Here is a 56,973-nt window from a genome sequence, read left to right on the forward strand (position 1 = left end):
CGCCTCTTCCAGGGCGGCCCACACGGCGGCGCCGGAGGAGATGCCCACCAGCAGGCCCTCTTCCTTGGCCAGGCGGCGGGCGGTGACGAAGGCATCCTCGTTCTTGACCCGGGCCACGGCGTCGTAAACATGGGTGTTGAGCACCGCCGGGACGAAGCCGGCGCCAATGCCCTGGATCGGATGCGGGCCCTTCTGGCCGCCGGAGAGCACCGGAGAGGCGTCGGGTTCCACCGCCACCACCCGCACCGAAGGCTTGCGCGCCTTGAGCACTTCGCCCACACCGGTGACGGTGCCGCCGGTGCCCACGCCAGCGACGAAGATGTCCACGGCGCCGTCGGTGTCGCGCCACACTTCCTCGGCGGTGGTGGTGCGGTGGACTTCCGGGTTGGCCGGGTTCTCGAACTGCTGGGGAATGAAGTAGCGGGAATCGGACGCCGCCAGCTCCTGGGCTTTCTTGATCGCCCCGCCCATGCCTTCCGGCCCCGGGGTGAGGATCAGCTCGGCGCCGTAGGCCTTGAGCAGCAGCTTGCGCTCCCGGCTCATGGTCTCGGGCATGACGAAGGCGCTCTTGATGCCCCGGGCGGCGCAGACCATGGCCAGGCCGATGCCGGTGTTGCCCGAGGTGGGCTCGATGACGATGGTGTCGGGGCCGATCTTGCCGGCCTTTTCAGCGGCGTCGAGCATGGCCACGGCAATGCGGTCCTTGACGCTGTGGCCCGGGTTCATGAACTCCAGCTTGACCACCACGGTGGCGGCCAGGCCGGCGGTGAGGCGGTTGAGCTTGACCAGGGGGGTATTGCCGACCAGCTCGGCGACGTTGTTGGCGATACGGGCCATGACGGGCTCCTGAAAGTGAACGGCGCTACCTTAGCGCAAAGCGGCGCCGGACCTGAGAACAAGGGATTCGCTCGTTATTCCGCTGGGGAATAAGGCGGCGCGAAACGGAATCGGCCGGATTGATGGCGTAATGGACCAAGGGGCCGACGGCACGACCAAACCTTATTGCCGCACTTCGCCCAGGTTGGCCGGCATCTCCCCCGGGGCGCTGGCGCGCCACGGGTTGATGTCCAGACCACCGCGGCGGGTGTAGCGGGCGTGCACCGACAGATAGTCGGGCCGGCAGCGGGCCATCAGGTCCACATAGATGCGTTCGACGCACTGCTCGTGGAATTCGTTGTGGTTGCGGAACGACACGATGTAGCGCAGCAGCCCGGCCCGGTCGATGGGCGCGCCCCGGTAGCGCACCACCACCGTGCCCCAGTCGGGCTGGCCGGTGACCAGGCAGTTGGACTTGAGCAGGTGGGAAACCAGGGTTTCCTCCACCGGCGCGGCCCCGGCGTCGGCGGACAGCAACTCCGGGGCCGGCTGGTAGGCGTCGCAGGCCACGTCCAGGTCGTCGAGCAGAATGCCCGCCGGGTAGCCCGCCTGCCGCGCCGGGCGCTCGTTGAGCGGCGCCACGGTCACCGCCACCGGCGCCCCGGCGGCGGCGGAGAGATCTCGTTCGAGCACGGCGCGCACGGCCGCAGCGTCGGCGAAGGGTGTCTGGTTGAAGGAATTGAGGTAGAGCTTGAACGACTTGGATTCGATCAACCGGGGCGACTCGGCCGGCACCACGAAGGTAGCCAGGGCCACAACCGGCTTGCCCCGGGGGTTGAGCCAGGACAGTTCGTAGCCGTTCCACAGGTCGGCGCCGAAAAAGGGCAGGTGTTGCGGATCGACGCCGATCTCGCGGCGCTTGTCGTCTCGGGAGATGGGGAAGAGCAGCTCGGGGGCGTAGGTGGCCCGGTAGGTGACCGCCTTGCCCAGGGGGGAATGCTCGGGGCGTGAGGAAGGAACGTCGGCCATGGGCGTGTCGGAAAGTGCAAGGTACAAACGTCCATTGTAACCGCCCGGCCAAGCCGGGTCCGGCGCCATCCCGCCCCTAGAAAAACAGGCGGCGGATGAGGGGCGCCGCAGCCACGTTGGCGGCACCGGCGATCATCATCACCAGAGCCGCCACCACACCCTGGACCTCGCCCAGCTGGCGCGCCTTGGCCGTGCCGCCGCCATGGGCGGCGCCGCCGAACACGGCGCCCTGGGCCAGGCGGCTGCGCACCATGGGTAGCCAGGCCAGCACCGCCTCGCCCACCAACATGCCGGTGACCCCGGTCATCAGCACGAACAGGGCCGCCAGATCGGGGGGGCCGCCCAGGCTGCGGGCCGCTTCCACGGCGAAGGGCGTGGTCACCGAACGCACTGCCAGCCCCTTTTGCAGCAGGGGCGACAGGCCCAGGGCCCGGGCCAGCCACACCGAACTGACGATGGAGGTGGCGCTGGCCACCACCACCCCGGCGGCGATCGACAGGCCGTGGCGGCGCAGCATGGCCCGGTGGTCGTACATGGGCAGGGCGAAGGCGATGGTGGCCGGGCCGAGCAACCAGATCAGCCAGCGGGTGTCGGCAATGTAGTCCCGGTAGGGAATGCCCGCCCCCAGCACCAGCAGCAGCAACAGCACGGGAGTGGCCAGCAGCGGCATCAGCAAGGGGTGGTGCCGCCGGGCGTAGAGGTGTTTGTTGGCGTAGTACAGCCCCACCGTGGCGGCGAACGACAGGGCGGCCAGCAGGGCGTCGCTCATGCCCGGCTCCCGCGGGGACCGCGGCGGCGCGCCAGCCACACCTCCAGCCGGTGCACCCGATCCACCGCCAGGGCGGTGGCGGCCATCACCAGCACCGTGCTCAGGCCGATCACCAGGGCGATGCGCCAGCCGTCGTGGCGCACCAGGTCCGGATACTGGGTCACCACCAGCATGGCCGGGACGAAGAACAGCACCATCTCGCCGAGCAGCCAGTTGGCGCCGTGGCGCAGCCAGTGCACCCGCACCAGGCCGGTGAACAACCCGGCGGCCAAGGCCAGGAAGCCGAGCAGTCCCGCCGGCACGGGCAGGGCGAAATGGCGGCGCAGGGACTCGGCGGCCAGCCACAGGCCGCACAGCAGGCCCACCTGGGCCAGGACCGCCCCAAGGCGGCGCAGCGGCGGAAGGTCGGCGGGGGGAGTCGCCGTGGAAACGGCGGAGGCGGAGGCGGAGGCGGTGACGGTTTTGGGCGCCTTAGCGGCGGAAGAACGGGGCATCGAAGCGGCGTGGCCTGCACGCGGGATCAGGATGCCGCCAGTGTAGGCAGCCACCATCGATGCGTGAAATGAATAATAATCATCGAATCGATTCAAATTCGGAATGCAACATGGACGTGCGCGCCCTGCGCTACTTCGTCGAAGTGGTCGAACAGCAAAGCTTCACCCGGGCGGCGGAAGCCCTGCACGTCACCCAGCCCACCATCAGCAAGATGGTGCGGGCCCTGGAGGACGAGCTGGGCGGCCCCCTGCTGATCCGCGACGGCCGCCGCCTGCAACTCACCGACGCCGGCCGGGTGGTGCTGGAGCGGGGCCGGGCGGTGCTCGCCGAGGTGGGCCGGCTGCGCCGCGACGTGGCCGACGTGGAGGGCCTGGCCCGGGGCGAGCTGACCGTGGGCATTCCCCCCACCGCCGGCCCCTACTTCGCCCCGGTGATCGGCGCCTACCGGCGCCGCCATCCCGGCGTCACCCTGCGCCTGCGCGAACAGGGCGCCCGGGCCCTGGAAGCGGGGGTGGCCGAAGGCGACCTGGACATCGGCGTCACCCTGCTGCCCCTGGGCCGGCCGGAACTGGCCACCCAACTAGCCCAGCTCTCGGTGGCCCGGCAGAGCGTGGTGGCGCTCTTTCCCCGCGCCCGGGCGCCGGCCCACCCGGGGCCGGTGGCCCTGGCCGAACTGGCCGGCCTGCCCTTCGTCATGTACGAGGACGACTTCGCCCTGCCCCGGCTCATCGCCGACGGCTGCCGAGCCGCCGGCTTCACGCCGGAGATCGCCGCCCAGAGCCGCTACTGGGACTTCATCGGCGACCTGGTGGGGGCCGACGTGGGGGTGGCGATCCTGCCCGCCCACGTGGCCGGGCGCTTCGACCCGGCCCGGGTGGACTGCCGCCCCCTGGCCTCCCCGGCCCTGGTCTGGGAACTGGGGCTGGTCTGGCGCCAGGGCTACCTGTCCCGGGCCGCCCGGGCCTGGCTGGACTGCTGCCGGGAGGAATTCGGCCTGGCCCCGTCCCCCGACGCGCCGCCCCTGCCCTAGCGGGGCCGGCGCAATAGGCCGGTCAGGCGCCCGACAGGCCCTTCGCCTTGAGCACGTCGCCGGCACACACGAAATTGCCGGCACCCAGGTGATGGATGGTGTGCAGATCGGCATTGCCGGCATCGAAATTCCAGTGACCACCGGCAAAAACGCGGCTGTCCGCCGCCGCGGCCACCACCTCGGCGAAGCAGGTGTCGTAGGCGGTTTCGGTATGGGGTTCGGGGATCAGCCGGCATTCGAGCCAGGCGGCGCAACCCGATTCGATCAGGGGAACGCCGGTGGCCGCCCCGTCCCTGGCGGAAATTGCGAAGCGGGCGAACTTGTCCAGGTCGCGGCCGCTGACGCTGCCCACGGCATAGGTCAGATCCACCAGGGCGGCGCCGGGGATGCACAGGCCGAAGGTGCCGCTGGCCTGCATCAGTTCCCGGGTGAAGGTGTGCTTGTCCACCACCACGGCAATGCGCGGCGGGGTGAACTCCACCGGCATCGACCAGGCCGCCGCCATCACGTTGCGCCGCTCGCCGTGGCGGCTGGTGACCAGCACGGTGGGGCCGTGGTTGATGAGCCGGCTGGCATGGGCGAGGTCGACGGGCTTGAAGTGGCTCATGGTGTTGCCTTCCTAAAATGCGGGGGAAGCGGCATGGGCCGCAGTCCAAAAGACAAGACCCCGATTACGTCGGTAACCGGGGTCTTCAATTCCAAACAGGAATAACTAGGTCGGGATTAGAACGGAATGTCGTCGTCCATGGTGAACGGATCGGCCTTGGCCGGGGCGCGGGGAGCGCCGCCGCCGGAAGCACGGGGCGCCGGCGCCGGAGCCTGGGAATAGTCGTCGCCGCCGCCGTAGCTGTCGTTGCCGTAGTCGCCGCCGCCGGCGCTGTCGCGGCGGCCGCCGAGCATCTTCATCTCGGTGGCTTCGATTTCGGTGGTGTAGCGCTCCTGGCCGCTCTGGTCCTGCCACTTGCGGGTCTTGATGCGGCCTTCGATGTAGATCTGGCTACCCTTCTTCAGGTACTGGGTGGCGATCTCGGCCAGGCGGCGGAACATCACCACCCGGTGCCACTCGGTCACTTCGCGGCGCTCGCCGGAGGCCTTGTCCTTGTAGGTGTCGGTGGTGGCCAGGCGCAGGTTGGCCACGGCGTCACCGTTGGGCAGATAGCGGGATTCGGGATCGGCACCCAGGTTGCCGATGAGGATGACTTTGTTGAGGGATGCCATGCGGGCGGTCTCCGTCCAGGGCGCCCCGGCGGGGCCGGGGTTGCCGTTCGATCTAAGACAGGCGCCCGGCCCCCGCCGCAGGGCGGGGGCCGGGCGCCCGAAAAAATGGGTTGGCGGACAAGTATACCCGTTTGTCCGCCGCGCCGACCGGCAATCCCCGGCATCCGCCGGAGACGGGCTTACAAGGCGATCTGGGCCTTCAGCCAGAAGGTCCGGCCCGGTTCGTTGATGCGGGTATTGGGCGGGAAGACGAAGCCGGGCAGGCTGCTGCCGGTACGGGACAGGAACTCGGCATAGGTGCGGTTGAACAGGTTGTCCACCCCAGCGGTGACCAGAGTGGTCTTGTGCGGTTTCCACCCGGCGTTCAGGGAAAACACGCTGAAGCCGCCTGAGGGGCCGATGTCCTTGCCGTTCATGACGATGTTGCCGGACCCCAGGTCGTAGCGGTGCTGGGCCGCCACGACCCGCCACAGGGCGCCGAAGGAGTAGGTGTTGTTGTCGTAGAGCAGGGACCAGCGGAACTCCAGGGGCGGTTGCTGGGCCAGGGGCTTGCCGTCGGTGTCGTTGCGCCCCCAGACGTAGGCCAGGGTGCCCTGGGTCTTCCAGTTGGGCGCCAACTGGTAGCCAGCCTCGGCCTCGCCGCCCAGGGTGGTGGCATCCACGTTGCGGGTGAGGCCCTTGTCCCAGTTGATCAGCAGGTAGTCGTTGATCTTGGCGGCAAAGCCGGACACGGAAGCGTTCCAATCCGCGCCCTTCCAGTTCACGCCGGCATCGAGCTGGGTAGTTTTTTCCGGACGCAGGGACAGGAAGACGCTCTTGCCCGTGTCCTGATCCTTTTCCAGGCGCTCCCAGTAGTCGGCGAAGCGCTCCACATGGCCCAGGCCCACGTAGTAGGTGCCGCGACCGGCAAAGTTCTGCAAATCCTGCTCATAGCGCAGGAAGCCGCTGCCCAGGGTCTTGCGGTCTTCCTTGCCCAGGGTGGTGTTGGTCGGGCTGGTGGCAGGGCTATACATGTTGGGCCGACTGTCCTTGGCCTCGTGCCAGTCCACCCGCAGACCACCGACGATCCGCTGGGCGGGAGCAAGGTGATAGGTCGCCTCGGAAAACAGGCCGAACTGGCCGAAGCGCATGTCCTGCTTGTACGGCAGGCCTTCGTAGAAGGCAGTGGCGGCATCAGCATTGGCCTTCATCATGGCGCTGCGGATGCGGTGCTGATCGCTCTTGCCGTCGGCCCCCAGCACCACTTCGAGGGACTCGAGCGGCGTCAGGGTGATGGCGAAGCGGCCACCGGTGGTGGTCCGATCCGGGTTCATGGCGGCGAACTTTCCAGCGGCGGGCTGGGGCCGCAGGGAATAGTTGTCCATCACGTGGTCGATGTGGTTGTAGTAGGCCAGCGCCTCGACCTTCTGCACCAGGGACGACAGGCGTGCCTTCTCGAAGCGCAATGCCAGGTTCTCCCGGGCGAACTTGGAACCGTCCATGGTCCGGTCGGCGTAGGCGGCGCGGCCATCGCTCTGGGCCATCGACAGTTCGAGGCGGGTGTCGTTGTCCGGGGTCCAGCCCACGGCGCCGCTGGCGTTCCAGCGGGTGTAGCGGGAATTCACCTCCTTGCCGTCCCCGTCCTTGTAGTTGTCGGCGTGGGCGTGGGTGCCGCTGGCCTGGACGTAGAAATCCTGGCTGCCGGCGCGCAGGTCGGCCACCTCGTCGCGGCGGCCGAAGCTGCCGACGGTCAGGCTGCCATTGAATTTCACGCCGGGATCGCGGAAGCGGGCGATGTCGCGCTCGAACAGCACCACCGCGGCGCTCATGCCGGCACCGTAGCGGACGGTCTGGGGCCCTTTGAGGACGGTGACCCGGTCATAGGATTCGGGATAGACGTAGGCCGTGGGCGGGTCCATGCGCCCGCCGCAGCCGCCGTAGATTTCCTGGCCGTCGAGCAGGATGCCCAGGCGCGAGCCGGACATGCCGCGGAACACCGGATCGCCGTCGGTGCCGCCCTTGCGGATCTCGGAGAAACCGGGAATGGTCTTGAGGAAATCGGCGCCGTCGTGGGCCGGGATCGGCTGGCGCGGCTGCTTGGGATCGGTCACCACCTTGAGGGGGGCTTCTTCCTGGGGGGCGGTCACCACCACGGGGGAAAGCACCGGCTCATCGGCGGCCGGCGCGGCCCAAACGGCCAACGGCGCCGCCAAAGCGGCGGCAACGGCCGCGGAAACCCGCGACAAACGCAACGTCATGTCAGCTCCCTGTCTTTTTTGTAAAGGGCGGATCATGCCCAGCCAGCCTGGCGACAGGGAGTGACACAACGTCGCAGTTCCATGCGGAACGGGCCGCACTGCGGCCCGTTCCTGGTTCAGGTCAAATCAAGGTAAGAATCCGGCGTCAGCCCTTGCGGCGCTGCTCCTGGGCTTCGAACCAGAGGGCATTGACCAGGGCGAGCAGGACGGCCAAGCCAAGGCCCAGGATCCAGGCGAAATACCACATGGCGAAACTCCTTCGTTGCGGTCAGTAAAGGGCCTTGTCGTTGGCGGCCACGTAATCCCGGGTCACCTTGCCGGCCATCACCCGGTAGGCCCAGCCGGTGTAGGCCAGCACGATGGGTGTGAAGATCAGGGCCACGTAGAGCATCACGTTCAGGGTGACGTAGCTGGACGTGGCGTCCCAGGCGGTAAGGCTGGCCTTGGGCATGGAGGAGGACGGCAGGACGAAGGGGAACAAGGCCACGCCGGCGGTCAAAATCACCGCCAGGCAGGACAGGGACGAGGCGATGAACGCCAGCAGGGTCTTGCCCAGGTCCAACCCGGCCATGGCCAACAGCGCCCCGGCGTAGGCCACGGCGGGCACCAGCCAGAGCGCGGCATGGGCGCGGTAGTTGGCGAACCAGGCGCCGGTCTCCCGGCCCACTTCCTTCATCAGCGGGTTGAGGGCGCCGCCCACGTCCGGAATCGACCGGATCACGTAGCCGTCGAGGTGCGATACCCACAGCCCGCCAGCCGAGAAGGACAGCAGCAACACGGTGGCCGCCACCAGCCCGGCGCTCCGGGCCCGAGCCTGAAGCGCCCCGTCGGTACGGTGGGCGAGGAAGGTAGCGCCCTGCAAGGCCAGCAAGGACAGGCTCACCACGCCGCAGAGCAATGCGAAGGGGTTGAGCAGCGCCCAGAAGCTGCCGGTGTAAAAGGAGCGCATGGTCTCGTCCAGGTGGAAGGGCACCCCCTGGAAGAGGTTGCCGAAGGCCACGCCGAACACCAGGGCCGGTACCGCGCTGCCGGCGAACAGGCCCCAGTCCCATGAGCGGCGCCAGCCCGGGTTAGGCAGTTTGGAACGGTACTCGAAGCCGACGGGGCGGAAGAACAGGGCGAACAACACCAGCAGCAGGGCCCAGTACATGCCGGAAAAAGCGGTGGCATAAACGAAGGGCCAGGCGGCGAAGATGGCGCCGCCGGCGGTGATGAACCACACCTGGTTGCCGTCCCAGTGGGGGGCCACGGTGTTGATCATCACCCGGCGGTCGGTGTCGTCCTTGCCGAGGATGGGCAGCAGGATGCCCACGCCCATGTCGTGGCCGTCCATGATGGCAAAGCCGATGAGCAGCACGCCGACCAGCAGCCACCAGATGAGCTTCAGGGTCAGGTAATCGAACAGCATTGCATCGTCCTCCTCAGGAATGGGCCGGCACGGCCTGGGTGTCGGCGGGAGCGGGAGCCGCCTTCAGGGCGTCGGGGCCAAGACGGGCGTACTTGAACATCAGGAACATCTCGGCGACCAGCAGCACGGTGTAGAAGCCGACGAAGCCGGAGATCGAGCCGTACAGGCTGGCGGCGGACAGGCTGGAAGCAGACAGATGGGTGGGCAGCATGCCGAACACCGTCCACGGCTGGCGGCCGTACTCGGCGACGAACCAGCCGGACTGGATGGCGATCCACGGCGCCGGAATGAACCAGAGGGCCCAGCGCAACAGCCAGGGCTTGTCCTGGAAAGTGCCCTTCATGCCGTGCCAGAACGCCAGAGCCACCAGGGCGAGCATGGCAAAGCCCAGGGCCACCATCAGGCGGAAGGTCCAGAACAGGGGCGCCACCCGGGGAACGGAATCGTGGGCGGCTTGATCCAGCATGGTCGGGGTGACCTGGGTCAGGTCCTCCGTGTACTTCTTGAGCAACAGTCCGTAGCCCATGTCCTTCTCATGGGCCTGGAAGCGCGCCTTGGCCTCCAGATCGCCCGGATTCTTGCGCCAGGCTTCCAGGGCCAGGACGGCCAGGCGGCCGGACTCGATGCGCTCCCGGTTGGCCGCCCGGATCTCCTTGATCCCTGGCAGGGTCTTGCTTACCGAGCGGGTGGCGATCAACCCCAGGGCATAGGGAATGCGCACCTCCCAGTCGTTGGCTTGGCGCGCGTCGTTGGGCCAGGCCAGCAGGTTGAAGCCGGCCGGGGCGGGCTCCGTTTCCCACATGGCCTCGATCGCCGCCAGCTTGGACTTCTGCGACTCGGACACGGCATAGCCCGATTCGTCGCCGAGCACGATCACCGACAGGCAGCCGGCCAGGCCGAACGCCGCAGCGATGCGGAACGAGCGCCGGGCAAAGTCCACGTGCAGCCCCTTGAGCAGGTACCAAGACGAAATGCCCAGAACGAACAGCGAACCGGTGACATAGCCCGCCGCCACGGTATGCACGAACTTGGACTGGGCCACCGGGTTGAACACCAGGGCGGCGAAATCCACCAGCTCCATGCGCATCGTCACCGGGTTGAAGGCGGCCCCCACCGGGTCCTGCATCCAGCCGTTGGCGATCAGGATGAGCACGGCGGAAAGGTTGGTGCCCAGGGCCATCAACAGGGTGACGGAGAAGTGCCCGACCTTCGACAGCCGGTTCCAGCCGAAGAAGAACAGGCCGACCATGGTCGATTCGAGGAAGAACGCCATCAGCCCCTCGATGGCCAGGGGGGCGCCGAAGATATCGCCCACGTAATGGGAGTAGTAGGCCCAGTTGGTGCCGAACTGGAACTCCATGGTGATGCCGGTGGTGACGCCCAGGGCGAAGTTGATGCCGTAAAGCTTGCCCCAGAACTTGGTCATGTCCCGGTAGACATCCTTCCCGGTCATCACATAGGCCGCTTCCATCACCACCAGCAGCCAGGACAGCCCCAGGGTCAGCGGGACGAACAGGAAGTGGTACATCGCTGTCGCGGCAAATTGCAGCCGCGACAAATCAACGACCATCGGATCGATCATGGCGGGTATCTCTCATGGATTGGTTTGCAGGGGCCCCGGCAATGCGCTCGGCCATGTGCGGCGCGTCGACATGGACGCGGTACGGCGCGATGCAACAAGTCCAGAGCAGGAACAACAGGACCGCCTTGAGCACCAGAAGCGCCGCCAGGTGCCCCCCCAGCCCGCGGCGGAAGCCGGATGCGGGCACAGGCGAGGACGGGGAGGAAGGGGACGGTAGCGGACGTGGCGGGTTCATGGCGTTGGCGGCTCCTGGACGGACGCCCCGCCGCCGGCCGGAGGACCGGTTGCCCCCCCGGCCCGGGCGGCCGGGCAGGCGAGCGCATTCTGTTGCGCCCACCGGAAGGCGAAAAGAGACCTAATGCCGCGCGTCCTGGCGCCGCACCCTCCGGTCCGGCGGCCATGCCGGAGTGCGGCGGATTGCCGCAGGAATGGCAAAGCGCCCCCCGGCTAGACTGCCGGGTGTTCTTTCACCTCGGTACCACCGCCATGTTCAAGCCACGCATGACTTCGCTCAGCCAGACCCTGGCCACCCTCGCCCTTGCCACCGCTGCCGGCGCAGTCCAGGCCTGCGCCAGTTGCGGCTGCACCCTGAGTTCGGACTGGGAAAGCCAGGGCTTCACCAACCAGCCGGGCCTCAAGGTGGACCTGCGCTACGACTACCTGAACCAGAACGAGCTGCGCCACGGCAGCGGCCGGATTTCCGCCGCCGACGCCAGCCAGCGGACCACGTCCCAGGGCCAGCCCCAGGAAGTGGAGAAATACACTCGCAACAACTACCTGACCCTGGGCCTGGACTATGCCTTCAACGCCGACTGGGGGATCAACGTCCAGCTGCCCTACATCGACCGCAGCCACCAGACCCTCGGCACCAACTCGAACGGCAGCGCCCCGGCGGGCGGGGCCTACGACTCGAAGACGTCCAGCCTGGGCGACGTGAAGGTGATCGGCCGCTACCAGGGCTTCACGCCCCAGCACAACGTGGGAATCCTGTTCGGCCTCAAGCTGCCCACCGGCAACTACACCAAGACCGGCATTTCCACGGACCCGACCAATCCCGGGGACGGCGCCCCCATCGACCGGGGCCTGCAGCCCGGCACCGGCACCACCGACGCCATCCTGGGGGCCTACTTCTTCGACAGCCTGAGCCGCAACTGGGATTACTTCGCCCAGGCCATGGTGCAGACCGCCCTCAACAGCAAGGACGACTACCGGCCGGGCACCGGCTACAACCTGAACGTGGGAGTGCGCTACATGGGGTACGCCGCGGCCATGCCGCAGCTTCAGCTCAACACGCGCTACGTTGAGCACGACCGGGGAGCCAGCGCCGACCAGACCAGCACCGGCGGCACCCTGGTGTATCTGAGCCCCGGGGTGGTGGTGCCCGTCACCAAGCAGGCTTCGGTCTACGGCTTCGTCCAGCTGCCGGTGTACCAGTACGTGCGGGGCGTGCAGCTGACGCCGCGCTACACCCTGTCGGTGGGCGCGCGCTTCGCCTTCTGACCCAGATCAGCGGGAGGCGCTCTCTGACAACAGGGGAGTGACTTCCCGCTCCAGGGATTGCAGATCGACCCGAGGCTCGCCCTCGCTGCCGTCGCGGCGCAGGATGCCGCGGCGGTCCACCACGAAGGTCATCGGCAGCCGCCAGATGCGGCCCAGCCCGCGCAGGTTGCTCTGCCGCCCGACGCCCATGGGGTAGCTGTAGGCCCGCATCACCTCCCGGGCCAGGGCGTCCGCCCCCGCGTCGTCCATGCTCACCGCCACCAGGCGCAGGCCCTCGGCCTTGTGGCGCCGGTAGTAGCTCTCCAGGGCCGGCATTTCCTCGCGGCAGAACTCGCACCAGGTGGCCCAGAGGTTGATCACCACCACCTCGCCCCGGGCCTCGGAAAGCTTGAAGGACTTGCCGTCGGCCAGGACGATCTCCAGGTCCGGCGCCGGCTTGCCCACGTCCAGTGCCAGGCCGGGAACGGCGGTGAGCAGCAGGGCCAGAGCCAGCAGGCCCTTCCTGAGGGAACGGAACGGTTGGGCCACGGCGGTGCTCCTGGCAAGAACCTCGGTCGATCGAAACGCCCGGCAGGCGAAAAGCTCAATCCTTGCCGCGGGGCGGGGGAAACTGGAAGGTGGCGGCCACCGTCAGCCACAGCAGGGCGATGCCGGCACAGGCCCAGTACACGGTGTGGGGGCCGGCGCGCTGGACGATGGCGCCGCCCACGGCGCCGCCCAGGAACAGCCCCAGGGACTGGGTGGTGTTGTACACCCCCAGGGCCGCGCCCTTGGCCTGGGGCGGGGCGATGCGCGAGATGAGGGACGGCTGGGTGGCTTCCAGCACGTTGAACGAGACGAAGAACAGGGTCAGGCACAACGACAGGCCGGCCAGGGAATCGCCGAAGGCTTCGAACCCCAGCTGCACCAGCACCAGCAGGGCCACGGCGCCGTTGAACACCAGCTTCATGCGCCCGTGCTTCTCGGCGGCGATCACCGCCGGCACCATCACGGCGAAGGACACCAGCACCGCCGGCAGGTACACCTTCCAGTGCTCGCCCAGGGGCAGGTCGCCGACCCGCACCAGGGCGGCGGGCACCACCACCCACATGGCGGTCTGCATCAGGTGCAGGGCGAACACGCCGAAGTTGAGGCGCAGCAGGCGCCCGTCGCGCAGCACGTCGGCGAAGCGGGCCCGGCCGATGCCGCGCTCGGCGGCGGAAACGTCCCGCACCGGGTCGGGCACGATCAGCAGCAGGGCGGCGATGGCGCCGGCGGCGAGCAGGGCGGTGAGCCAGAAGATGCCGCCCATGCCCACGGTGCGGAACAGCAGCGGCGCCAGCACCAGGGAGCCGGCGAAGGTGAGGCCGATGCTCGATCCGATCATGGCCATGACCTTGGTGCGCTGGGATTCCCGGGTCAGGTCGGCGGCCAGGGCGGTGACGGCGGCGGAGATCGCCCCGGCGCCCTGAAGGACACGGCCCACCAGGATTTGGGGCAGGTCGTTGGCCAGGGCGGCGACGATGCTGCCGGCGATGAACAGCAGCAGCCCGACCACGATCACCGGCTTGCGCCCGAAGCGGTCGGAGGCCATGCCGAAGGGAATCTGCAAGAAGGCCTGGGTGATGCCGTAGGCGCCGATGGCCAGGCCGATCAGCCCGGCGTTGTGGCCGGAAGGCAGGTCCCGGGCATAGACGGCGAAAACCGGCAGGATGAGGAACAGCCCCAGCATGCGCAGGGCGAAGATGGCGGCGAGGCTGACGCCGGCGCGGCGTTCTTCTGCATTCATGGCGTTCCCGGAGGAAACGGGGTCGACGGCGGCCATGGGCACTCGGTAGGACGAAAAAGGCGGCTATCGTAACAGGTTCGCCTGACGGCGAGGTTCTTCGCCGGCCCCATCCCTGCGCGCGCATCCACGCCAAAGGCGTCCCGCCCCCTCCCTTGCCGTTCGGATTTCCGAACGATCCACACCCCCGCCATCCGTAAATCCGACCGCCTCACCCGGACCGTCATAAAAAAACAACGTCCGATCAAGGCATTGCGCCGGATCGCCACCTGGCACGCTCCGTGCAATTCCTGAGGGCCTCCACACGAGAGGCCACCACACCAGGAGACCGGAGACACCATGAGCGGCACCCCCTACCGTTCCGAGCACGACCTGCTCGGCGACAAGAACGTCCCTGCCGACGTCTATTACGGCGTGCATACCCTGCGCGCCCTGGAAAACTTTCCCATCACCGGCATTTCCATCGCCGTTTACCCGGACCTGATCCGGGCCCTGGCCCAGATCAAGCTGGCCGCCGCCCGCGCCAACCAGCAGCTCGGCCTGCTCGACGCCACCCGGGCCGACGCCATCGTCGCCGCCTGCCGCGAGCTGATCGCCGGCAAGCTGCACGACCAGTTCGTGGTGGACGTGATCCAGGGCGGCGCCGGCACCTCGACCAACATGAACGCCAACGAGGTGATCGCCAACCGGGCCCTGGAAATCCTCGGTCACGGCAAGGGCGAGTACGCCCACCTGCACCCCAACGAGCACGTCAACATGGGGCAGTCCACCAACGACGTGTATCCCTCGGCCCTCAAGCTGGCCACCTACGTGGGCATCTTCCGCCTGGTGGAGGCCATGGCCCACCTGCGCCGCAGCTTCGAGCGCAAAGCCGACGAATTCGCCGACGTGCTCAAGATGGGCCGCACCCAGTTGCAGGACGCGGTGCCCATGACCCTCGGCCAGGAGTTCTCCACCTACGCCGTGATGCTCGGCGAGGACGAGGAACGGCTCAAGGAAGCGGCCCTGCTGATCCGCGAGATCAACCTGGGCGCCACCGCCATCGGCACCGGCATCAACGCCCACCCGGACTACGCCCCCCTGGTCTGCCGCCTGCTCGCCGAGGTGAGCGGGGTGCCGGTGGTGACCGCGCCCAACCTGGTGGAAGCCACCCAGGACTGCGGTTCCTTCGTGCAGCTGTCCGGCGTACTGAAGCGGGTGGCGGTGAAGCTGTCCAAGACCTGCAACGACCTGCGCCTGCTCTCTTCCGGCCCCCGCGCCGGCCTGGGCGAGATCAACCTGCCGGCACGCCAGGCCGGCTCGTCGATCATGCCGGGCAAGGTGAACCCGGTGATCCCCGAAGTGGTGAACCAGATCGCCTACGAGGTGATCGGCAACGACCAGACCGTCACCTTCGCCGCCGAGGCCGGCCAGCTCCAGCTCAACGCCTTCGAGCCGATCATCGCCCACAGCCTGTTCAAGAGCGTTCACCACCTGCGCGCCGGCTGCCTGACCCTGGCGGACCGCTGCGTGGACGGCATCACCGCCAACCGGGACACCCTGCGCGCCAGCGTCGAGAACTCCATCGGCATCGTCACCGCGCTGAACCCCTACATCGGCTACGCCAACGCCACCGAAGTGGCGGCGGAGGCCTTCCGCAGCGGCAAGAGCGTCACCGAGGTGGTGCTGGCCCGGCAGCTGATGACCCCGGAAGCCCTGGCCGAGGTACTGCGCCCCGAGGTGCTGACCCGGCCGCGGGCCATCCCTGCTGCTCCCGCCGCCCCCGCCGCCAAGCCCTGATCCCCCACCGAAGAGACGATCAACGTCATTCCCATTTCATCCCGGCCTGACCGGGGGAGGAGTCCTGCAATGAAAATGAACAAGCTGACCACCTGGATCGGGGTTGCCCTGGTCCTCGGCATCGTCGTCGGCTACGCCTGCCACGAACTGGTCCCGGAAGCGGCGGCGGCCAAGGAGCTGGCCGGCTATTTCGGCATCCTCACCGATATCTTCCTGCGCCTGATCAAAATGATCATCGCGCCCCTGATCTTCGCCACCCTGGTGGCGGGCCTGGCCAACATGGGCGACGCCAAGGCGGTGGGCCGCATCGGCGGCCGCGCCCTGGGCTGGTTCATCTGCGCTTCGTTCTGTTCGCTCTTCATCGGCCTGCTCTTTGCCAACGTGCTGCACCCGGGCCACGGGCTGAACGTACCCCTGCCCGATTCCGCCGCCGGCCTCAACCTGAAGACCGCCGCCCTCAACCTGAAGGACTTCATCACCCACGTCTTTCCCAAGAGCGTGATCGAAGCCATGGCCGGCAACGAGGTGCTGCAAATCCTCATCTTCGCCGTGTTCTTCGGCGTCGCCCTGGGCCACCTGCACAACCAGACCGCCCGCTCCCTGGTGAACACCATGGACGAGGTGGTGCACGTGATGCTTAAGGTCACCGACTACGTGATGCGCTTCGCCCCCTTCGGCGTGTTCGGCGCCGTGGCCGCCGCCATCACCATCAACGGCCTGGGCATGTTGCTGGTGTTCGGCAAGTTCATGCTCAGCTTCTACGTCGCCCTGGCCGCCCTGTGGGGCGTGCTGATCCTGGCCGGCTTCGCGGTGCTGGGCAAGGACGTGTTCCGCCTCCTCAAGCTGGTGCGCGGCCCGCTGCTGGTGGGCTTCTCCACCGCTTCCAGCGAATCCGTCTATCCCAAGCTGATGGAGCAGCTGGAGAAGTTCGGGATCAAGAACCGGGTCACCGGCTTCGTCCTGCCCCTGGGTTACTCCTTCAACCTGGACGGCTCGATGATGTACACCACCTTCCTGGCCCTGTTCATCGCCCAGGCCTACGACATCCCGATGAGCATCACTGCCCAGATCACCATGCTGCTGGTGCTGATGGTGTCCTCCAAGGGCATCGCCGGGGTGCCCCGGGCCTCCTTGGTGGTGGTGGCCGCCGTGCTGCCCATGTTCAACCTGCCGGAAGCCGGCCTGCTACTGGTGCTGGGCATCGACCACTTCCTCGACATGGGCCGCACCGTCACCAACGTGCTGGGCAACTCCATCGCCACCGCCGTGGTGGCCAAGTGGGAAGGCGCCATCGACCCGGTGCCGGCCGACCAGGCCGACGCCGAGGAATCCCTGCCGGTGGTGGACGAAACCTACCCCGAAGCGGCCTGACGCCGCCTCACCGGGCGGCGGCCCGACAACGCCGCCGCCCCAACCTTCCTCCAGTTCGCCCGGCACCTTTTTGCCGGGCTTCTTTTTCTCCCGCCATGACGCCCGACGGCAACCGCCCCGCGCCAGCCGCCCTCCGCCACCGCCATGCGTGACGAACCCCGCCCGGCGGCCGCCGCGCCTGATAGCATGGGGCCGTTTTCCGCCCCGGACCCGGCCCTGCCCATCATGCCCGCCCCGCAACGCCTGCTCCGCCTCCTGGCCCTGCTGCTGGGCCTGGCCGCGCTGATCGGCGGCGCCAGCTACGCCACCTTCCGGGTCAGTCAGGCCATGGGCCTGGCCGAACTGCAACTCACCGGCCGACACCGGCTCGACCTCTACACCGCCAGCCTGGAACGGGAAATCGACAAGTACGCCTACTTCCCCACCACCCTGGGGCTGGAGCGGGACGTGCTCGACCTGCTCGCCAAGGGCGAGCGGGACACGCCCCTGGCACGGCGGATGAACGTCTACCTGGAACAGCTCAACGACCGGGCCGGCACCCTGTCGGTCTACGTGCTCGACACCCGGGGCACGGTGCTCGCCACCAGCAACTGGCGCCGCCCGGACAGCTTTCTCGGCGAGGACCTGTCGTTCCGCCCCTACTTCCGCGACGCCATGGAAAACGGCAGCAGCCGCTTCTTCGGCATCGGCACCACCCGGGGCGAACCGGGCTACTACCTGGCCTCGGCCCTGACCAACGCCCAGGGCACCGTGGGCGTGGCGGTGGTCAAGGTCAGCCTGGAGCAGCTGGAAAAATCCTGGGCCACGGTGGAAGCCCCGGTGCTGGTCTCGGACGAGAACGGGGTAGTGATCCTGGCCTCGGTGCCGGACTGGAAGTTCACCGCCCTCGCCCCCCTGGACGAAGCCACCCGCCACACCTTCGACCGCACCCAGCAATACAACCGGCGCGCCCTCAACCCCCTGGGGGTCAAGGAAATCGCCGCCCTCGACCACGGCGCCCGCATGGTGAAGCTGCCCCGGGTCGGGCCGGAGATGGTGTCGGTGTTCCCGGTGACCGGCCAGTTCCTCGCCCAGTCCCAGCCCCTGCCCGGCACGCCCTGGAGCCTCACCGTGTTCTCCCACGTCGAGCCGGTGCGCGAGATGGCCGCCAGCCGGGCCGCCCTGGCCGGCATCGCCGCCGTGCTGGTGTTCATCGTGCTGATCATGTTCAACGAGCGGCGCCGCCACCTGCGCGACCGTCTGGCCGCCCGGGAAGCCCTGCAACGGGCCCACGACGAACTGGAGCGCAAGGTGGCCGTGCGCACCGCCGACCTGTCCGCCGCCAACGCCCGCCTGCAGGAGGAAGTGGCCGAACGCATCCGCGCCGAGCGCACCCTGCGCGCCGCCCAGGACGAGCTGGTCCAGGCCGGCAAGCTGGCGGTGATCGGCCAGCTGTCCGCCGGCATCGCCCACGAGCTGAACCAGCCCCTGGCCGCCCTGCGCACCCTGTCCGGCAACGCCGGCAAGTTCCTCGACCGGGGCGACCTGCCCACGGTGCGCGGCAACCTGACGCGCATCGCCCAGCTGGTGGACCGCATGGGCAGCCTCACCGGCCAGCTCAAGTCCTTCGCCCGCAAGTCCTCGGGACAGCCCCGGCCGGTGGTGCTGCAACAGGCCCTGGACAACGCCCTGGCGCTGCTCGACCAGCGCCTGCGCCAGAGCGGCACCCGGGTCGTGAGCCGCCTGCCCGCCGCCGACCTGGTGGCCCACTGCGACCCGAACCGGCTGGAGCAGGTGCTGGTCAACCTGATCGGCAACGCCCTCGACGCCATGGCCGGCCAGCCCGAGCCCTGCCTGGAACTGTCCGGCGAAGCGGCGGGCACCCTGCTGCGCCTGCGGGTGCGCGACCACGGCCCGGGCCTGAGCGACGACGTGCGCGCCCACCTGTTCGAGCCCTTCTTCACCACCAAGGAAGCCGGGGTCGGCCTGGGCCTGGGGCTGCCCATCTCCGCCGGCATCGTGCGCGACTTCGGCGGCACCCTGGACGGCGACAACCACCCGGAAGGCGGCGCCGCGTTCACCCTGGAAATCCCCGCCGCCGACGAGAACCGCCATGACTGACGCCCCCCTTACTTCGCCCACCCCCACCCTGTCCGTGCTGATCGTCGAGGACGACCCGGACGTGCGCCTGGGCTGCGAGCAGGCCCTGCAACTCGAAGGCATCGCGACCCAGTCCGCCGGCTCGGTGGAGCAGGCGCGCAAGCGGCTGGGGGCCAACTTCGCCGGGGTGGTGGTAAGCGACATCCGCCTGCCCGGCGCCGACGGCATGGCCCTGCTGCGCGAACTGCATGCCCTGGACCCGGAGCTGCCGGTGGTGCTGATCACCGGCCACGGCGACGTGTCCCTGGCGGTGCAAGCGATGAAGGACGGGGCCTACGACTTCATCGAGAAGCCCTTCGCCCCGGAGCACCTGGTGGACGTGACCCGGCGCGCCCTGGACAAGCGCCGCCTGACCCTGGAAGTGCGCGCCCTGCGCGCCCGGCTGGAGAGCCAGGACCAGCTGGAGGCCCGGCTGATCGGCCGTTCGCCGGCCATGGTGCGGGTGCGCCAGCTGATCGGCGACCTGGCCAACAGCGCCGCCGACGTGCTGATCTTCGGCGAGACCGGCACCGGCAAGGAGCTGGTGGCCCGCTGCCTGCACGAGGCTGGCCCGCGCCGCCACGGCAACTTCGTCGCCATCAACTGCGGCGGTCTGCCCGACACCCTGTTCGAAAGCGAGATCTTCGGCCATGAGGCCGGGGCCTACACCGGCGCCGGGAAGCGCCGCATCGGCAAGATCGAGCATGCCAGCGGGGGTACCCTGTTCCTCGACGAGATCGAGTCCATGCCCGTGGCGATGCAGATCAAGCTGCTGCGGGTATTGCAGGAGCGCTGCCTGGAGCGCCTGGGCTCCAACACCTCGGTCCCCATCGATTGCCGGGTGGTGGCCGCCACCAAGGAGGACCTGCTGACCCTGTCCGGCCAGGGGCGTTTCCGCAACGACCTCTACTACCGCCTGAGCGTCGCCACCCTGCCCCTGCCGCCCCTGCGCGAGCGCCGGGAGGACATCCCCCTGCTGTTCGAGCACTTCCTGCTCCAGGCCGCCGCCCGCCACCAGCGCCCGGCGCCCCCGGCCGATCCGGCCCGCTTGCAGCAGTTGCTGGCCTACGACTGGCCGGGCAACGTGCGCGAGCTGCGCAACGTGGCCGACCGCTGCGTGCTGGGCATCGAGGCCGGCGTAGCCCCCTTTGCCGCCGCCGCCCCGGCCGCGCCCCTGGCGCTGGCGGAATCCGTCGAATCGTTCGAGCGCGCCCTGATCGCCGACGCCCTGGGCCGCCACGGCGGCAGCCTCTCCCGCACCGCCGAAGCCCTGGGCGTGGCCAAGACCACCCTGCACGACAAGATCCGCAAGTACCGTCTCGGCGAGCAGGGCTAAGGTCCGCGCCAGTACTCGTTCTCCGGGGAGCGCCCCTTCCCGGCCGGTGGCGTTCCCCGCCGCTTTCGCCCCCCAATCGTTGGACGGGTCAGAGGTTTGTCAGGCCGTCGTCCTAGATTGACGACATTGGCAAACCCGTCGAAAGCCGGGGACGCAAAGCTGCGGGGCTAACGAGGAAACTCCAGGCCAGCCGGGCTGCCGGAATGCCGCAAGGGCGTTTCGTCATGCCGGGCCTCGCCCGCATCCCGCTTTGCATCCCGATTTCGCGCACTCCGGAAGGAAATCGAGATGCTCAACTCCCTCGTCAAGCGCACTCCCGTGGCCCTGGCGCTGCTTTCCGCCTTTGCCGCCGGCGCCCAGGCCGCCACCACGCCGGGGCCCGCCCCCTGGCTGGTTCAGATCGGGGAAACCAACGCCATCCTTTCCGCCGCCAACTGGGGCAAGGGCGTGATCATCGGCACGGTGGACACGGGCATCGTCGCCAGCAACCCGGTGTTCGCCAGCGGCCAGGTCTCCACCCAGCTGAGCGGCTGCGCCGCGGTGAGCTTCCGCTGCACCAGCGGTGCCCTGGACGACAACGGCCACGGCACTGCCGTGGCCTCGATCGCCGCCGCCAACAAGACCACCACCGGCACCTACAGCTACTCGGGCTACACGGTCGCCGCCGGCAGCTACATCGGCGTGGCCCCCAACGCCAACATCGTCGCCGAAAAGGCCCTGAGCAGCGCCGGCTCCGGCACCAGCACCGACGTGGTCAACGGCATCAACCGGGCCGTGGCGGCGGGCAGCGCCATCATCAACCTGTCGCTGACCTTCATGCCCACCGCGGACATCGTGGCCGCGGTCAACGCCGCCGCCGCCAAGGGCGTGTTCATCGTCTGGGCCGGCGGCAACAGCAGCCAGGCCCTGCTCAACAACGCCAACAGCCTGGGCTTCACCCAGGCGGCCATCAGCCATCTGATCCTGGCCGGCGCCCTGGACACCACGGCGGCCAAGAACGCCTCATACACCAACACCCCGGGCACCGGCAGCTTCGTCAGCACCAGCGGCACCCAGGCCACCTACGCCTCCCGCTGGATCACTGCGCCGGGCACCAACATCCTGGCCCCGGGCATCATGTACGGCTCGGGCGCCATGGCCCTGTGGTCCGGCACCTCGATGGCCGCCCCCGTGGTCAGCGGTTCCCTGGCCCTGCTCGAATCCGCCTGGCCGATCCTCAAGACCAACGGCACCGCCGCCAACCTGCTGCTCGCCACCGCCACCGACCTGGGTGCCAAGGGCGTGGATACGAGCTACGGCACCGGCCTGGTCAACCTGGGCACTGCCTTCCAGCCCTACGGGGCCCTGACCGTCACCCAGGCCAACGGCAAGACCGTCGCCCTGACCAGCCTGACCGGCTCCCTGATCACCGGCGGCGCCCTGGGCAGCCTTGCCTCGGTGCAGGCCAAGCTGGCCAACTACACCGCCCTGGACGGCTACCAGCGCAACTTCACGGTCAACCTGTCGGGCCTGATCCAATCCCGCCCCACCGCAGCCAGCGTGAACCCGCTGCCCAGCAACCCGAACACGGGCGTGGCGGTGATGAAGCTGAACGACGGCGGCCAGATCGCCACCTGGCAGGCGCCGGCCCTCAGCCCGGCGGACCGGCTGGGCGTGTTCGCCAACAACGACGGCAGCCCGGTACCCAACGTCGGCTTCGTCGCCTTCACCAACGCCGCCGGCAGCACCCTGGCCATGGGTTACGGCATCGCCTCCAAGTACGCCTTCTCCCGCGCCCTGTACGAGGACGCCAACCTTTCGTACCTGGGCAGCGAGCTGGGGGTTTCCAACCTTTCCGACCTGGCCCAGGGCGGCTACCACATGGCCTACGGCACCCGGCTCGACTCGGGCGTCCGGGCGGCCCTCTCCCTGACCCGCACCCCCACCGAGTTCTACGCCGGCAACCCGGCCTGGGGCCAGGTGACCGGCCCCACCAGCGCAATGAACCTCAACCTGGGGGTGACCTACAAGTTCGCCGACCGCTGGACCGGCGGCATCACCCTGGGACAGCTGAGCGAAACCTACGGGCTGCTCGGCAGCAGCTACGCGCCCAATAGCGCCCTGGATCTGGGCACCAACCGCACCACCAGCTATGGCCTCTCCCTGGCCTACGCCTTCGACGCCGACCGCAGCCTGCTGATGGAAGCGGGATTCGCCTTCACCCGGGGCGGCAGCGGCAGCGGCCTACTGACCGAGACGACCAACATCCAGTCCCGCTCCTACGGCGCCACCTACCTCGCCAAGCGCATCTTCGGCGATGAGGACCGGCTGACGATCTCCGTGAAGCAGCCGTTGCGCGTGACGGCCGGCCAGGCCGGCGTCGCCACCACCAGCATCGACCAGTTCGGCGTCGCCCACTACGGCACCGAAATGACCAGCCTGGTACCCACCGGCCGCCAAGTGGACGTGAAGCTGGCCTACGACACCCCGATCGCCCGCAACCAGTCCGTGATCCTGCAAGTCATCGGCCGCAAGGACGTGAACAACATCGCCGGCGCCCGGGACGGCCAGTTGGGCATGATCTGGTCGGCGCGGTTTTGAGGGGATGAATTACGGGGTAGGCCGCTCCCGGCCTACCCATAGCTGCACGGACGGGCGCTGCCATTGGCGCCGGGCGTAGGCGGCCAGGGCCGCCGGAACCGGGTCGCCGTTCAGAACGAGACGATTCAGCATCAAGGCCAGGTCCGTATCCGCGATGCTCCAGTCCCCGAAGAGATTCGTCTCCCCCGAGGGAAGCAGAAGCTCCGCAGCGGCAATGAGCTTGTCGGCGGCGGCCTGGGCCTCCCGGGATAACGGTGTGTCCGGTGTGTCGACCGGCCGAAGGAATACGACCTCGGTCGAGCGCTCGTTACGTAGCGCAACCAGATCGCTGCGCAGCCAGGCTTGAATCTGGCGGGCCCGGGCACGGTCGCGGACGTTGGCCGGGTAAAGTGGCGTTCCCGGGAAAACCTCATCGACGTACTCCGCAATCGCCGACGACTCGGACAGGGCGAAGTCCCCGTGAATGAGCGTTGGAACGCGCCTGGTGATGGACTGGGCGGCAAAGTGCGGCGCCTCGGTTTCCTTGGCGGCGAGGTTCAGCGGCACCAATTCGAACGGCAAGCCCTTTTCATGCAGCGCCACAAAGGCGGACATGCCATAAGGGCTGACGAATTGAGCGTCGACATAAAGATGAAGATCGGGGCGCGACATGGGAGCCTTTCAGGAACAATCGATGGGACCGGCCATACTTTTGGCCACCGCATGAGCAAGCGGCAAGTAATCGGCAACCTTCTTGGATTCGATTTCCGCCACGGTCTTGAGCTTGATGTGCCGCCGGCCCTTACCGGAACCTTCGAGATAACCATGCGGGTCTTGAATCTTTGCGCCATCGCCGAACTCGAGCGATACATGGGCCTTGTATGCGAACAGGCCACAGAAGCGGCCCCCGGACGAAAAGAGTACGCCGCCGTATTTGACCTCTTCCACACAGGGAGCAAACATCCGATGAATCAGCTTGCGCACGGACTGGACCACTTCATATTGCTCCGTTCCAAGCAGCTGGATGTCGGCGACGAGTGCTTCGACCGATTTTGTTGCCATCGAGATGATCCCAAGCGAAGTGATGACAACGCCATGCTACTGGCGGGTATGTCATCGCAGAAAGCGTCACTATAGGCCGCTTGCGGTGGGGCGGTTTGCTGGAGGAGTTTCCCCGCGCACCGGCACTGAAGAGGAAGCCAGCAGGCCTGCCGGGGGAAACAGCCGTGGGTTCCACACAGGCCGAACTCCCTTTCACTCCGCCGCCAGGGTATAGTTTCCGGTTGCCCCCAATCGAGCCGGACACCCCATGGACGAGATCAAGATCCGCGGCGCGCGGACCCATAACCTGAAGAACATCAGCCTGGACCTACCCCGGGACAAGCTGATCGTGATCACCGGCCTGTCCGGCTCCGGCAAGTCGTCCCTGGCCTTCGACACCCTCTATGCCGAGGGCCAGCGCCGCTACGTGGAAAGCCTCTCGGCCTACGCCCGGCAGTTCCTGCAACTGATGGAAAAGCCTGACGTGGACCTGATCGAGGGCCTGTCGCCGGCCATTTCCATCGAGCAGAAGGCCACCAGCCACAACCCGCGCTCCACCGTGGGCACGGTCACCGAGATCCACGACTACCTGCGCCTGCTGTTCGCCCGAGCCGGCACGCCTTACTGCCCGGACCATCACCTGCCCCTGGAAGCCCAGACCGTCTCCCAGATGGTGGACCACGTGCTGGCCCTGCCCGAGGACACCAAGCTGATGATCCTGGCGCCAGTGGTGGCCAACCGCAAGGGCGAGCAGCTCGACCTGTTCGCCGAACTGCGCGCCCAGGGCTTCGTGCGCCTGCGCATCGATGGCGAGATCCACGAGATCGACGCCCTACCCAAGCTGGACAAGAACAAGAAGCACACCATCGACGTGGTGGTGGACCGGCTCAAGGTGCGCGACGACATGCGCCAGCGCCTGGCCGAGTCCTTCGAGACCGCCCTGCGCCACGCCGACGGCCGGGCCATCGCCCTGGAGATGGATTCGGACACGGAACACCTGTTCTCGGCCAAGTTCGCCTGCCCGGTGTGCTCCTACGCCTTGCAGGAGCTGGAGCCGCGCATCTTCTCCTTCAACAACCCGATGGGCGCCTGCCCCAAGTGCGACGGCCTGGGGGTGATGCAGTTCTTCGACCCGAAGCGGGTAGTAGCCCATCCGGAGCTGTCCCTGTCCGCCGGCGCCATCCGCGGCTGGGACCGGCGCAACCAGTTCTACTTCCAGATGCTGCTGTCCCTGGCCCAGCACTACGGCTTCGACGTGGATACGCCGTGGAACGAGCTGCCCGAGGCGACCCGGGAGATTCTGCTGTTCGGTTCGGGCAAGGAGGCCATCGCCTTCCAGTACCTCAACGAGCGGGGCAAGTACGTGCTCAAGGAGCACGCCTTCGAAGGCATCATTCCCAACCTGGAACGGCGCTACAAGGAAACCGACTCCCTGACGGTCAAGGAAGAGCTGGCCAAGTACATCAGCACCCGCCCCTGCCCCACCTGCGAAGGCACCCGCCTGCGCAAGGAGGCGCGCCACGTGCGCATCGGCCAGGGCGACCAGGGCAAGACCCTGCACGAGATCAGCCGCATGCCCCTGGCGGCGGCCCGGGACTTCTTCTTCAACCTGGAGATGACCGGCCACAAGGCCCAGGTGGCGGAGAAGATTCTCAAGGAGATCACCTCCCGCCTGCAGTTCCTCATCAACGTGGGCCTGGACTACCTGTCCCTGGACCGCTCCGCCGAGACCCTGTCCGGCGGCGAGGCCCAGCGCATCCGCCTGGCCAGCCAGATCGGCTCCGGCCTCACCGGCGTCATGTACGTGCTCGACGAGCCATCCATCGGCCTGCACCAGCGCGACAACGACCGCCTGCTGAAGACCCTGGCCCAGCTGCGCGACATCGGCAACACGGTCATCGTGGTGGAGCACGACGAGGACGCAATCCTCACCGCCGACTACGTGGTGGACATCGGCCCCGGGGCCGGGGTGCACGGCGGCGCCATCGTCGCCGAGGGCACGCCGGGCCAGGTGGCCAAGAACCCGGAATCACTGACCGGCGCCTACCTGTCGGGCAAGAAGCGCATCGCCGTGCCCGCCCAGCGCCGCGCCCCGGACCCGGAGCGTGAACTGGTAGTGAAGGGGGCCCGGGGCAACAACCTCAAGGGCACCGACCTGACCTTGCCGGTGGGGCTGTTCACCTGCGTCACCGGGGTTTCCGGCTCAGGCAAGTCCACCCTGATCAACGACACCCTGTACGCGGTGGCGGCCAAGACCCTGTACGGCTCCAACACCGAGCCCGCCGAGCACGACGAGATCGTCGGCCTGGATCACTTCGACAAGGTGATCAACGTGGACCAGAGCCCCATCGGCCGCACTCCCCGTTCCAACCCGGCCACCTACACCGGTCTGCTCACCCCCATCCGCGAGCTGTTCGCCGGGGTGCCGGAATCCCGCTCCCGGGGCTACGGTCCGGGCCGCTTCAGCTTCAACGTCAAGGGCGGCCGCTGCGAGGCCTGCCAGGGCGACGGCGTGATCAAGGTGGAGATGCACTTCCTACCGGACATCTACGTGCCTTGCGACGTCTGCCACGGCAAGCGTTACAACCGGGAAACCCTGGAGGTGCACTACAAGGGCAAGTCGATCTACGACGTGCTGCAAATGACCGTGGAACAGGCCCGGGAATTCTTCGACGCCGTGCCGGTGGTGGCCCGCAAGCTGCAAACTCTGGTGGACGTGGGTCTTTCCTACATCACCCTGGGCCAGAGCGCCACCACCCTGTCCGGCGGCGAGGCCCAGCGGGTCAAGCTGGCCCTGGAACTGTCCAAGCGCGATACCGGCCGCACCCTGTACATCCTGGACGAACCCACCACCGGCCTGCACTTCGCCGACATCGAACTGCTGCTGACGGTGTTGCACCGCCTGGCCGACCACGGCAACACGGTGGTGGTGATCGAGCACAACCTGGACGTGATCAAGACCGCCGACTGGTTGGTGGACCTGGGCCCCGAGGGCGGCGGCGGCGGCGGCCAGATCATCGCCACCGGCACGCCGGAGGCCGTGGCCAAGGTCAAGCAGAGCCATACCGGCCGCTTCTTGGCACCGCTGTTGAAGCGGGGCTGACCCCGTTGCTCCCGCCACCTTGCCCGGCCCCCACGCCCGGCAAGGTGTATCCCCCGGTGCTGCCAGGAGCGGCCTGCCGCCATGGCGTTATGCCTGGCGGTCGCCGTGAGCACTCCGCCGGCCGGCCTCGATCCCCCGCCCAACCCGGCCTAAACGGGCAGAGAAGCCTTTACCCCGATGGATGCCGCACCAATAATGGAGGGCCTGCCATCTTTTCGCCGACCGCAACCCAATGACCGCCGCCCCCGGCCTTCTCGACACGCTATGCCAGGCAGGAGCTTCCACCCCGGACACGGACGCGGAGCAGCATAAGAAAGCCTTGCTGCTGGCCGCCACGGCCCTGGCGAGCCTCGTCTCCCTAGTCTGGTACGGCCTCTACTGGCTGCTCGGGGTCCGCTTTTCCGCCCTGTTGCCGGTGGTCTTCAACTTGCTGTTGGCGGTCAACCTGCTGGGCTACCTGAAGGGTGGCAACCTCGTCCTGTTCCGCAATGTCCAGCTGGGCTTTTTCCTGGTGATGCCATTCGCGGCCCAATGGGGTATGGGGTCGTTCGTCGCCGCCTCCGGCCTCTGCCTATGGGGCGTGCTGGCGCCGGTAGGCGCCATCATGCTGGTGGGCGTGGGCCAGTCCGTCGCCTGGTTCGCGGCCTACCTGGCGCTCATCCTGATCTCCGGCGTGGTGGACTACGCCCTGGCCGGCCATGCCCACGCGGTGCCGGCCGAGGTCAGCGGGCTGTTCTTCACCCTCAACCTGACCGCGGTTTCCGCCCTGGTCTTCCTGCTGCTGCGCTTCGCCTCCGTCGAGCGGGAGCGGACCCAGCAGCGCCTGGAAGATGCCCACCGCCTGCTCCAGGCCGAACAGGACCGTTCCGAGCGGCTGCTGCTCAACGTCCTGCCCGGCCCCATCGCCGAGCGGCTGAAGCGGGGCAACCAAACCATCGCCGACGGCTTCGCCGACGTCTCGGTGATGTTCGCCGACATCGTGAACTTCACCCACGTGGCCGAGGGGCTGTCGCCCCAGCAGGTGTTCTCGATGCTCAACCGCATCTTCTCCACCTTCGACGAACTGGCCCAGCAGTACGGGCTGGAGAAGATCAAGACCATCGGCGACGCTTACATGGCCGCCGGCGGGCTGGACGAGGGCAACAGTCTCGCCGAGGGCCTGCGCCCCGACTACACGGCGGCCATCGCCGACCTGGCCCTGGCCATGCGCGACCTGCTGCACCGGGATTTCGACGTGAACCGGCGCCACCTGGACGTGCGCATCGGCATCGGCACCGGCCCGGTGGTGGCCGGGGTGGTGGGCAAGAACAAGTTCATCTACGACCTGTGGGGCGACACGGTGAACACGGCCAGCCGCATCACCGGCGAAGGCCAGCCCGGCATGATCCAGGTGGACGAGGCCACCTACCAACGCCTGCGCGACCGCTTCGACTTCACCCCGCCCCTGACCCTGTCCCTCAAGGGCAAGGGCGACACGGTGATCTACCGCCTGCTCGGCCGCCAGGCGGCCCGCCCGGAAGACAACGGCAGCGCCGAACCCGCCCCGCAGCGGGCCTGACACTCCAGGCACGGCCCGCCGGGCGCCAAAAAATGACATTCACATTTTTCGGCGCCCGATAGATAATCCCCCGACCCATTTCCTCGCCTGCAAACCTAGGGCCTGGTCCGCCCGACGGGCCGCCCAACCGTCGGGAGGTCGCCCCATGCAGCAGCAGCGTGGTTTCACCCTGGTGGAAATCGCCATCGTGCTGGTCATCATCGGCCTCTTGCTGGGCGGTGTCCTGAAGGGCCAGGAGCTGATCAACAGCGCCAAGGTGAAGAACTTCGTCAACGATTTCCGCACCGTGCCGGTCTTCATCTACAGCTACCAGGACAAGTTCCGCACCCTGCCCGGGGACGACCGCCAGGCCACGGCCCACCTGGGCGGCAGCGCCGTCTCGGCCGGCGTGGCCCTGCTCGACCCCGCCGCCCAGGGCGGCGGCACCTCCGGCAACGGCCGGATCGAAGGTGCCTTCAATTCGGAATCGGCCGGCGACGAAAGCGTGGCCCTGTGGCAGCACATCCGGCTCGCCAACCTAGCCGCCGGCAGCACCAACTTCGCAGCACCCCGGGACGTGCTGCCCACCAACGCCGACGGCGGCCGCCTGGGCGTGCAGAGCACACCGCCGATCACGGGCATGAGCGGCTCGTTCTTCGTCTGTTCTTCCGGCATCCAGGGCAAGTTCGCCCGACAGATCGACGTCACCATGGACGACGGTGCCACCCATACCGGCTCGGTGCGGGCCACCGCCGGCACCATCTCGGCCGCCAGCCTGACCCAGGCCGCCGTCTCGGCGGCGGCGCTACAGGACGACCAGACCTACACCGTCTGCGCGGCGTTCTGACCCCGCCCCGATCGTCCCTCGGCCCCGCCCTATCAGCCCTTGAGCAGGCGAGTCTCGGCGGCACTCACCTCGTACTGGCCGCCCAGCAGCACCACCACATCGCCGGCCTGAAAACGCATGTCCGGAGCCGGCTCGACCCCGGTGATGCCGCGCCGGCGCACGGCGCTGACCTCGATGCGCATCTGGTCCAGGCCCAGCTCCTCGATGCTGCGCCCCACCCCGTGGGCCTGCTCGGTGAGCAGCACCGAGTGCAATCGGGGCGCCTGGATGTCCGGACTGTCGTCGGCCCGCTCGGTCAGGCCGTGGAAGAAGCCGCGCAGCAGCCGATACCGTTCGCTGCGGGTCTCGCGCAAGCGGCGCAGCACCCGGTTGAGGGGCACCCCGAGCAGCACCAGGGCGTGGGACGCCAACATCAAGGTGGCTTCCATCACGTCCGGCACCACCTCGGCAGCACCGGCCTTGGCGAGACGCTCCAGGTCCCGCTCGTCGGCGGTGCGCACCACCACCGGCAGGTCCGGCCGGAGTTGCTGGACATGGTGCAAGATGCGCTCGGCCGACGGGGTGTCGTTGAAGGTCACCACCAGCACCTGGGCCCGGGAGAGACCGGCCGCCACCAGGGTTTCCTTGCGCGTCGCGTCACCGTAGACCGCCGACTCGCCGGCCGTCACCGCCTCGCGTACGTGCTCCGGGTCCAGGTCCAGGGCCACGTAGGAAAACCCTTCCCGGGCGAGGAAGCGGGCCAGGTGCTGGCCGGAACGGCCGAAGCCGCAGATCAGCACGTGGCGGTCGGTGGCCATGGTCTGGGCGGCGATGCGGGTCAGCTGCATCGAGCGCAGCATCCATTCGCTGGTGGCCAGGCGCATCACGATGCGCTCGCTGTAATGGACGATCAGGGGCGCCGCCAGCATCGACAGCACCAGGGCGGCCAGCACCACCTGGAGCACTTCCATGGGCATCAGGGGCTGGTTGCCGGTGAGAGAGATCAGCACGAAGCCGAACTCGCCCCCCGCCGCCAGCCATAGCCCGCTGCGCAGGGCCGTGCCCGGGGAGGCGCCCATCAGCCGCGACAACCCCGCCACCAGGGCGAACTTGCCCAGGAGCAGGAGCACCAGGGCGAGCAGCACCCAGGGGAAGTAGTCGAGCACGGTGTGCGGATCGAGCAGCATCCCCACGGTGACGAAGAAGAGGCCCATCAGCACGTCACGGAAGGGCTTGATGTCCTCGTCCACCTGGTGGCGGAACTCGGTCTCGGAGATCAGCATGCCGGCGACGAAGGCCCCAAGGGCCAGGGACAGGCCGGCCAGCTCGGTGACGTAGGCCAGGCCCAGGGTCACCAGCAGCACGTTGAGCACGAACAGTTCGGCGGACTGGCGCCGGGCCACCACGTAGAACAGGCGGCGCATCAGCTTCTGTCCCAGATAAAGCACCAGGGTCAGCACGAACACCGCTTTTAGCGCCGCCAGCCCCAGGGTGCGCAGCATCTCGCCGGCCGGCTCGGCGAAGGCGGGGATCAGGATCAGCAGGGGCACCACCGCCAGATCCTGGAACAACAGCACCCCAATCACCTGGCGGCCGTGGGGCGAATCCAGCTCGAGGCGCTCGGCCAGCAGCTTGGACAACACGGCGGTGGACGACATGGCGACGATACCGCCCAGGGCGATGCCGGCCTGCCAGGTCAACCCGGCTGCCAGGCAGATCAGCAGCACCGCCGCCATCACCCCCAGGACCTGGGCCGAGCCCAGGCCGAACACCACCTGGCGCATGGCATGCAGCTTGGGCAGGGAGAATTCCAGCCCGATCGAGAACATCAGGAACACCACGCCGAATTCGGCCAGGTGCTGCACGCTGGCCACGTCGCGCAACAGGCCGAAGGCGTGGGGGCCGACCAGGGTGCCCACCACCAGGTAGCCCAGCACCGGCGGCAGCTGGAAGCGGCGGAACAGGGCCACGGCCACCACGCTGGCGGCAAGCAGGAGGATGGTGACGGGCAGGAGGTTCATGGCCAGGGGAGTTGGGGAAAAGGGCTCCGGCTGCCCCGCGCGGTCGCGAACCCCGGCCCACGCAAGGCCGGACGGGGTGGAGTGGTATAATTTGCGTCAATCATAACCGCAGCTTCCCGATTGCCCCAATGACCTCCGCATCGCCCGCCGCCACCGCGACGCCCCAGGCCCTCGAACTGGCCCGCGAGGTGCTGCGCATCGAGGCCGAGGCGGTCACGGCCTTGATCGGCCGCATCGACGGCACCTTCCTCGCCGCGGTGAATCTAGTGCTGGCCTGCCGGGGGCGCCTGATCGTCTCGGGCATGGGCAAATCCGGCCACATCGGCCGCAAGATCGCCGCCACTTTCGCCAGCACCGGCACCCCCGCCTATTTCGTGCACCCCGCCGAGGCCAGCCACGGCGACCTGGGCATGATCACCGGCGACGACGTGGTGATCGCCCTGTCTAACTCCGGCGAGTCCGAGGAACTGGTGCGCATCGTCCCCATCCTCAAGCGCCAGGGCGCCAAGCTGATCGCCATGACCGGCAACCCAGCCTCGTCCCTGGCCCGCCAGGCCGACGTGCACCTGGATGCCGCCGTGGCCCAGGAAGCCTGCCCCCTGGGGCTGGCCCCCACCGCCAGCACCACCGCCGCCCTGGCCCTGGGCGACGCCCTGGCCGTGGCCGTGCTCGACGCCCGGGGCTTCGGTCCCGAGGATTTCGCCCGCTCCCACCCCGGCGGCACCCTGGGTCGCCGCCTGCTCACCCACGTGCGCGACGTGATGCGCCCGGCCGAGGCCGTTCCCGCCATCGGCCCCGCCGCCACCCTGGCCGAAGCCGTGCTCGCCGCCTCCCGAGGCGGCCTGGGCATGACCGCGGTGGTGGACGAGCAGCGGCGCGTGCTCGGCATCTTCACCGACGGCGACCTGCGCCGCACCTTCGAAAAACGCCTCGATTTCAACGGCGTCGCCATTGCCGACGTGATGACCCGCTCGCCCCGCACCATCGGTCCGGAAAAGCTGGCGGTGGAAGCCGTCGAGATGATGGAGCGGCACCACATCAACCAGCTGATCGTCGCCGCCCCGGACGGCCAGCTCCTCGGCGCCCTGAACATGCACGACCTGTTCCGCGCCAAGGTCATTTGAGTTCCCGCCTCCCCATGTCCGCCACCACCCTCAAACTGATGGCCTTCGACGTCGACGGCGTCATGACCGACGGCCGCCTCTACTTCACCGACGACGGCAGCGAGGTCAAGGCCTTCCACACCCTGGACGGCCAGGGCTTGAAGATGCTGGCCGGCGCCGGCGTGCAGCTGGCCATCATCACCGGCCGCCGCTCCAACTGCGTCGCCCACCGGGCCCACAACCTGGGCATCGACCTGCTCTTCCAGGGGGTGCACGACAAGCACGCGGTGATGGCCGATCTGCTCAAGCGCCGCGGCTTGACCTTTGCCGAGGCCGGCTACATGGGCGACGACGTGGTGGACCTGCCGGTGATGCGCGCCTGCGGCTTTTCCGCCACCCCGGCCAACGGTCACGCCGTGGTCAAGCAGTACGCCACCCTGACCACTCAGCTGAAGGGCGGCGAAGGGGCCGTGCGCGAAGTGTGCGATCACCTGCTCGCCGCCCAGGGCCGGCTGGAGGCCGCCCTGGCCCCGTACCTGGTGACCTTCCCCGACGGCGCGGCGCAATGAAAGCCTCCTTCGGCCCCGGGCTGTTCCCCATCGGCGTGATGGCGGCGCTGGCCGGCCTCACCCTGTGGCTGTCCCAGACCACCCAGCTGCCGGAACCGGACCGCACCGGCAAGTTCCGCCACGATCCGGACTACCGCATCGAGCACTTCACCCTCACCAAGCTGTCGCCCCAGGGCCAGCCCCACCACGTCCTCGTCGCCGACAAGATGCAGCACTACCCGGACGACGACACCACCGACGTGACCCGCCCCCATCTCACCACCCTGGTGCCGGGCAAGCCCCGCACCCAGGTGAGCTCCGACACCGGCCAGGTCAACAGCGACGGCAGCGAAGTCCAGCTCACCGGCAACGTGCACCTGATCCGCGACGGCGAGAAGGGCAATCCGCCCCTGGAAGCCTTCGCTCCCGACCTGCTGGTCCTGCCCGACGACGAGAAGGCCCACACCGACAGCCCCGTGCGCTTCGTCCAAGGCGCATCCCGCCTGAGCGGCACCGGCTTCGACATCGACAGCGCCGCCATGCAGTCCACTCTTCATTCCCGGGTTTCCGGCCAGTTCGAAAGCCGCCATAAAAAATGACCCCCTCCCGCCACTTCGCCCGTCCCGCCCTCCTCCTCTCCCTGGCCTTGGCCTTCGCTCTCGGCGCCGGCCCGGCCCGCGCAGAAAAGGCCGACAAGGAGAAGCCCGTCAACCTGGAAGCCGACCGGGTCAGCGCCGACGACGCGCGCAAGGTCTACACCTTCGAAGGCAACGTGCGCCTGGTGCAGGGCACCATGAGCCTGCTCGCCGACCGAGTGGTGGTGACCCAGGACGAGAGCGGCTTCCAGAAGGGCGTCGCCTACGGCCTCAACGGCAAGCTGGCCAAGTTCCGCCAGAAGCGCGAGGGCAAGGATGAATGGATCGACGGCGAGGCCGAGCGCATCGAGCACGACGCCAAGACCGACACCACCGAGCTGTTCATCCGTGCCTGGGTCAAGTCCGGCCAGGACGAGGTGCGTGGCCCCTACATCCGCTACGACGCCCTGACCGAGCAGTACCTGGTGGCTTCCGCCCCCGGCGCCAAGCCCACCAGCACCGGCACCACCGCCGCCGCTCCGGGCGGCCGGGTACGCGCCATCATCCAGCCCAAGGGCAAAGGTGAGGCCGCCGGCACCACCCCAGCCACGGGTAAGAGCGATGGTGCGCCGCTCCGGATCGCACCCACGGTCAACACCGACCGCTGAGCGCCCGGCATCACCCGGCTGTCCTGCGGCGACGCGCAAGCCCGATAATTACACCGCGCCAACACCCTGTTTTTAAGCCGATTCCCGATTTTGTGCACTGCAACAAAAAAGTGTTGACATCGGAACGGGCATCCCTATAATGGCACTCATGTTGCGGTGCAACAGCACGCCGGGATCGTTCCGGATGCCGCCGCACAACGTCGAGAGTCCCTCGGGACTCCGGACCGGGGCCTAAAGCGCATGCTGGCATCGGTCTTCCCCGAAGGATGTTGAACGAGCTTAACTTCCGAAGGAGATGCACATGTTTGCCACCCCCGAGCAATTCGCCGCTGCCAACAAGGTCACCGTGGACGCCCTGCTGACCATCGCCAACACCGCCCTGGCCTCCGCCGAGCGCGTTGCCGCCCTGAACCTGCATACCGCCCGCGCCCTGCTGGAAGACAGCGTGTCCAACACCAAGACCCTGCTGGGCGCCAAGGACGTGCAGGAACTGGTTTCCCTGCAAGCTTCCCTGGCCCAGCCGAACGTGGAAAAGGCCGTGGCCTACTCCCGTAGCGTCTACGAGATCAGCGCCCAGACCCAGGAAGAAGTGTCCAAGGTCTTCGAAGCCCAGCTGACCGAGTTCAACAAGACCGTCGCCGGCGTGCTGGACAAAGTGTCCAAGAACGCCCCCGCCGGTTCCGACGTGGCCGTGGCCGCCGTCAAGTCCGCCATCGCCGCCGCCAACTCCGCCTTCGACAGCGTGAACAAGGCCGCCAAGCAAGTGGCCGAAATCGCCGAAGCCAACGTGGCTGCCGCGACCAACGCCACCGTCAAGGCCGTCGGCACCGCCGGCAAGAAAAAAGTAGCCTAACGGCTCTGCTTTAAAATCCCCCGGTTCGCCGGGGGATTTTTCCATGTGAGCGACCGACGAGGCCGCTTGCTAGAATGCAGTAGCGGTACCCAGCAGTCCGTAACACTCGCAGCAAACGCCACCACAACGGCAACACCACGACAAACGGCGACAACAACACTAGGCGCTCCCCACGCCAACCGCTCTTGGACGATCACCTTTGATCTCATCTAACCTGGAGGGTAGCACTATGTCGACGCAACAAAATCTGGACCAACTGAAGGCCGCGCAAAAGGTCAACGCCGAGGTTCTCCTCGAACTGACCCGTTCCACCTTCGACAGCATCGAGCGCCTGTCCTCGCTCAACCTGGAAACCGCCCGCGAACTCCTCAACACCTCGGTCGCCCAAAGCCAGACCCTGCTCGGCGCCAAGGACATCCAGGAGGCCGCCCGCCTGCAGACCGGCCTGGCCCAGCCCAATCTGGAACTGCTGACCAACTACTACCGCAAGCTCTATGAGCTGGTGACCGAGTTGCAGAAGGAAGCCACCCAGGTGGTGGAATCCCACTACAACCACCTGTCCAAGAACGCCACCGCCGCCATCGAGAAGACTGCTTCCCAGGCTCCCGGCGGCGACGTGATGGAAGCCGCCCTGAAGTCGGTCCTGTCCGCCTCCACCCAGGTGTTCGACAACATGACCAAGGCAGCCAAGCAGTTCGCCGACATCGCCGACGCCAACGTCAAGGCTGCCACCACCGCTACCAGCAAGGCAGTGGGCAGCGCCACCAAGGCCGCCAGCGCCGCGAAGAAATAAAAGCATCAACGCAAAACAAAAAGCCCCGGGAGTTTCCCGGGGCTTTTTGCGTTAACTGCGTCGCAGCCGCGTCGCTGGGTGGCACCGCAATGCCGTGCCTTAGTGCAGCCTCAGGGCCGCCAGGTCCAGGCGATGTTGCGGGCCTTCACCTCGGCCAATATCTCATCCATGGCCGCCGCCACCCGGGGCCCCAGGCCTTCGACGCCCAGCTCCAGGTGGCGCCGCTCGCCGTTGTCGGCCATGGACGGCAGGGAGAACAGGCGCAGGTCCGGGTAGGCAGCGACGATGCGCTCCATCAGCTCCAGCAGGTTGCTCTCGTAGGCACCGGGACCGGTCAGCAGCAGGGCCCGGTCCACCAGTTCCACGGGACGATGCAGGTCGCGGTGGTGGGTATCCAGGGCCCACTCGATCATCGGCCAGGCCATCTGGGGGAAGCCGGGCATGAAGTAGTGGTCGCGCACGAAGAAACCGGGGATCTGGTTCACCGGGTTGGGAATGATGCCCGTACCGGCGGGGAAGGTACCGAGCAGCAGGCGCTTTTCCGTCGCCTCGGCACCGAAGCGGCCGCGGATCAGGGCCTCGGCCTCCGGGTGCAGTTCCAGGGGCACGCCCAGGGCGGCGGCTACCGCCTGGCGGGTGTGGTCGTCCGGAGTGTTGCCGATGCCGCCGCAGGAAAAGACCAGGTCGCCGGAGGCCAGGCTGCGCCTGAAGGCCTCGGTGAGGCGCGCCCGGTCGTCCCCCAGGTACTGCACCCAGGACAGACGCAGCCCCCGGGCGGCAAGGAGCTCGGTCAGCTTGGCAAAATGCTTGTCCTGGCGTTTGCCGGACAGTATCTCGTCGCCGATGATGAAGGCGCCGATGGTCCGGGACGGGGCCGCCGAGCCGGCCGGAATGGAAACGTCGCTCACAACAGTTCTCCCTTGATGACGCGGACCCGGCCCTCGCCGTGGCCGCCGTCGGATTCAACGCTTACACCGCTGACCTCGATCACCTCGGCCTCACCGCTCATCACCGCCCCGCCGCGCATGCCGCGCAACAGGGACAGCCCCAGGTGCACGTAGGCCAGGGCGGTGAAGGACGGCACGAACAGGCCGAGGAACGGCACGTGGGCGGCCAGGGCCAGGATCAGGCCGAGCAGGTAGAAGCTGCCGGCATGGCGCTGCTTGATCTCCTGCCATTCGGCCGGGGTGGCGTGGGCCGCCAGGGCGTCGAAGGCGAAGGTGCGGCGGTTGAGCCAGGCCAGCAGCATGATCGGCAGCACCAGGGCAGCGCCGGGAATCAACCACAGGGGCAGGGTCACCAGCCAGCCGGCCAGGTAGCCGGCCACCGCCACCAGGCTGTTGACCGTGGAGGCGACGATGCTGTCGCGGCCCAGGGGCGCCACGTCCCGGTAATCGGTGCGGGCCAGGTGGCGCAGCAGCAGGGGCAGGATGACCACGGCGGCGATGACCACGGCGGTCAGGTAGGCCGCCGCCAGAATCACCACCCAGCCGCCGATGGCGGCCAGCAGGTGGGCCAGCCAGGCCACGCCCCAGTTCGAAATCCAGGAGAGCGGCGGCTGGATCGCCAGCCAGTCGATCACCCGGCCGAGAAAGGCGAAGGCAAGGACGATCCACACCACCAGGGAGAGGATCGCCGGCCCCAGGATGGCGGCCCACACGCCGCTCCGGGACAGGGAGGCGAAGCTGCGCGCCAGGGCGAAGAGGACCTCAGCCATGGCGGGCCTCCGTGGCAGCGTCAAAAACGCCCCCGACCAAACCCCGCGCCAGTCGGGAATCTTCAGGCAGGCACCGTGAAAGTCCGCGACTGGCGCGGCGTTTCAGGCAGGCATCGCGGAGAACAAGCACTGGCGCGGCGATCCGGGCAGAAGGCGGCGCGGTCATGCACAGCGAAACAAAGATCGGTTCCATAACCTCAACCATACTGGATTCCCTCCCACTGCTTCTGTAACCGTTTCACCGACACCGGCACCGGGGTGCGCAGTTCCTGGGCGAACAGGTTCACCCGCAGTTCTTCGAGCAGCCAGCGGAACTGCACCAGTTGCGGATCGGCAACGCCCTGCTTGGCCAGTTGCAGGGCGCGGCGCTCGTAATTGGTCCACAGCGGCGCGTAGTCGGCCAGATTGCGGGCGTCCCGGGCCGGGTCGGCCTTGAGCTTGTCCAGACGCAGTTGGGCGGCTTTCAGGTAGCGGGGAAAGTGTTGCAGGCGCTCGAAGGGCGTATCCGCCACGAAACGTTTGCCCATCAGCCGCTTCACCTGGGCCTCGATGTCCGCCACCACCGCCGGGAAGGCCTTGAAGCCGGGCAGCTTCTTGGCCAGGGCCTGCCACTCGGTGAGCACCTGGCCGGCCAGCCGGGCGACTTCCTGGAGCAGCAGGCCGAGGCGGCTCTTGGCCTCGGCGCAGCGGGCGCGGAACTCGGCCTCGGAAGCGGGCAGCGGGTCGCCGGCGGGCAGGCAGGCGCGCTCGAAGGTGACGGCGATGATCTGGTCGCGCAGCTCTTCCAGGCTGCCCAGGGCCATGTACTGCATGGCCATCTGGGTCAGGCCCGGGATGTTCTTCTCGAAGTATTTCACCTGCTCCTTGAATTGCAGCTGGAACAGGCGGCGCAGACCCTGGCGGTGCACCGTGGCGGCCTCTTCCGGCGAGTCGAACACGGCGAGCGACACCGTTTCGCCCTCGTCCTTCAAGCCCGGGTAGCCGACCACGGTCTGGCCGCCGGCGCGCACTTCGAGCAGTTCCGGCAGCTCGCCGAAGGTCCAGTCGGTAAGGCCGGTGTATTCGGAAGGCGCCTCGTGCAGGTTGGAGAACTCCTGCTTGGCCTCCCGGCCCCACTCGGCGCGCAACTCGGTAAGGCTGCGGCTCATGGCCAGTTGGCGGCCGTGCTCGTCCGCCAGCTTGTAGTTCATGGCTAGGTGGGGCGGCAGGGTGTCGGGACGGAAGGCGTCCGGGGTCACCACCCAGCCCCGGGCGTTGAGGCCCCGGGTGGCGTGGATGAAGTCGATCAGGGCCGGCAGCAGGCCGAAATTGAGCTTCTTCTCGTCCGCGCCGCAGGCGGCGACGAACTCGTCGGCGAAGTCCGGCACCGGTACCAGCTTGGCGCGGATCTTCTGGGGCAGGGTTTTCACCAGCTGCACCACCTTGTCCTTGAGCAGGCCGGGCACCAGCCACTCGCCCCGGGTGGCAGAAATGGCGTTGAGCTGGGCCAGGGGCAGGGTCAGGGTCACCCCATCCCGGGGGTTGCCCGGCTCGAAGTGGTAGGCCAGCTTGTACTCGATGCCGCCGATCTTCACCGACGGCGGGAAGGCGTCGGTAGTCACTCCGGCCGCCTCGTGACGCATCAGGTCGTCCTTTTTCAGGAACAGGACCTTGGGGTCGGCGGCCTCGGCTTCCTTGCGCCAGGCGTCGAAGCCGGCGCCGTTGTAGATGCCCTCCGGAATCAGGTGGTCGTAGAAGGCGAAGATCAGATCGTCGTCCACCAGCACGTCCTGGCGGCGCTGCTTGTGCTCCAGGGTCTCGATCTCGGCGATCAGCTTGCGGTTGTGCTGGTAGAAGGGCCAGCGGCGGACGTAGGCCTCGTCGATCTCGCCGGCCACCAGGCCGTCGCGGATGAAGATCTCCCGGGCCGCCTTGGGGTCCAGGGGGCCGTAGTGGATGCGCTTGCGCGGATTGACCACCACCCCATACAGGGTGGCCCGCTCGAAGGCCACCACCTGCATCGGCTTCTTTTCCCAATGGGGCTCGAACTGGCTGCGCCGGATCAGGTGGGCGCCCACCTCTTCCAGCCACTCCGGCTCGATCTTGGCCACGCAGCGGGCATAGAGCTTGGTGGTTTCGGTCAGCTCGGCGGCCATGATCCAGCGTCCGGCCTTCTTCTGCAGGGCCGAGCCAGGATGGATGAGGAACTTGATGCCCCGGGCGCCCAGGTAGTGGCCGCCTTTTTCGGCGTCCTCGGCCTTGCAGCCGATGTTGCCGAGCAGGCCGGAGAGCAGGGCCTTGTGGATGGCGGCGTAGGCGCCGGGAATGTCGTTCTCTTTCCAGCCCGCCTCCCCCACCAGGGCGTGCAGCTGGCTATGCACCTCGCGCCACTCGCGCATGCGCAGGGGCGAGAGGAAATGATCCTGGCAGGCCTGGGCCAGCTTGCGGTGGGAGAGGTGCTTGGCCTGCTCCAGGTACCACTGCCACAGGGACAGCCAGGCGAGGAATTCGGAGGATTCCTGTTTGTCGTCACCCACCTTGAACATGATGCGGCGGTGGCGCTCGTCGGCGGCCTGGAGCTTGTCCTGGGGCCGGTCCCGGGGGTCCTGCACCGACAGGGCGGCGGCGATCACCAGCAGCTCGCGCAGGCAACCGTTGTCCCGGCCGGCGACGATCATGCGGGCGATGCGCGGGTCCAGGGGCAGCTTGGCCAGGCCGTGGCCGATGCCGGTGAGGCGCTTGTCGTCGTCCAGGGCGCCCAGCTCCTGCAACAGGGCGTAGCCGTCGTTGATGGCCTTGGCCGGCGGCGGCGAGAGGAAGGGGAACTCCTCCACGTCGGAAAGCTTGAGGCCCTTCATGCGCAGGATCACCCCGGCCAGGGACGAGCGCAGGATTTCCGGATCGGGGAAGGCCGGGCGGGCCTTGAAGTCGGCCTCGTCGTAGAGGCGGATGCACACGCCGGCGGCCACCCGGCCGCAGCGGCCGGAGCGCTGGTTGGCCGAGGCCTGGGCGATCTTTTCCACCTGCAACTGCTCGATCTTGTTGCGGTAGGAGTAGCGCTTGACCCGGGCCAGGCCCGTATCCACCACGTAGCGGATGCCGGGCACGGTGAGCGACGTTTCCGCCACGTTGGTGGCGAGCACGACGCGGCGCGGCCCGCCGGTCTTGAACACCCGGTCCTGCTCCTGGGCCGAGAGGCGCGAGAACAGGGGCAGGATTTCCGGTTGCGGCCCGGTGAAATGGTGCTTGCGCAGGGCCTCGGCGGCGTCGCGGATCTCCCGCTCGCCAGGCAAAAAGACCAGCACATCGCCGGGGCCGACCCGGCACAACTCGTCCACGCCGTCGACGATGGCGTCGTACAGGTCGCGCTCCTCGTCCCGGGCCTGCTGGGCCTTCTCCCGGTCGCTGCGGGGGGCGCCGCCAGGGGTGGGTGCCGCATCGGCGGATTGGATCGGCCGGTAGCGCACTTCCACCGGATACAGGCGGCCGGACACTTCGATCACCGGCGCCGGCTTGCCGTCCGTGGCGAAGTGCGCGGCGAAGCGCTCGGCGTCGATGGTGGCCGAGGTGACGATCACCTTCAGGTCCGGCCGCTTGGCCAGGATCTGCTTCAGGTAGCCGAGCAGGAAGTCGATGTTCAGGCTGCGCTCGTGGGCCTCGTCGATGATGATCGTGTCGTAGGCGTTGAGGTAGGGGTCGCCCTGGGTCTCGGCCAGCAGGATGCCGTCGGTCATCAGCTTGACCACCGATTCGGGCACCGAACGGTCGTGGAAGCGGATCTTCACCCCCACCCCCATGCCCACCTGGGTGTTCAGTTCCTGGGCCAAGCGCGAGGCCACGGAACGGGCCGCCAGACGGCGCGGCTGGGTGTGGCCGATCAGCCCGAACACGCCGCGCCCCTGCTCGATGCAGATCTTGGGCAGCTGGGTGGTCTTGCCCGAGCCAGTCTCGCCGCAGACGATCACCACCTGGTGGTCGCGGATCAGCTTGGCGATCTCGTCGCGCCGGGCGTTGACCGGCAGGGCGTCGTCGAAGGTGGGCTGGGGCAGGCGCTTGCGCCGGGCGGCGACGATGGACTTGGAGCGCTCCAGCAGGGCGTCGAAGTCGGCCCGGGCCTTGGCCGCCCGGGGGCCGTTCTGCTTCATCTCGCGCGACAGGGCGCGCAGCTTGGGCCGGTCGGCGGCCAGGCAGTCGGCAAATGCAGTGGCGGGCGCAACGGCGCCCGGCGCCGGACGGGCGCCGGCGCGGGAATGGGTAACCTTCATCGATGCTGATCCAGCCGGGGGCAGAGGGCCCGCCGGGGTAGGTGGGGCGGCGGCATGGGGCTGCGGAAAGGCGCAATCCGAAAACCCGGGCCGCGCGGCGGGCGGCCATGGAAAGGCGCATACCGGGTCGGCGGTGCTTTTCCCGGCCCGCCGTGCCAGCCGCTTGAATGCACAGGGGGAATCGCCCCCACGACGAACCCCGCATCTTACCCGAGGCGGCGCCGGCTGGCGCCGCCCGCCCCGATCCGCACACCAACATGGACGACGGCCCGCACCGAATCTATGCTGCCGTGGTCGCCCTGGCTTTCTTCAGCCGGTTTTCCACGCCGGTCAGGCACTTGCAAAGGACGCACCATGACCCGAGCCCTCCTCATCACCGGCGGCGGCCGTGGCATCGGCGCCGCCACCGCCCGGCTTGCCGCCGAAACCGGCTACGCCGTGTGCATCAGCTACCGGGACAACCATGCCACGGCCGCCGCCGTGGTCGAGTCGATCCGCGCCCAGGGCGGCACGGCCCTGGCGGTGCAGGCCGACGTCTCCCGGGAGGACGAGGTGCTGCGCCTCTTCCGCCAGTTGGATGAAACCTTCTGTTCCCTGTACGGGCTGGTGAACAACGCCGGCATCCTGGAACCCCAGATGAGGGTGGAGACCATGACCGCCGAGCGCATCGCCCGGGTGTTCGCCACCAACGTCACCGGCAGCTTCCTGTGTGCCCGGGAGGCGGTGAGGCGCCTGTCCACGCGCCACGGCGGACCGGGCGGCGCCATCGTCAATGTCTCGTCCCGGGCGGCACGGCTGGGGGCGCCGGGGGAATACGTGGACTACGCCGCCTCCAAGGCCGCCGTGGACACCCTCACCATCGGCCTGGCCCGGGAAGTGGCGGCCGAGGGCATCCGGGTAAACGCCGTGGCCCCCGGGGTCATCGCCACCGACATCCACGCCAGTGGCGGCGAGCCCGGGCGAGTGGAGCGGGTAAAGGCAGGCATCCCGATGCAGCGCGGTGGCACCCCGGAGGAAGTGGCCCGGGCCATCCTGTGGCTGCTCTCGGACGAGGCCTCCTACACCACCGGTGCCATCCTCGATGTGGGGGGCGGACGCTGACGCCGCCGTGGATGAATCCCCCGCTTCCGTAGTGGACATTCCCCCCTTCCCCTCCTAGGCTGATCTCTCGACCCGCCACCGCCGCTCGCCTCGGCACGCGGAGCGCAACCGGTAGCGGCCAATTTGAGTCAAGGAGAGCGCCATGGGGTTATTGGACACACTCACCGGGCAGGTGCTCGGCTCCCTGTCGGGAGAAGGGACGCAACGTCCCGCCGGCCTGGCCGATGCCATCCTGGCCCTGGTCAACGATCCCCAGTCGGGCGGGCTGCGGGGCCTGATCGGCGCCTTCGAGCAGCAGGGGCTGGGAGGCATCGTCTCGTCCTGGATCGGCACCGGCCAGAACCAGCCGGTTTCCGCCGAACAGGTGCAGTCGGCCCTGGGCAGCGAGCAGGTCGACGCCATCGCCCAAAAACTGGGGGTGACCTCTCAGGAGGCCTCTGGGCACTTGGCCGAGTTGCTGCCCCAGATCGTCGACAAGCTGACCCCGAACGGCACCGTACCCGAAGGAGGCGACCTGGCCGGCATGCTGGGTTCCCTCAAGGACCTGCTGCGCTGAACGGCGGCATGCCGGCACCTGAAACCATGCCAGGCGTAGCCGGCAGACGATGAGCGCGGGCCTCAATCCGGTCCCCGGATACAGGCCCGGTCTATGGCATGTGCGAGGAAGCGTCCGGCCAATCACCTCCGGGCGGAGCACGTCTGCATTTGCCGCCATGCTCGTACTGTCTAATCCCGCGTAAACGGGTGGACCCCACAAGGGCTTTGCATTCAGCCTCGCTGACTTGGCCCCTCCCATCGCCCCGGCCCATCCAGCCTGGGCACTTTTACGGCTTGCCGGCGCCCGGCGGGCGAGGCAGGATCATGACCTTCGCCAAACGCCACCGCGCCCGCCGCCACCATGATCGTCCGCCCCAAACTCCACTGGTTCCGCATGCTGTTCGTCTGGCGCGGGTCCGTGCTGGGCATGGTGGCGCCGCGGCTGCTGGGCATCCTGGCGATTTCGGTGCTGGCCCTGGCGGGGCACCTGTGGTTCCGCGACTTCGGCGTGCGCCTCAACCCCGCTCCGTTCAGCCTGGTGGGCATCGCCCTGGCGATTTTCCTGGGCTTTCGCAACAACGTCAGCTACGACCGTTTCTGGGAAGGGCGGCGCCTGTGGGGGCAACTGGTGATCGCCGCCCGGGCCCTGAGCCGCCAGGCCATCACCCTGCCAAACCTGCCCCCCGGCGATGCCCGGGTGCGCCACTTCGCCGCCCTGGTGATCGCCCTGAGTCACAGCCTCAAGCACCAGTTGCGCGACGAGCCGCCCCAGGCCGACCTGGAGCGGCTGCTGCCGGCGGACCTGGCGGCCCGCGTCGGTGCGGCCCGGTTCGTCCCCGTAATCCTGCTCACCGAACTGGCCCGCTGGGTGCAGGAGCGGCGCCGCGAGGGAGCGCTGCCGGACATCCTGGCGGCCAACATGGACACCAACCTGGACCGCATCGCCGAAATCATCGCCAGTTGCGAGCGCATCGCCAACACGCCGATCCCCTACGCCTACAACGTGCTGCTGCACCGCACCGTGTATTGCTATTCGGCCCTGCTGCCCTTCGGGCTGGTGGACAGCATCGGCCTGCTCACCCCCTTGATGGCGGTATTCGTGGCCTACACCTTCATGGCCCTGGAGGCGATCGCCAGCGAACTGGAAGACCCCTTCGGCCGGGAGCCCAACGACCTGGCCCTGGACGCCCTGTCCCGCACCATCGAGCGCACGGTGCTGGAAATCGTCGGCGTGCCGCCGGCGAAGCTACCGCCGGCCATGGTGCCGGACCGCGACTACCGGCTCACCTGAACCGCTGGCCCCACGGCCGGATCAGCCCCAGATGCGGGTCGCCCCCAGGGTGGCCAGCCCCAGCCAGGTGGCGGTCAGCGAACCCGCCAGGTGCACCCCGCCGAGCAGCAGGGCCCAGCCGGGCTGGCCCGAGAGCAGGCGCTCCACCACTTCGGCGGAAAAGGTCGAGAAGGTGGTGAGCCCACCGAGGAAGCCGGTGATCACCAGCAGCTTGAATTCTGCCGGCAGGCCGCTGTTGAGGTGGAACACCGCCACCGCCACGCCGACCAGATAGCCCCCCAGCAGGTTGGCCGCCACCGTGCCCAGGGGCAGGGCCGGCAGCAGGGGGTTGAGGAGCAGGCCCAGGCCCCAGCGCAGCCAGGCGCCCAGGGCGGCACCGCCGCCGATGGCGGCAAAACTCAAACCGTAGTTCATGGGAAGGTTCCGAAAGGGATGGGGCCGGCGGCCCCGGCTGTCCGCCATTGTACGAAATGCGCGGCATCCCGCCGCCCCTCCGTCATCCCGAACCTCAGGCCGGCAGCGGCTCACGACGCGGAGCGGCTCCGCCCGCCGCCCCTGCATTCCCCAGGCCACCGGCCCGGCCCTGCCACAAACGGGCCTCGAACATCTCCACCAGCCGGGTGGCCGCCGGCCATTCGCCGTCGGGGGCGAACAGGGCCACCCATTCCACGTCCGGCAGGGCCGGCAGCCCGTCGCGCACCCGGGCCAGGCCCGGGCCGAGCAGGCTCGCCGGCAGGGGGGTGACCGCCAGCCCAGCCGCCACCGCCTGGCGCAGCCCCGTGTGGCTGTGGCCGGAAAAGGCCTGGCGCCAGGGGATGCCGGCCTGGCTGAGGGCGGCCTGGGCCACTACGCGGAAGATGCAGGTTTCCTGGAACAGGGCCAGGGGCAGGGGCCGTTCCTCCGCCGCGCCGCCCCGCTCGCCCGTGACCCACACCATGGGCTCGCGCCACAGGGGGCGGCCCTCGGCGGTGGGCTGGGTGCCGATGCGCTTGATCAGGGCCATGTCCAGCTCGCCGGCCTGGACCCGGGCGGCGAGGCGCGCCGACAGGTCGCACTCCAGGGCCAGGCGGACCCGGGGATAGGCCTGGTGGAAGTCCTCCATGACCCCGGCCAGATCCCGCTCCATGATCTCTTCGGCCAGGCCGACGCGCAGGCTGCCGGCCAGCTCGGGCTCGGCGAAGCAGCCCACCGCCTCGTCGTTGAGACGCAGGATGCGCCGGGCGTAGTCGAGCAGCAGCAGTCCTTCCGGGGTGGGGCCGTCGAGGCGCCCCTGGGAGCGCACCAGCAAGGGGTGGCCGACCAAATCCTCCAGGCGCTTGATCTGCAGACTGACCGCTGACTGGGTGCGGCCCAGGCGGCTGGCGGCCAGGGAAAAGCTGGCGGCGTCGGCGGTGGCGACCAGGGCGCGCAGCAGGTCCATATCCAGGTGGCGGGGCATGATTTCAATCGCTCATGTTGAATCCAGAATTATCAATTTATCAAATTTTGCCGCGACCGCTAGGGTATCGGGGTGACATCGTCGGCACGCGGTGCCGCCCCGCCACGGGGCCCGCTGCCGGCACGACGCAAACGGCGGACCACACCGACCCGCCTTCCCCCGGAGCCTTTCATGAACAACGCCACCGCCGCCCCTCTTCCCCTTGCCTCGGGAGCCACCGCAACCGGGCCCCGCCCCACCGCCGGCGCCCCCTCCCGGGCCGCCCTGGCGGCCGCCGGCCTGGCCTTCAGCGTCATCTGGAGTTCGGCCTTCATTGCCGGCAAGGTCGGCCTCCACTACGCCGGCCCGCTCACCATCCTGGCCATGCGCTTTCTCGCCGCCGGCCTGCTGCTCGCCGCGGTGTGCACCCTCCAGGGCCGCCGCCTGGGCGGCATGACCCTGCCGGGCCGCACCCTGGTGGCCGGGGTGCTGTACAACGCGGTTTACCTGGGTCTGGCCTACTGGGGCATGCAGGCCACCCCGGCGGCCCTCACCTCGATTCTGGTGAGCACCTGCCCCCTGCTCACCCTGCTCTTCGCCGCCCTGATCGGCGGAGAGCGGCTGACCCCGGCCAAGATTCTCGGCGTTCTCCTGGGCCTGGCCGGGGTGGTGTGGATCACCCAGCACCGGCTGGCGGTGGACCATCTCGACCTTCTCTCCCTCGCCGCCATTCTCGCCGGCACCCTGGCCCTGGCCTTGGGCACGGTGCTGACCAAGCGGGTGGCGGGTAGCCAGGACATGCTGGTGGCGGTGACCTTGCAGATGCTGTGCAGCGGTCTGGTGCTGCTCCTGCCCGCCTGGGGCTGGGAGGGGCTGCGCTTCGAAAACGCCGCCGGGTTGTGGTGGAGCCTGGCCTACAGCGCCGGCGTGGCCTCCCTAGGCACCACCTTGCTGATGTTCTGGATGCTGCGCCACGGCCAGGCCGGCACCGCCAGCAGCTTCCACTTCCTCAACCCCTTCTTCGGTACCCTGTTCGCGGTGGTCCTGCTCGGCGAGCCGCTCTACGCCAGCGACCTGCTCGGGGTGGTGCCGATCGCCGTCGGCATCGTGCTGGTGGCTCGCGGTAGCGGCAACGGAAGGCCCCGCACCGCCCCGGGGACCCGGCCGGACTGATAAAATCGCGGTTTTGCGCGACCGGCTGGAAACGTCCGCCCCGGCCCTGCTCCGGCAGGCCTGCCCGGACGAGCTTTCCGGCCCGCGCCCCGGGGCGGGCCCCGTGCCGCCGCGCAGTACGCCGGCACGCCAACGTACCGCCCCGCCACCCCTCTTTCCGCCCGCGCCATGACCGACCGCAAGAACGAGCACGTCCCAGCCGCCAACTTCATCCGCAACATCGTCGAGGCCGACTTGGCTGCCGACAAGTTCGCCAGCCGCCGCTGGGCCGGCCGTCCCGGCCCCGCCGCCGCCCAGGCAGAGGCCGCCCCGGATGCAGCCAAGATTCGCACCCGCTTCCCGCCGGAGCCCAACGGCTACCTGCACTTTGGCCACGCCAAGTCGATCTGCCTCAACTTCGGCCTGGCCAAGCAGTTCGGCGGCCGCTGCCACCTGCGCTTCGACGACACCAACCCGGAGAAGGAAGAGCAGGAATACGTCGATTCGATCATCGACGCGGTGAAGTGGCTCGGCTTCGGCTGGCAGGACGGCCAGGAGGACAACCTCTACCACGCCTCTGACTACTTCGACTGGATGGTGCAGTTCGCCGAAAGCCTGATCGCCACCGGCCACGCCTACGTGGACAGCCAGTCCGCCGAGGAAATGCGCGCCAACCGGGGCACCCTGACCCAGCCGGGCAAGGACAGCCCCTACCGCAACCGCAGCGTGGCCGAGAACCAGGACCTGTTCCGCCGCATGCAGGCCGGCGAATTCGCCGACGGCGCCCACATCCTGCGCGCCAGGATCGACATGGCCTCGCCCAATATCAACCTGCGCGACCCGGCCATCTTCCGCATCCGCCACGCCACTCACCACCGCACCGGCGACAAGTTCTGCGTGTACCCCATGTACACCTTCGCCCACCCGATCGAGGATGCGCTGGAGAACATCACCCACTCCATCTGCACCCTGGAGTTCGAGGACCAGCGGCCCTTCTACGACTGGCTGCTGGAGCGCCTGGCCGACGCCGGCCTGCTGCTGCGCCCCCTGCCCCACCAGTACGAGTTCTCGCGCCTCAACCTGACCTACGTGGTGCTGTCCAAGCGCAAACTGATTCAGCTGGTGGAGGAAAAGCACGTCGAGGGCTGGGACGACCCGCGCCTGCCCACCCTGGTGGGCGCCCGCCGGCGAGGCTACACCCCGGAAGGCTTCCGCCTGCTGATGGAGCGGATCGGCGTGACCAAATCCGACTCCCTGATCGACTATTCGGTGCTCGAAGAGTGCATGCGCGAGACCCTCAACGAATCCGCCGAGCGCCGCATCGCCGTGCTCGATCCGTTGAAGCTCATCATCACCAACTACCCGGAGGGCCAGAGCGAGGAGTGCCACGCCCCCAACCACCCGCTCAAGCCCGAACTGGGCAAGCGGGCCATGCCGTTCAGCCGGGAGTTGTGGATCGAGCGCGAGGACTTCATGGAGGAGCCGGTCAAGGGGTACCACCGCCTCTATCCGGGCAATATGGCCCGCCTGCGCTACGGCTTCGTGGTCAAGTGCACCGGCTGCGAGAAGGATGCCGCCGGCAACGTCACCGCCGTGCTGTGCGAGTACCTGCCCGACTCCAAGTCCGGCACCCCGGGCGCCGACAACTACAAGGTCAAGGGCAACCTGCACTGGGTGTCCGCCGCCCATGCCTACACCGCCGAGGTGCGCCTCTACGACCGCCTGTTCAAGGTGCCCCACCCGGGCGCCCGCCGCGAGGGCGATCCGGAGGACCTGGAGCGCAACTTCCTCGACGACATCAACCCGAATTCCAAGGTGGTCATCACCGCCCAGTTGGAGCCCGCACTGAAGGACGCCCGGGCCGAGGAACGCTTCCAGTTCGAACGCCACGGCTACTTCGTCGCCGACCGGGTCGATTCCAAGACGGGTGCCCCGGTGTTCAACCGGGCGGTGACCCTCAAGGATTCCTGGGGCCACGGGGCCAAGTAAGGGACGAGACGATGACCACGACCTTTACCCAGTCCCTGGCTGCCGCCTGGCAGAAGAACGACTCGCTGCTGTGCGTCGGCCTCGATCCCGAGCCGACCAAGTTCCCCGCCCACCTCCAGGGCCGGCCGGATGCCATCTTCGAGTTCTGCAAAGGCATCGTCGATGCCACCGCCGACCTGGTGTGCTGCTTCAAGCCCCAGATCGCCTACTTCGCCGCCCACCGCGCCGAAGACCAGCTCGAAGCCCTGATCGCCCACATCCACGAGCGCCACCCGGGCATTCCGGTGATCCTCGACGCCAAGCGCGGCGACATCGGCAGCACCGCCGAACAGTACGCCATCGAAGCCTTCGAACGCTTCCAGGCCGACGCCATCACCGCCAGCCCCTACATGGGCCGGGATTCGGTCACTCCCTACCTGGCCTACCCGGACAAGGGCGTGATCCTGCTCTGCCGCACCTCCAACCCCGGCGGCAGCGACCTGCAATTCCTCGACGTGGGCAACGGCGAGCGCCTGTTCGAGCGGGTCGCCAAGCTGGTCGCCACCGAATGGAACACCACCGGCCAATGCGCCCTGGTGGTGGGGGCCACTTTCCCGGCTGAGATCGCCCGGGTGCGCAGCATCGTCGGCGACCTACCCCTGCTGGTGCCGGGCATCGGCGCCCAGGGCGGCGACATTCAGGCCACGGTGGAAGCGGGCAAGACCGCCGGCGGGACCGGGCTGATGATCAGCTCGTCCCGGGCCATTCTCTACGCCGGCAAGGACGAGAACTTCGCCACGGCCTCCCACCAGGTCGCACAGGAAACCCGGAATGCGATCAACCGCTATCGCTGACATGCGCCCCGTACTGCTGACCACACTGCTAGCCTTGGCCGGGTCTATCCAGGGGGCCCAGGCGGCCCCGCAAAACCTGCCCGTGCCCGGCGGCGTTGCCGTGGTGCCGCTCAACGCCCCCAAGGGCCAAGCGCCCAAAGCCCGCCTCGGTGACGCCCCGGTCGCAGTCATCCAGGAACGCGGCCGCTGGCTCGCCCTGGTCGGCATTCCCCTGGACACGCCAGCCGGGGAGCTTCCCCTTACCGTGGAAAGCGGCGGGAACACTGGTTTCGTGCCGATCTCGGTGCGCGACAAGACATACCCGGTGCAGCGCCTTACGGTCCGCAACCCACGCCACGTCAATCCCAATCCCGACGACGAGGTCCGCATCGCCCGGGAAACCAGCGTGCTCACCCAGGCAAAGCGCCACTTCTCGGCAGCGGCACCGCAAACGGATTTCCAACTGCCCGCCCAGGGCCGCCTGTCGTCGCGCTTCGGCCTGCGCCGCTTCTTCAACGGCGAGCCGCGCAACCCCCACAACGGCCTGGACGTCGCTGTCGGCACCGGCACCCCGATCCACGCCCCGGCAGCCGGCACCGTGCTCAATACCGGCAATTACTTCTTCACCGGCAACACGGTCTTCCTCGACCATGGCCAGGGCCTGATCACCGCCTACATGCACCTCTCGCGCATCGATGTACGCGAAGGCGACCGCATCGCCCAAGGCCAACAACTCGGCGCCGCCGGCGCCACCGGCCGGGTCACCGGCCCGCACCTGCATTGGGCGGTTTTTCTCAATGGCACGGCCGTCGAGCCTGAAGCTTTTCTAGCACCCAAACGTTGAAGCGAGGGAGTCGTCCACAAGGACGCCTGTCCTTAAGGCACCCGCTCGTCTGCTATACCACAAAGGAATAAGCCAGCCAATTGCTTTAGTGTTCGCAACCCTGCGCAAACCCACAAACGAAAAACGGGCACCCGAAGGTGCCCGTTTCAACTTCAGATCGTCGTAAGACGATTAGAAGGAGTGACGCACGCCCACTTGGACGCCGTTCAGAGTGGCACCCTGGCCGCCATTGGGGGCAGTGGAGAGACCAGTGGCGTTCACACCGTAGTCGTAGGCAGCACGCTTGTCGTTACCCAGGTAGGAGTAGACAGCCTTCAGAGTGGTGCGCTTGGACAGGCTGTGCTCATAGCCCAGTTCGAACAGCTTGGCGCCGGTTTCGGCGGCGTTACCAGCAACGAGCGGATGCTCACCAGACAGATTCTGGGCACGGTAGAACTGAGTGATGATCTTGCCGTTAGTGGTCACGTTGAAGGTGGCACCCAGACCCCAGACGGTCTGATGAATGCTGCCACTGCCGGCATTCAGCACACCGGCGCCGGTGGTCTCCAGGCTGGCACGCTCAACCAAGGCACGCACGGAGGCGATGCCGAAGTTGTAGGAGCCACCCAGGCGGACGTTGGAGACGCGAGTCTCGTTGATGTCGCGCAGGGTTACAGCGTTGTAGGTCAGGCCAGCCAGGATCGGACCGTTGTTGTAGTTAACACCGAGGTCGTAGCCTTGAGTGTTAACCTGATTGGCAGAAGCGGTGTAATCAAAGCTGCGACCTTCGTTGGCAACGTAGGCGGCGGTCACAGTCACGCCAGCAAAGCTGGGGGAGACGTAGGCGACGGCGTTCTTCCAGCGGGTGTCGAACAGGGAAGCGCAGGTGGTAGAACGATTGCAACCGTTAGCCGGACCATTAGCGTTCGGAGTGCCAGTGGCGGTGTAGTTGGAGTTGCCATCAGTGCCGTTAGTCAGCAGATTACCCAGCTTGCCGATCAGAGCAGAGTTAGCACCAATGCCGGTGGCACCGGAGTTCACGTCCAGAGCAGCGCCCAGGGCACGGGTCGGGCCGGTCAGGTTACCAGCGACCACGGTACCGAAACCACCAGCCAGACCCACGAAGGAGTCACGGTTGGTGTTCACACCACCGGCCGCATCGAAGGCCACGGTGTTTTCGAACTGGAACACAGCCTTCAGGCCGTTGCCCAGATCTTCGGAACCCTTGAAGCCCAGGTAGGAAGAGTTGGAGGAGACGCGGTTGGTGGAACCCAGGTTGCCGTTCACGCCAGCGGCGGTGGAGGAGGCGCTGGTGGCACGCACGTTGTCGAAGGTAGCGTCAGCAACACCGTAGATGGTGACGTTGGTCTGAGCGAAAGCCGGAGCGGCGGCGAGGCCGGCGACGGCGAGGGCGATCAGCTTCTTCTGCATATCGATCTCCTAATAATTGGCGGGGTGTTCCCGGAAAGCTCTCATTCGAGAGTTGAACGCATTCTGGCAAGGGGCACCGGGCCGGGGCAACCCGGTTTTGCCCTTGGGTGGCTATGAATCCGCAATACGTTGCAAAAAAACAACAACGCTGTGGATCAAATCGGGCCGTACTTCAACATTCGCCCACAAGCTTATGATTCGAATCGTCTTAAGGTACCAAAGACTGCCAACCCAGCCTTAGCGCGAATGAAACAGCCCGGCCAGGGCCAAACCCGGGTCCGGGGCGCGCATGAAGGCTTCGCCGACGAGGAAGGCGTCAACGTTATGCCCACGCATCAAAGCCACGTCCTCGGCCGCCAGGATGCCCGACTCGGTCACCACCCGGCGGCCGGCGGGGATGCGCGGCAGCAGGTCCAGGGTGGTTTGCAGGCTGACCTCGAAGGTGCGCAGATTGCGGTTGTTGATGCCGACCAGGGGTGTGCGCAGTTGCAATGCCAAGTCCAGCTCGGCGGCGTCGTGCACCTCCACCAGCACCGCCAGGCCCAGGGCTTCGGCTGCGGCCTCCAGGTCCTTGAGGCGCGGCAGATCGAGGGCGGCGACGATCAGCAGGATGGCGTCCGCGCCCATGGCGCGGGCTTCAGCCACCTGATACTCGTCCACCAGGAAATCCTTGCGGATCACCGGCAACGTGCAGGCGGCCCGGGCCTGTTGCAGATACTCGGGGATGCCCTGGAAGAACTGCCTGTCGGTGAGAACCGACAGGCAGGCGGCGCCGTGGGCGGCGTAGCTGGCGGCGATCTCGGCCGGGCGGAAGTCGGCGCGCAGCACGCCCTTGGACGGACTGGCCTTTTTCACCTCGGCGATCACCCCGGCCTGACCCGCGGCAATCTTGGTCTCGATGGCGCCGACGAAGTCGCGCACCGGGTTATCCCAATTGGCGGCCTCGGCCTCCGTGCGCAGCGCCGCCAGGGGCTTGGCGGCCCGGGTGGCGGCCACTTCCTCGGCTTTTACCGCGAGGATTTTCTTCAGGACGTCGCTCATGCCGACTCCTTGAACTGCCGGGTGAAGGCGATGAACTGGTCGAGCTTTGCCCGGGCCGCGCCGCTGGCGATGGTGTCCAGGGCCAGCTCCACGCCCTCGGCCAGGCTCGGCACATGGTCGGCCACGTAGAGGGCCGCCCCGGCGTTCATAGCGACGATGTCGCGGCCGGCGGTGTGGCGGTTCTCCAGGGTGGCGATAACCATCTCCTGGGACTCCTGCACCGACCCTACTTGCAGGGCGCGGGGATCGTGCACCGGCAGGTTGAAGTCCTCGGGATGAATCTCGTACTCGCGGATCTTGCCGTCCTTGAGCTCGCCGATCAGGGTGCGGCCGGACACGGAAATCTCGTCGAGCCCTTCCAGGCCGAACACGGTGAAGGCGCGCTTGGAGCCGAGCCGTTGCAGCACCCGGATCAGGATGCCCACCAGATCGGCGTGGAACACGCCGAGCACCTGGCGCTCGGCCCGGGCCGGGTTGGTCAGGGGGCCGAGGATGTTGAAGATGGTGCGCACCCCCAGCTCGCGCCGCACCGGGGCGGCGTGCTTCATGGCGCCGTGGTGGTTGGGGGCGAACATGAAGCCCATACCCACCTGGTCGATGCAGCGGGCGATGTGCTCCGGGGTCAGGTTGATGTCGGCGCCCAGGGCCTCCAAAGCGTCGGCACTGCCCGACTTGCTCGAAACCGAACGGCCGCCGTGCTTGGCCACCTTGGCCCCGGCCGCCGCCGCCACGAACATGGAGGTGGTGGAAATATTGAAGGAGTGGGCGCCGTCGCCGCCGGTGCCGACGATGTCCACCACCGCGTTGGGATCGGCCACCGGCACCGGGGTGGCGAACTCGCGCATCACCTGGGCGGCGGCGGCGATCTCGCCGATGGTTTCCTTCTTCACCCGCAGGGCGGTGGTGATGGCGGCGATCATCACCGGGCTCATCTCGCCTGACATGATCTGACGCATCAGATCGAGCATTTCGTCGTGGAAGATCTCCCGATGCTCGATGCAGCGGGTCAGGGCATCCTGCGGGGTCATCGTGCGTGCTCCTTCAAAAAGTTGGCCAGCAGGTCATGGCCGCGCTCGGTGAGGATGGATTCGGGGTGGAACTGGACGCCCTCGACCGCCAGGGTCTTGTGGCGCAGGCCCATGATCTCGCCGTCGTCGGTCCAGGCGGTGATCTCCAGGCAATCGGGCAGGGACTCACGCTCCACCGCCAGAGAGTGGTAGCGGGTGCAGGTGAGCGGATTGGGCAGCCCCTTGAACACGCCCACGTCCTTGTGGTGCACCGGCGACGTCTTGCCGTGCATCAGTTGCTTGGCGTGCACCACCTTGCCGCCGAAAGCCTCGCCAATGGACTGGTGACCCAGGCATACGCCGAGGAGCGGAATCTTGCCGGCGAACTCGCGGATGGCCGCCAGGGAGACCCCGGCCTGGGCCGGCGCGCAGGGCCCCGGAGAGATCACCAGATATTCCGGATCGAGCCGGGCGATCTCGGCCAGGGTGATGGCGTCGTTGCGGTACACCCGCACGTCCTGCCCCAGCTCGCCGAAGTACTGGACGATGTTGTAGGTAAAGCTGTCGTAATTGTCGATCATCAGCAACATGGCAATTCCTCACTGCAAGCGGGTGTCGAGGCCGCCTTCGGCCATTTCCGCGGCACGCAGCACGGCGCGGGCCTTGTTCTGGGTTTCCTGCCATTCGGCGTCCGGGTTGGAATCGGCGACGATGCCAGCCCCGGCCTGGACGAGCAGTTGGCCGTCCTTGATCACCGCAGTACGGATGGCGATGGCCAGGTCCATGTCGCCGTTGAAGCCCAGGTAGCCCACGGCGCCGGCGTAGATGCCGCGCTTGACCGGCTCCAGCTCGTCGATGATCTCCATGGCCCGCACCTTGGGGGCGCCGGAGACGGTGCCCGCCGGGAAGGTGGCCTTGAGTACGTCCAGGGCGTCCAGGTCCGGCTTGAGACGGCCTTCCACGTTGGAAACGATGTGCATCACGTGGGAATAACGCTCGATCACCATGGTGTCGGTGAGCTTCACCGACCCGGTGGTGGCCACCCGGCCCACGTCGTTACGGCCCAGGTCGAGCAGTTGCACGTGCTCGGCCCGCTCCTTCTCGTCGGCCAGCAGCTCGGCGGCCAGGGCGGCGTCCTCTTCCGGACTGGCGCCGCGCTTGCGGGTGCCGGCGATGGGCCGCAGGGTGACGCGCTTGCCCTGCCCCTGCTCATCGCCCTGCCCTTCGACCCGGACCAGGATCTCCGGCGAGGCGCCGACGATATGGAAGTCCTCCAGGTTGAAATAGAACATGTAGGGCGAGGGGTTCAGGCTGCGCAGCGCCCGGTACAGGGCCAGGGGCGTGGCGCCGAAGGGCTTGACCATGCGCTGGGAGAGCACCACCTGCATGATGTCGCCCTCGGTGATATAACGCTTGGCCTTGACCACGGCTTCCTTGAAGCGGGCCTCGCCGAACACCGAGACGGCGGGCTGGAAGGTGCAGGGGGTTTCCGTGGGCACGGCGGCGGGCTGGCGCAGCCTGGCGAGCAGTTCCTTGAGGCGCGCCTGGGCCTTCTGGTAGGCCCCGGGGAAGCCCGGCTCGGCATAGACCACCAGGGTCAGCTTGCCGGACAGGTTGTCCACCACCGCGATCTCTTCCGAGAGCAGCAGCAGGATGTCCGGGGTGCCCAGGTCGTCGGCCTTGGCGGTGCGGGTCAGGCGCGTTTCGATGTAGCGCACCGTGTCGTAGCCGAAGGCGCCCACCAGGCCGCCGCAGAAACGCGGCAGGCCGGCCACCGGGGCGACGCGGAAGCGCTTCTGGAAGCGGGCGACGAAATCGAGGGGATTGGTGTCGTCCTCCCGCTCGGCGATGCGGTTGTGGTTGAGCACCAGCACCTGGTGGCCATGTACCGCGATGCGGGTCGGGCTCTGCAGGCCGATGATCGAGTAGCGGCCGAAGCGCTCGCCGCCCTGCACCGATTCGAGCAGGTAGGTGTAGGGCGCGTCGGCCAGCTTCAGATAGATGGAGAGGGGGGTGTCGAGATCGGCGAAGGTCTCGAGGGTCACCGGGATACGGTTGTACCCCTGCGCGGCAAGCGCGTTGAATTCGGTTTCGGTCACAGCAACCTCGCAAGCAGGTTTTTACTTCTTTGAACGCCCCCGTGCGGGGAGGGGCGCGTCGTTGCCCGGGTGTCAGCCGTCCGGGCCCGGACGGGGGATTAATGTTGGCGCGGCGAGCGCCACCAACCCTGCCACGATTGCCAGCGCTGCTGGCCGATCAGGCATTCCGTCCGGAAAACGACGTTCTTGCGGGTCACGATGGGTAGGAAGTGAGGTTCTAGCTCAGGGTCAT

At 68.0% G+C, this 56,973-nt stretch carries 49 protein-coding genes and 1 riboswitch (1 of these 50 only partly in view); of the genes, 23 read left to right on the plus strand and 26 right to left on the minus strand.

Going from position 1 to position 56,973, the window contains the following annotated elements; genetic code table 11:
• The 4 genes from cysK to V7Z98_RS02300 form a co-directional block, all read right to left on the minus strand.
• Positions 1-837 carry the 5' portion of a cysteine synthase A gene (gene cysK / locus V7Z98_RS02285; protein WP_293259476.1) on the minus strand. 99 nt of this gene lie to the left of the window's left edge, so the window shows 837 of its 936 coding nt (coding positions 1-837); it begins with the start codon at positions 835-837; the stop codon falls past the left edge of the window.
• A 162-nt stretch (positions 838-999) separates the two neighbouring features.
• Entirely contained in the window at positions 1,000-1,845 is an 846-nt protein-coding gene (queF, locus tag V7Z98_RS02290) for an NADPH-dependent 7-cyano-7-deazaguanine reductase QueF (RefSeq protein ID WP_334156836.1), read from the minus strand.
• Positions 1,846-1,921: 76 nt separating this feature from the next.
• Entirely contained in the window at positions 1,922-2,614 is a 693-nt protein-coding gene (locus tag V7Z98_RS02295) for an LrgB family protein (RefSeq protein WP_334156837.1), read from the minus strand.
• Positions 2,611-3,108: a CidA/LrgA family protein gene (locus tag V7Z98_RS02300; RefSeq protein WP_334156838.1), complete on the minus strand. Its 498-nt coding sequence runs from the start codon at positions 3,106-3,108 to the stop codon at positions 2,611-2,613. The genes V7Z98_RS02295 and V7Z98_RS02300 overlap by 4 nt, the downstream gene beginning before the upstream one ends.
• Before the next feature lie 110 nt (positions 3,109-3,218).
• On the opposite strand from V7Z98_RS02300, the gene V7Z98_RS02305 reads away from it, so the two are divergent.
• On the plus strand, positions 3,219-4,139 hold the full coding sequence (locus tag V7Z98_RS02305) for a LysR substrate-binding domain-containing protein (RefSeq protein WP_334156839.1): 921 nt from the start codon (positions 3,219-3,221) through the stop codon (positions 4,137-4,139).
• A gap of 22 nt (positions 4,140-4,161) precedes the next feature.
• On the opposite strand, the gene V7Z98_RS02310 is transcribed toward V7Z98_RS02305, so the two are convergent.
• The 7 genes from V7Z98_RS02310 to cydP form a co-directional block, all read right to left on the minus strand.
• Positions 4,162-4,746: a flavin reductase family protein gene (locus V7Z98_RS02310; RefSeq protein ID WP_334156840.1), complete on the minus strand. Its 585-nt coding sequence runs from the start codon at positions 4,744-4,746 to the stop codon at positions 4,162-4,164.
• A 116-nt stretch (positions 4,747-4,862) separates the two neighbouring features.
• Positions 4,863-5,357 carry a single-stranded DNA-binding protein gene (gene ssb, locus V7Z98_RS02315; protein WP_293259458.1) on the minus strand — a complete coding sequence of 165 codons (495 nt, stop codon included), beginning with the start codon at positions 5,355-5,357 and terminating at the stop codon, positions 4,863-4,865.
• 179 nt (positions 5,358-5,536) lie between these two features.
• Positions 5,537-7,501 carry a TonB-dependent copper receptor gene (locus V7Z98_RS02320; protein ID WP_293259455.1) on the minus strand — a complete coding sequence of 655 codons (1,965 nt, stop codon included), beginning with the start codon at positions 7,499-7,501 and terminating at the stop codon, positions 5,537-5,539.
• Between the two features lie 238 nt (positions 7,502-7,739).
• Entirely contained in the window at positions 7,740-7,841 is a 102-nt protein-coding gene (gene cydX, locus V7Z98_RS02325; protein WP_293259453.1) for a cytochrome bd-I oxidase subunit CydX, read from the minus strand.
• Between the two features lie 21 nt (positions 7,842-7,862).
• On the minus strand, positions 7,863-9,002 hold the full coding sequence (gene cydB / locus V7Z98_RS02330) for a cytochrome d ubiquinol oxidase subunit II (RefSeq protein WP_334156841.1): 1,140 nt from the start codon (positions 9,000-9,002) through the stop codon (positions 7,863-7,865).
• Between the two features lie 13 nt (positions 9,003-9,015).
• Entirely contained in the window at positions 9,016-10,584 is a 1,569-nt protein-coding gene (locus tag V7Z98_RS02335; protein WP_334156842.1) for a cytochrome ubiquinol oxidase subunit I, read from the minus strand.
• Positions 10,562-10,819: a cytochrome oxidase putative small subunit CydP gene (cydP, locus tag V7Z98_RS17820; RefSeq protein ID WP_442951799.1), complete on the minus strand. Its 258-nt coding sequence runs from the start codon at positions 10,817-10,819 to the stop codon at positions 10,562-10,564. The genes V7Z98_RS02335 and cydP overlap by 23 nt, the downstream gene beginning before the upstream one ends.
• A 266-nt stretch (positions 10,820-11,085) precedes the next feature.
• Here cydP and V7Z98_RS02340 point away from each other — a divergent pair, with 266 nt between their 5' ends.
• Entirely contained in the window at positions 11,086-12,084 is a 999-nt protein-coding gene (locus V7Z98_RS02340) for a hypothetical protein (protein ID WP_334156843.1), read from the plus strand.
• A gap of 6 nt (positions 12,085-12,090) precedes the next feature.
• Here the strand turns inward: V7Z98_RS02340 and V7Z98_RS02345 are convergent, their stop codons facing one another.
• Positions 12,091-12,612: a TlpA disulfide reductase family protein gene (locus V7Z98_RS02345; protein ID WP_334156844.1), complete on the minus strand. Its 522-nt coding sequence runs from the start codon at positions 12,610-12,612 to the stop codon at positions 12,091-12,093.
• A gap of 55 nt (positions 12,613-12,667) precedes the next feature.
• Positions 12,668-13,852, minus strand: a complete 1,185-nt coding sequence (locus V7Z98_RS02350; protein ID WP_293260297.1) for an MFS transporter — start codon at positions 13,850-13,852, stop codon at positions 12,668-12,670.
• A gap of 336 nt (positions 13,853-14,188) precedes the next feature.
• Here V7Z98_RS02350 and aspA point away from each other — a divergent pair, with 336 nt between their 5' ends.
• From aspA to V7Z98_RS02375, 5 genes are all read left to right on the plus strand, one after another.
• On the plus strand, positions 14,189-15,628 hold the full coding sequence (gene aspA / locus V7Z98_RS02355; protein ID WP_334156845.1) for an aspartate ammonia-lyase: 1,440 nt from the start codon (positions 14,189-14,191) through the stop codon (positions 15,626-15,628).
• A gap of 69 nt (positions 15,629-15,697) precedes the next feature.
• On the plus strand, positions 15,698-16,999 hold the full coding sequence (locus V7Z98_RS02360) for a dicarboxylate/amino acid:cation symporter (RefSeq protein WP_293259435.1): 1,302 nt from the start codon (positions 15,698-15,700) through the stop codon (positions 16,997-16,999).
• 144 nt (positions 17,000-17,143) lie between these two features.
• Positions 17,144-19,099: a sensor histidine kinase gene (locus V7Z98_RS02365; RefSeq protein WP_334156846.1), complete on the plus strand. Its 1,956-nt coding sequence runs from the start codon at positions 17,144-17,146 to the stop codon at positions 19,097-19,099.
• Positions 19,092-20,453, plus strand: coding sequence for a sigma-54-dependent transcriptional regulator (locus V7Z98_RS02370; RefSeq protein WP_334156847.1), 1,362 nt, complete (start codon positions 19,092-19,094; stop codon positions 20,451-20,453). The genes V7Z98_RS02365 and V7Z98_RS02370 overlap by 8 nt, the downstream gene beginning before the upstream one ends.
• A 118-nt stretch (positions 20,454-20,571) precedes the next feature.
• Positions 20,572-20,656, plus strand: a riboswitch (cyclic di-GMP riboswitch).
• 85 nt (positions 20,657-20,741) lie between these two features.
• A complete protein-coding gene (locus tag V7Z98_RS02375; RefSeq protein WP_334156848.1) occupies positions 20,742-23,033 on the plus strand; it encodes a S8 family peptidase in 2,292 nt (763 codons plus the stop codon).
• A gap of 9 nt (positions 23,034-23,042) precedes the next feature.
• Here the strand turns inward: V7Z98_RS02375 and yfcF are convergent, their stop codons facing one another.
• Complete coding sequence (gene yfcF, locus V7Z98_RS02380) at positions 23,043-23,684, minus strand: glutathione transferase (RefSeq protein ID WP_334156849.1); 642 nt, start codon at positions 23,682-23,684, stop codon at positions 23,043-23,045.
• Positions 23,685-23,693: 9 nt separating this feature from the next.
• Positions 23,694-24,074 carry a DUF1801 domain-containing protein gene (locus tag V7Z98_RS02385; protein WP_334156850.1) on the minus strand — a complete coding sequence of 127 codons (381 nt, stop codon included), beginning with the start codon at positions 24,072-24,074 and terminating at the stop codon, positions 23,694-23,696.
• A gap of 247 nt (positions 24,075-24,321) precedes the next feature.
• On the opposite strand from V7Z98_RS02385, the gene uvrA reads away from it, so the two are divergent.
• From uvrA to V7Z98_RS02400, 3 genes are all read left to right on the plus strand, one after another.
• Positions 24,322-27,156 carry an excinuclease ABC subunit UvrA gene (gene uvrA, locus V7Z98_RS02390; protein ID WP_334156851.1) on the plus strand — a complete coding sequence of 945 codons (2,835 nt, stop codon included), beginning with the start codon at positions 24,322-24,324 and terminating at the stop codon, positions 27,154-27,156.
• 232 nt (positions 27,157-27,388) lie between these two features.
• Positions 27,389-28,714, plus strand: a complete 1,326-nt coding sequence (locus V7Z98_RS02395; protein WP_334156852.1) for an adenylate/guanylate cyclase domain-containing protein — start codon at positions 27,389-27,391, stop codon at positions 28,712-28,714.
• Between the two features lie 145 nt (positions 28,715-28,859).
• Positions 28,860-29,540 (plus strand): prepilin-type N-terminal cleavage/methylation domain-containing protein, encoded by a 681-nt coding sequence (locus V7Z98_RS02400; RefSeq protein ID WP_334156853.1) that lies wholly within the window; start codon positions 28,860-28,862, stop codon positions 29,538-29,540.
• Positions 29,541-29,572: 32 nt separating this feature from the next.
• On the opposite strand, the gene V7Z98_RS02405 is transcribed toward V7Z98_RS02400, so the two are convergent.
• Positions 29,573-31,540, minus strand: coding sequence for a monovalent cation:proton antiporter-2 (CPA2) family protein (locus tag V7Z98_RS02405; RefSeq protein ID WP_334156854.1), 1,968 nt, complete (start codon positions 31,538-31,540; stop codon positions 29,573-29,575).
• Positions 31,541-31,668: 128 nt separating this feature from the next.
• On the opposite strand from V7Z98_RS02405, the gene V7Z98_RS02410 reads away from it, so the two are divergent.
• The 6 genes from V7Z98_RS02410 to V7Z98_RS02435 all read left to right on the plus strand — a co-directional run bounded on the left by V7Z98_RS02410 (position 31,669) and on the right by V7Z98_RS02435 (position 36,080).
• Positions 31,669-32,664 carry a KpsF/GutQ family sugar-phosphate isomerase gene (locus V7Z98_RS02410; RefSeq protein WP_334156855.1) on the plus strand — a complete coding sequence of 332 codons (996 nt, stop codon included), beginning with the start codon at positions 31,669-31,671 and terminating at the stop codon, positions 32,662-32,664.
• A 14-nt stretch (positions 32,665-32,678) separates the two neighbouring features.
• Positions 32,679-33,212, plus strand: coding sequence for a KdsC family phosphatase (locus V7Z98_RS02415; protein WP_334156856.1), 534 nt, complete (start codon positions 32,679-32,681; stop codon positions 33,210-33,212).
• Positions 33,209-33,790, plus strand: coding sequence for an LPS export ABC transporter periplasmic protein LptC (lptC, locus tag V7Z98_RS02420; protein WP_334156857.1), 582 nt, complete (start codon positions 33,209-33,211; stop codon positions 33,788-33,790). The genes V7Z98_RS02415 and lptC overlap by 4 nt, the downstream gene beginning before the upstream one ends.
• Positions 33,787-34,434, plus strand: coding sequence for a lipopolysaccharide transport periplasmic protein LptA (lptA, locus tag V7Z98_RS02425; RefSeq protein WP_334156858.1), 648 nt, complete (start codon positions 33,787-33,789; stop codon positions 34,432-34,434). Before lptC ends, lptA begins: the two co-directional genes overlap by 4 nt.
• 295 nt (positions 34,435-34,729) lie before the next feature.
• Positions 34,730-35,287, plus strand: coding sequence for a phasin family protein (locus V7Z98_RS02430; RefSeq protein WP_293259357.1), 558 nt, complete (start codon positions 34,730-34,732; stop codon positions 35,285-35,287).
• A gap of 229 nt (positions 35,288-35,516) precedes the next feature.
• On the plus strand, positions 35,517-36,080 hold the full coding sequence (locus V7Z98_RS02435) for a phasin family protein (protein ID WP_293259354.1): 564 nt from the start codon (positions 35,517-35,519) through the stop codon (positions 36,078-36,080).
• Between the two features lie 110 nt (positions 36,081-36,190).
• Here the strand turns inward: V7Z98_RS02435 and V7Z98_RS02440 are convergent, their stop codons facing one another.
• The 3 genes from V7Z98_RS02440 to hrpA all read right to left on the minus strand — a co-directional run bounded on the left by V7Z98_RS02440 (position 36,191) and on the right by hrpA (position 41,921).
• Positions 36,191-36,988: a competence/damage-inducible protein A gene (locus V7Z98_RS02440; RefSeq protein ID WP_334156859.1), complete on the minus strand. Its 798-nt coding sequence runs from the start codon at positions 36,986-36,988 to the stop codon at positions 36,191-36,193.
• Positions 36,985-37,797 carry an EI24 domain-containing protein gene (locus V7Z98_RS02445; protein WP_334156860.1) on the minus strand — a complete coding sequence of 271 codons (813 nt, stop codon included), beginning with the start codon at positions 37,795-37,797 and terminating at the stop codon, positions 36,985-36,987. Before V7Z98_RS02445 ends, V7Z98_RS02440 begins: the two co-directional genes overlap by 4 nt.
• A 197-nt stretch (positions 37,798-37,994) precedes the next feature.
• A complete protein-coding gene (gene hrpA / locus V7Z98_RS02450; protein ID WP_442951805.1) occupies positions 37,995-41,921 on the minus strand; it encodes an ATP-dependent RNA helicase HrpA in 3,927 nt (1,308 codons plus the stop codon).
• Between the two features lie 474 nt (positions 41,922-42,395).
• Here hrpA and V7Z98_RS02455 point away from each other — a divergent pair, with 474 nt between their 5' ends.
• The 3 genes from V7Z98_RS02455 to V7Z98_RS02465 all read left to right on the plus strand — a co-directional run bounded on the left by V7Z98_RS02455 (position 42,396) and on the right by V7Z98_RS02465 (position 44,970).
• On the plus strand, positions 42,396-43,142 hold the full coding sequence (locus V7Z98_RS02455; protein WP_334156862.1) for an SDR family oxidoreductase: 747 nt from the start codon (positions 42,396-42,398) through the stop codon (positions 43,140-43,142).
• A gap of 142 nt (positions 43,143-43,284) precedes the next feature.
• The gene (locus V7Z98_RS02460; RefSeq protein WP_334156863.1) at positions 43,285-43,698 is read left to right on the plus strand and encodes a YidB family protein; all 414 of its coding nucleotides are present in this window, start codon (positions 43,285-43,287) and stop codon (positions 43,696-43,698) included.
• A 342-nt stretch (positions 43,699-44,040) separates the two neighbouring features.
• Positions 44,041-44,970: a bestrophin family protein gene (locus tag V7Z98_RS02465; RefSeq protein ID WP_334156864.1), complete on the plus strand. Its 930-nt coding sequence runs from the start codon at positions 44,041-44,043 to the stop codon at positions 44,968-44,970.
• Between the two features lie 21 nt (positions 44,971-44,991).
• Here V7Z98_RS02465 and crcB read toward each other — a convergent pair whose 3' ends face one another.
• Both crcB and V7Z98_RS02475 read right to left on the minus strand, forming a co-directional pair.
• Positions 44,992-45,384 (minus strand): fluoride efflux transporter CrcB, encoded by a 393-nt coding sequence (gene crcB / locus V7Z98_RS02470; RefSeq protein WP_293259333.1) that lies wholly within the window; start codon positions 45,382-45,384, stop codon positions 44,992-44,994.
• A 94-nt stretch (positions 45,385-45,478) separates the two neighbouring features.
• Positions 45,479-46,408 (minus strand): LysR substrate-binding domain-containing protein, encoded by a 930-nt coding sequence (locus tag V7Z98_RS02475; RefSeq protein WP_334156865.1) that lies wholly within the window; start codon positions 46,406-46,408, stop codon positions 45,479-45,481.
• Between the two features lie 171 nt (positions 46,409-46,579).
• On the opposite strand from V7Z98_RS02475, the gene V7Z98_RS02480 reads away from it, so the two are divergent.
• The 4 genes from V7Z98_RS02480 (at position 46,580) to V7Z98_RS02495 (ending at position 51,184) form a co-directional block, all read left to right on the plus strand.
• Entirely contained in the window at positions 46,580-47,560 is a 981-nt protein-coding gene (locus V7Z98_RS02480) for a DMT family transporter (RefSeq protein ID WP_334156866.1), read from the plus strand.
• A gap of 168 nt (positions 47,561-47,728) precedes the next feature.
• Complete coding sequence (locus V7Z98_RS02485) at positions 47,729-49,528, plus strand: glutamine--tRNA ligase/YqeY domain fusion protein (protein WP_334156867.1); 1,800 nt, start codon at positions 47,729-47,731, stop codon at positions 49,526-49,528.
• An 11-nt stretch (positions 49,529-49,539) separates the two neighbouring features.
• Positions 49,540-50,361, plus strand: a complete 822-nt coding sequence (pyrF, locus tag V7Z98_RS02490; RefSeq protein WP_293259322.1) for an orotidine-5'-phosphate decarboxylase — start codon at positions 49,540-49,542, stop codon at positions 50,359-50,361.
• Complete coding sequence (locus tag V7Z98_RS02495; protein ID WP_334156868.1) at positions 50,339-51,184, plus strand: peptidoglycan DD-metalloendopeptidase family protein; 846 nt, start codon at positions 50,339-50,341, stop codon at positions 51,182-51,184. The genes pyrF and V7Z98_RS02495 overlap by 23 nt, the downstream gene beginning before the upstream one ends.
• A gap of 171 nt (positions 51,185-51,355) precedes the next feature.
• Here the strand turns inward: V7Z98_RS02495 and V7Z98_RS02500 are convergent, their stop codons facing one another.
• From V7Z98_RS02500 to trpE, 5 genes are all read right to left on the minus strand, one after another.
• Positions 51,356-52,594, minus strand: a complete 1,239-nt coding sequence (locus tag V7Z98_RS02500; protein WP_334156869.1) for a porin — start codon at positions 52,592-52,594, stop codon at positions 51,356-51,358.
• 237 nt (positions 52,595-52,831) lie between these two features.
• Positions 52,832-53,635, minus strand: coding sequence for an indole-3-glycerol phosphate synthase TrpC (gene trpC / locus V7Z98_RS02505; protein WP_334156870.1), 804 nt, complete (start codon positions 53,633-53,635; stop codon positions 52,832-52,834).
• A complete protein-coding gene (gene trpD / locus V7Z98_RS02510) occupies positions 53,632-54,663 on the minus strand; it encodes an anthranilate phosphoribosyltransferase (RefSeq protein WP_293259310.1) in 1,032 nt (343 codons plus the stop codon). Before trpD ends, trpC begins: the two co-directional genes overlap by 4 nt.
• Positions 54,660-55,232, minus strand: a complete 573-nt coding sequence (locus V7Z98_RS02515) for an aminodeoxychorismate/anthranilate synthase component II (protein ID WP_054622204.1) — start codon at positions 55,230-55,232, stop codon at positions 54,660-54,662. Before V7Z98_RS02515 ends, trpD begins: the two co-directional genes overlap by 4 nt.
• Before the next feature lie 9 nt (positions 55,233-55,241).
• Positions 55,242-56,741, minus strand: a complete 1,500-nt coding sequence (gene trpE, locus V7Z98_RS02520; RefSeq protein ID WP_334156871.1) for an anthranilate synthase component I — start codon at positions 56,739-56,741, stop codon at positions 55,242-55,244.
• Positions 56,742-56,973: the final 232 nt, after the last annotated feature.

Origin of the sequence: Oryzomicrobium sp., assembly GCF_036820405.1 — a bacterium.
Classification (GTDB): domain Bacteria; phylum Pseudomonadota; class Gammaproteobacteria; order Burkholderiales; family Rhodocyclaceae; genus Oryzomicrobium.

Excerpts from the sequence above, each read along its gene's own strand:
- queF (WP_334156836.1), bottom strand. The coding sequence starts at position 1,845 with ATGGCCGACGTTCCTTCCTCACGCCCCGAGCATTCCCCCCTGGGCAAG.
- V7Z98_RS02295 (WP_334156837.1), bottom strand. The coding sequence starts at position 2,614 with ATGAGCGACGCCCTGCTGGCCGCCCTGTCGTTCGCCGCCACGGTGGGG.
- V7Z98_RS02300 (WP_334156838.1), bottom strand. The coding sequence starts at position 3,108 with ATGCCCCGTTCTTCCGCCGCTAAGGCGCCCAAAACCGTCACCGCCTCC.
- V7Z98_RS02305 (WP_334156839.1), top strand. The coding sequence starts at position 3,219 with ATGGACGTGCGCGCCCTGCGCTACTTCGTCGAAGTGGTCGAACAGCAA.
- V7Z98_RS02310 (WP_334156840.1), bottom strand. The coding sequence starts at position 4,746 with ATGAGCCACTTCAAGCCCGTCGACCTCGCCCATGCCAGCCGGCTCATC.
- ssb (WP_293259458.1), bottom strand. The coding sequence starts at position 5,357 with ATGGCATCCCTCAACAAAGTCATCCTCATCGGCAACCTGGGTGCCGAT.
- cydX (WP_293259453.1), bottom strand. The coding sequence starts at position 7,841 with ATGTGGTATTTCGCCTGGATCCTGGGCCTTGGCTTGGCCGTCCTGCTC.
- cydB (WP_334156841.1), bottom strand. The coding sequence starts at position 9,002 with ATGCTGTTCGATTACCTGACCCTGAAGCTCATCTGGTGGCTGCTGGTC.
- V7Z98_RS02335 (WP_334156842.1), bottom strand. The coding sequence starts at position 10,584 with ATGATCGATCCGATGGTCGTTGATTTGTCGCGGCTGCAATTTGCCGCG.
- cydP (WP_442951799.1), bottom strand. The coding sequence starts at position 10,819 with ATGAACCCGCCACGTCCGCTACCGTCCCCTTCCTCCCCGTCCTCGCCT.
- V7Z98_RS02340 (WP_334156843.1), top strand. The coding sequence starts at position 11,086 with ATGACTTCGCTCAGCCAGACCCTGGCCACCCTCGCCCTTGCCACCGCT.
- V7Z98_RS02350 (WP_293260297.1), bottom strand. The coding sequence starts at position 13,852 with ATGAATGCAGAAGAACGCCGCGCCGGCGTCAGCCTCGCCGCCATCTTC.
- aspA (WP_334156845.1), top strand. The coding sequence starts at position 14,189 with ATGAGCGGCACCCCCTACCGTTCCGAGCACGACCTGCTCGGCGACAAG.
- V7Z98_RS02360 (WP_293259435.1), top strand. The coding sequence starts at position 15,698 with ATGAAAATGAACAAGCTGACCACCTGGATCGGGGTTGCCCTGGTCCTC.
- V7Z98_RS02365 (WP_334156846.1), top strand. The coding sequence starts at position 17,144 with ATGCGTGACGAACCCCGCCCGGCGGCCGCCGCGCCTGATAGCATGGGG.
- V7Z98_RS02370 (WP_334156847.1), top strand. The coding sequence starts at position 19,092 with ATGACTGACGCCCCCCTTACTTCGCCCACCCCCACCCTGTCCGTGCTG.
- V7Z98_RS02375 (WP_334156848.1), top strand. The coding sequence starts at position 20,742 with ATGCTCAACTCCCTCGTCAAGCGCACTCCCGTGGCCCTGGCGCTGCTT.
- yfcF (WP_334156849.1), bottom strand. The coding sequence starts at position 23,684 with ATGTCGCGCCCCGATCTTCATCTTTATGTCGACGCTCAATTCGTCAGC.
- V7Z98_RS02385 (WP_334156850.1), bottom strand. The coding sequence starts at position 24,074 with ATGGCAACAAAATCGGTCGAAGCACTCGTCGCCGACATCCAGCTGCTT.
- uvrA (WP_334156851.1), top strand. The coding sequence starts at position 24,322 with ATGGACGAGATCAAGATCCGCGGCGCGCGGACCCATAACCTGAAGAAC.
- V7Z98_RS02395 (WP_334156852.1), top strand. The coding sequence starts at position 27,389 with ATGACCGCCGCCCCCGGCCTTCTCGACACGCTATGCCAGGCAGGAGCT.
- V7Z98_RS02400 (WP_334156853.1), top strand. The coding sequence starts at position 28,860 with ATGCAGCAGCAGCGTGGTTTCACCCTGGTGGAAATCGCCATCGTGCTG.
- V7Z98_RS02405 (WP_334156854.1), bottom strand. The coding sequence starts at position 31,540 with ATGAACCTCCTGCCCGTCACCATCCTCCTGCTTGCCGCCAGCGTGGTG.
- V7Z98_RS02410 (WP_334156855.1), top strand. The coding sequence starts at position 31,669 with ATGACCTCCGCATCGCCCGCCGCCACCGCGACGCCCCAGGCCCTCGAA.
- V7Z98_RS02415 (WP_334156856.1), top strand. The coding sequence starts at position 32,679 with ATGTCCGCCACCACCCTCAAACTGATGGCCTTCGACGTCGACGGCGTC.
- lptC (WP_334156857.1), top strand. The coding sequence starts at position 33,209 with ATGAAAGCCTCCTTCGGCCCCGGGCTGTTCCCCATCGGCGTGATGGCG.
- lptA (WP_334156858.1), top strand. The coding sequence starts at position 33,787 with ATGACCCCCTCCCGCCACTTCGCCCGTCCCGCCCTCCTCCTCTCCCTG.
- V7Z98_RS02430 (WP_293259357.1), top strand. The coding sequence starts at position 34,730 with ATGCACATGTTTGCCACCCCCGAGCAATTCGCCGCTGCCAACAAGGTC.
- V7Z98_RS02435 (WP_293259354.1), top strand. The coding sequence starts at position 35,517 with ATGTCGACGCAACAAAATCTGGACCAACTGAAGGCCGCGCAAAAGGTC.
- V7Z98_RS02445 (WP_334156860.1), bottom strand. The coding sequence starts at position 37,797 with ATGGCTGAGGTCCTCTTCGCCCTGGCGCGCAGCTTCGCCTCCCTGTCC.
- hrpA (WP_442951805.1), bottom strand. The coding sequence starts at position 41,921 with ATGAAGCAGAACGGCCCCCGGGCGGCCAAGGCCCGGGCCGACTTCGAC.
- V7Z98_RS02455 (WP_334156862.1), top strand. The coding sequence starts at position 42,396 with ATGACCCGAGCCCTCCTCATCACCGGCGGCGGCCGTGGCATCGGCGCC.
- V7Z98_RS02460 (WP_334156863.1), top strand. The coding sequence starts at position 43,285 with ATGGGGTTATTGGACACACTCACCGGGCAGGTGCTCGGCTCCCTGTCG.
- V7Z98_RS02465 (WP_334156864.1), top strand. The coding sequence starts at position 44,041 with ATGATCGTCCGCCCCAAACTCCACTGGTTCCGCATGCTGTTCGTCTGG.
- crcB (WP_293259333.1), bottom strand. The coding sequence starts at position 45,384 with ATGAACTACGGTTTGAGTTTTGCCGCCATCGGCGGCGGTGCCGCCCTG.
- V7Z98_RS02475 (WP_334156865.1), bottom strand. The coding sequence starts at position 46,408 with ATGCCCCGCCACCTGGATATGGACCTGCTGCGCGCCCTGGTCGCCACC.
- V7Z98_RS02480 (WP_334156866.1), top strand. The coding sequence starts at position 46,580 with ATGAACAACGCCACCGCCGCCCCTCTTCCCCTTGCCTCGGGAGCCACC.
- V7Z98_RS02485 (WP_334156867.1), top strand. The coding sequence starts at position 47,729 with ATGACCGACCGCAAGAACGAGCACGTCCCAGCCGCCAACTTCATCCGC.
- pyrF (WP_293259322.1), top strand. The coding sequence starts at position 49,540 with ATGACCACGACCTTTACCCAGTCCCTGGCTGCCGCCTGGCAGAAGAAC.
- V7Z98_RS02495 (WP_334156868.1), top strand. The coding sequence starts at position 50,339 with ATGCGATCAACCGCTATCGCTGACATGCGCCCCGTACTGCTGACCACA.
- V7Z98_RS02500 (WP_334156869.1), bottom strand. The coding sequence starts at position 52,594 with ATGCAGAAGAAGCTGATCGCCCTCGCCGTCGCCGGCCTCGCCGCCGCT.
- trpC (WP_334156870.1), bottom strand. The coding sequence starts at position 53,635 with ATGAGCGACGTCCTGAAGAAAATCCTCGCGGTAAAAGCCGAGGAAGTG.
- trpD (WP_293259310.1), bottom strand. The coding sequence starts at position 54,663 with ATGACCCCGCAGGATGCCCTGACCCGCTGCATCGAGCATCGGGAGATC.
- V7Z98_RS02515 (WP_054622204.1), bottom strand. The coding sequence starts at position 55,232 with ATGTTGCTGATGATCGACAATTACGACAGCTTTACCTACAACATCGTC.